The following is a 57,671-nucleotide window of genomic DNA, read 5'->3' on the forward strand; positions in this document are numbered from 1 at the left end:
GCACTTATACTTTCACAGGTCGTGCGTCAATTAAGGCAGAAGCTAAGGTTTCAAGTCCAGAGTTGGCCTACTATGACAAGGGTATGAGTGTAAACTACGATAAGGTTCTCACAGCCGATGGTCGTCAATGGCTTTCATACGTGACAGCAAGTGGTAACCGTCGTTATGTTGATATTGCAGTAGCTAAGACAGAAGTAAGTCAACCAGCCGCAAAACCAAGTCTCCCAGAATCAGGTCGTTATACCTTCACAGGTCGTGCGTCAATCAAGGCAGAAGCTAAGGTTTCAAGTCCAGAGTTAGCCTACTATGACAAGGGCATGAGTGTTAACTATGACAAAGTTTTGACAGCCGATGGGCACACATGGCTTTCATATGTGGCAGCGAGTGGCAACCGTCGTTATGTTGATATTGCTTAATGAAGTAATGAATCAGGTTGGACAATGTGTCCAGCCTTTTTTGATAGCCTTTCTTTATCATGAGATTGAATTTTTCAATTTTTGTGACGTCTTTTGGAGTGCTATAATGGTTAATATAGAATCGAGGTTACTATGAAAATTGCATTGGTACAGATGGATGTTGCTCACGGAAAGCCTGTGGAAAATAAAAAGCACGTGAAAGAGATGTTGGAGAGGGCACTTAGCGAAAAGCCTGACGTCATTGTGCTACCTGAAATGTGGAATACTGGCTATGCTTTAGATGAACTGGATGGGCTTGCAGACAAGGAAGGTTTGAATTCTCAAGAACTCTTGTCTCATTTTGCTAGGAAACATGCTGTGGCTATTATCGGAGGGTCCGTTGCTATTGAGAAGGACGGAAAATTCTACAACACGACCTACGTCTACAATAAGTCTGGGGACCTAATCAATACCTATAGCAGGGTCCATCTCTTTGGCCTAATGGCAGAGGACCAGTACATGTCTGCTGGGTCTTCGGAGTCTGTATTTGAGCTTGATGGTGTGATAGTTGCTAGTGTCATTTGTTATGATATACGTTTTCCTGAATGGGTGCGGACACAGATGGCACAAGGGGCCAAGGTGCTTTTTGTGGTAGCGCAGTGGCCAGAACCTCGTGTGCAACAATGGGAGATTTTGTTAAAGGCGCGTGCGGTTGAAAATCAAGCTTTTGTAGTTGCTGTTAATCGTGTCGGAACAGGACCAGACGATGTCTTTTCAGGGCATTCTATGGTTATCGATCCACTTGGAAATGTGGTCTTGCAATCCAAGGAGCATGAGGAGGGCATTTTTATGGCCGATATTAATCTTGAAGAGGTAGACAAGGTTCGAGGTCAGATTCCTGTTTTTGAGGATCGTCGCACGGACTTGTATCATTAAGGAGCGTTTATGTTATTTGAAGAATCGGACTTATTGAAGGCATTGCCAGAACAGTTTTTTGCAGGTTTGGTTGCTAAGGTTAATGCCAAGGTGGCGGAAGGAGCAGATGTGATCAATCTTGGTCAGGGCAATCCCGACCAACCGACCTATGACCATATTGTTGAGGCGCTGTGCCTTTCAGCGAAAAATCCTGCTAGCCATAAGTATTCACAGTTTCGAGGCAATCGTCCTTTTAAGGAAGCAGCTGCTAGTTTTTACGAAAAACATTATGGGGTTGATTTGGATGCAGAGCGTGAGATTTGTGTCATGGGTGGAGCTAAAATTGGACTAGTGGAATTGCCCCTAGCTTTGATGAATCCTGGCGACCTTCTGCTCTTGCCTGACCCAGGTTATCCAGATTACTTGTCAGGAGTGAGTCTAGGACGTGTAGCTTATGAGACCTTTCCTTTGACGGCTGAAAATGATTTTTTGCCAGATCTGGATGCCATTCCTGAGGAGACCGCTCGGCGTGCTAAGTTTATCTATATCAATTATCCGAATAATCCGACGGGGGCTGTGGCGACTAAGGCTTTTTATGAAAAGTTAGTTGCTTGGGCGAAGACCTACGAAGTAGGAGTGGTGAGTGATTTGGCTTACGGAGCTTTGGGTTATCAGGGCTATGAGAATCCTAGCTTTTTATCAACGCCTGGTGCTAAAGATGTGGGCATTGAGTTCTATACTTTCTCGAAAACCTTCAATATGGCTGGTTGGCGTTTGGCCTTTGCAGCTGGGAATGACCAGATGATTGAAGCCTTAAATCTGATTCAAGACCATCTTTTTGTGGGAATCTTTCCTGCCTTGCAGGAGGCTGGGATTGCAGCTCTCTTAGACCCTAAATCTGAGGAGGCTGTTGCTCAACTGAATGCGACTTATGATAGCCGTCGAGATGCTTTTGTCCAGGCAGCTGCTAAGATTGGCTGGCAGGCCTTTCCATCCAGAGGTTCTTTCTATGCTTGGATGCCTGTGCCAGAGGGGTACACCAGTGAGAGTTTTGCGGATCTTTTACTTGAGAAGGTCCATGTTGCTGTGGCACCAGGTAAAGGATTTGGTCCTGCGGGTGATGCTTATGTTCGTATTGGGCTTTTGGTAGAGCCAGAGCGTCTGGTCGAAGCGGTCGATCGTATTGCCAACTTGCATTTATTTAATAACTAGATAGCATTCGTGAAAACAAGTAGTTGAAAAAGACTGCTTGTTTTTTTCATATTAATTTCAGTTTTTCCTTGACAAATGAATAAAAATACAATAAGCTGGTTACATATTTATTCAAAAAGGAGTGCATAAATGAAAGTTTCAATCGTTGGTATCACTGGTTATAGTGGTTTAGAGTTAGTTAAAATTTTGAATAATCATAAAAAAGTGGAACTTGTTTCTATTCACGCAACCAAGGAAGTGGGCCGACGATTGTCTGATGTGTATCCCTATCTGACAGATGTTTGTGACTTAGATATTGAAGCTTATGATGCGGAAAAGATTATGAAAAAGGCGGATTTGGTTTTCTTTGCCACACCTTCAGGAGTTGCTAGTTCGCTTGCAGAGGAATTTGTTCAAGCTGATTTTCCTGTTATTGATTTATCTGGGGATCATCGCTTGCCGGCAGATGTTTATCAAGAATGGTATAAAAAATCACCTGCCAAGCAGAGTGTTTTGAATAAATTTACATACGCATTATCAGAATATACAGATGTGAAGGATAAGAAATTTATCGCCAATCCTGGATGCTATGCAACAGCGACGGAGCTGGCCCTGATTCCTTTGGTTGCTTCTGGTCTGATTGAGACGGATAGTGTCATTGTGGATGCCAAGTCTGGTTTAACTGGTGCGGGTAAGGCTTTGAGCGAGTCTAGTCATTTTGTCAATGTTCACGATAATTACGTGACTTATAAACTCAATCATCATCAGCATATTCCTGAAATTGTTCAAACCTTGCAGACCTTTAATCCGGAAATGCCTGAGATTCAGTTTTCAACGTCGCTTTTACCAGTTAATCGCGGAATCATGGCTACGGTTTATTGTAAGTTGAAGAAGGACGTGACTGTAGCTGATGTGGCTTCAGCATTCACAAAGGCTTATAGCGATAAACCCTTTGTACGTGTTCAAGACAGCTTGCCAGAACTACACAACGTTATCGGATCGAATTTTACAGATATTGGATTTGCCTATAATGAAAAAACCAATGTTCTGACAGTTATTTCAGTCATTGATAATCTGCTTAAAGGAGCAGCTGGACAGGCAGTGCAAAATCTCAACCTCATGCAGGGGTGGGATGAGACGGAAGGTTTGCTTATGACACCGTCATACTTGTAGATGTAAGCATAGAGTTAGGAGAAAAAAATATGAAAGTCATCGATGGAACAATTGCTAGTCCGCTGGGATTCTCAGCAGATGGGCTACATGCAGGATTTAAAAAGAGAAAAATGGATTTTGGTTGGATTGTCTCTGAAAAACCAGCCAGTGTGGCAGGAGTTTACACGACCAATAAGGTGATTGCAGCTCCTCTGATTGTGACCAAGACCTCAGTTAAAAAGGCTGGGAAAATGAAGGCTATCGTTGTTAACTCAGGTGTAGCCAATTCTTGTACAGGGACTCAAGGTTTGGAGGATGCTTACACCATGCAGGAGTGGACCGCTGAAAAGCTAGGTGTTGAACCAGACTTGGTTGGTGTAGCTTCTACGGGGATTATCGGTGAGTTGCTACCAATGGATACGCTGAAAAATGGTCTTTCCAAGATAGTAGTTAATGGGAATGCTGATGATTTTGCCAAGGCGATTTTGACGACTGATACAGCGACTAAGACCATTGCTGTGACGGAGACCTTTGGACGTGATGTGGTCACTATGGCTGGTGTCGCTAAGGGCTCAGGGATGATTCACCCTAATATGGCGACCATGCTTGGATTTGTTACTTGTGATGCTAATATTTCTAGTGACACCCTGCAATTGGCCTTGAGCCAAAATGTGGAAAAGACCTTTAATCAGATTACAGTTGACGGAGATACTTCAACCAATGATATGGTTCTTGTTATGTCAAATGGTTGCACGCTCAATGAAGAGATTCTGCCAGATACACCAGAATTCGATAAATTTTCGAAGATGCTGAATTTTGTGATGCAAGAGTTGGCTAAGAAAATTGCCAAGGACGGTGAAGGTGCTAATAAACTCATCCAAGTTGATGTGGTTAATGCCCCTAATGCCCTTGATGCACGTATGATGGCAAAATCAGTTGTCGGTTCAAGCCTAGTTAAAACGGCTATCTTTGGTGAAGATCCTAACTGGGGACGTATTTTAGCCGCTGTTGGCTACGCTGGTGTGGATGTTCCTGTGGATAATGTTGATATTATGCTTGGCGGTCTGCCAGTTATGTTGGCCTCTAGTCCTGTTTCCTTTGATGATGAAGAAATGAAAGACATCATGCATGATGATGAAGTTACTATAACGGTAGATCTTCATGCTGGTCATGAAAAAGGAACTGCATGGGGGTGTGATCTTTCCTACGATTACGTTAAGATTAATGCCCTCTACCATACTTAAGTTATCTATGATAAAGGAGTTAACTGATGACTACTGAATATATTGTAATCAAGATTGGTGGAGTAGCCAGTAAGCAGCTAACTCCTGAGATATTGACTAAACTGTCAGAATGGCAGCAGGCTGGTCAAAAAATTGTTATCGTTCATGGGGGCGGTTTTGCTATTAATCAGCTGATGGAGGAGAATCATATTCCAATTCACAAGGTCAATGGTCTTCGTGTGACGGGTCAGTCAGATATGGCTTTGATCAAAGAAGCTTTGGTTGACATGGTTGGGAAAAACTTAGCAGGTGAGTTGACTACTGCAGGTTTGCCAGCCTATCAGCTTGTAGATGAATTGTCAGACCTTGTTCATGCTGATTTCTTAGATCAAGAGACCTATGGTTTTGTGGGTGAGGTCAAAAACATCACTAATCAAACCCTAGTGAGCCTCCTATCTCAAGGCAAACTTCCCTTGATTCCGAGTCTAGGCTATAGTGAGCAGGGGGATTTGCTCAATATTAATGCCGATTACCTTGCCAGAGCAGTGGCGATTAGTCTAGGTGCTAAAAAACTTATCCTTCTGACAGATGTCAAGGGCGTTTTAGAAAATGGTCAGGTTTTGGAGCAGCTGAATTTTGTGGACGTTCAGAAAAAAATAGATTCAGGTGTGGTTACTGGAGGCATGATTCCTAAAATTCAAAGTGCTGTTCAGACAGTTCAGGCTGGTGTCGAGCAGGTCATTATTGGTGATAACCTGACAGACGGTACCATAATCAAGGAGTAAGAGATGACAAAATTATTTTCAAACTATAAGCGGGCAGCGATTGATTTTGCTTCGGCTCAGGGCAATTATTTGACGGATACAGATGGCAAGACCTACTTGGATTTTTCATCAGGTATTGGGGTAACCAATCTGGGTTACCATCCCCATGTCAATCAGGCTTTGACAGATCAGGTGGGCAAGATTTTGCACCAGCCTAATCTTTATCACAATCAGTTGCAAGAAGATGTTGCTAACCTTTTAATTGGTGACAAGGACTATCTGGCCTTTTTCTGTAACAGTGGTGCAGAGGCCAATGAGGCAGCCATCAAAATTGCCCGTAAGGCTTCGGGTAAACAAGAAATCATTACCTTCCAAAATTCCTTCCATGGTCGAACGTTTGGATCTATGTCTGCCACTGGTCAGGATAAAATCAAACAAGGTTTTGGTGAAGGTGTGCCCCACTTTAGCTATGCTATTTTCAATGACATAGACAGTGTCAAGTCCCTAGCCAATGAAGCAACTGCGGCTATTATGCTGGAGTTGGTTCAAGGGGAATCAGGTGTGCAACCTGCGGATCAGGACTTTGTTAAGGCTTTGTCTGATTATTGTAAGGAGACAGGTATTTACCTCATTGTAGATGAGGTTCAGACAGGAATTGGTCGTACTGGTAAGCTTTATGCTTATGAGCACTACGATATTGAACCAGATATCTTTACTCTGGCCAAAGGCTTGGCCAATGGGGTGCCAGTTGGAGCCATGCTTGCCAAGTCCTCCCTTGGGGTAGCTTTTTCTTACGGAAGTCATGGCTCTACCTTTGGAGGAAACAAACTGGCCATGGCGGCGACCAAGGCTACGCTTGAAGTTATGTTGGCTCCAGGATTTCTGGATACTGCTCTTGAAAATGGAAACAAGCTACAAGAACAATTGCAGGCAGCTTTATCTGATAAAGAGACAGTTACCACTGTACGTGGTTTGGGCTATATGATTGGGATTGAGACCACTGGCGATTTGGGAGAATTGGTTCAGGCAGCTAGAGATAAAGGGTTGATTGTCTTAACTGCAGGGACAAATGTGATTCGTCTTTTGCCACCAATCACCCTAAGTGATACTGAAATCGAAAAGGGTGTGGCTATCCTATCAGAAATATTTGACTAGAACATAAAAATCACTTGATTCAAGAATCAAGTGATTTCTTTTACTTATTGTCAGTAGCAATCTCGCTGAGAAGTCCTTTAGCTGTTGTTGTTGGCAGAATACGGACACGATTAAGTGAGAGGAGACCATCCTTGGCACTAGCGAGTCCTTCGTTGGTTGTTAGTCCTAACTTGTATGTTTTCTTAGCTAGGTCCAGTGTCGTTTGATTGTAGCGACCTGATGGGTAGGCAATGGTATTGACCTTGGTATTGAGTTTGTTTTCAAGGAAGTCAATAGAATCCGTTAATTCAACCTTTTGTGTTGCCTTGTCAGTGGCTGACAAATCAGGGTGGTTAACCGTATGAGACTGGAAGCTCATGCCGTGCGCCATCATTTCTTTCATCTGCTTGACGGTAAGATTTCCAGCATTTCCCTTCTTAACAAAGCCAGTGATTACATTGTTGGTCGCCTTAGCCTTGTATTTTTTGAGAATCGGATAGGCAATCGTATAGAAATCTTCGTTACCATCATCAAAGGTCAACCAGACAACCTTCTTAGCAGGCAAGGCATTTTCGGTGAAGGCCTTATAGGCTTCTTCAGGCGTTAGGAAATAGTAACCTGCATTAGCCAAGGCCTTGATTTGTGTCTCGAAGAGGTCTGGGTCAACGATAAGGTTGGCGTTGGAAGCTTCAGATGGATCCATGACGTGTACGGCATGATACATCAGGATAGGGATTTGGACAGGCTCGTCATAGGTTTTCCATTTTGCTGTACTCGTAGATTGGCTTGTCTGGGTTCCTTTTTGGCTATTTGCAGACTGCTTTGGTCGGTTTAACATAAAAACTGCCAGTAAGCCAAGGAGGACTAGATTTAGTAAAAGCAGAAGAAGGTTCAGTTTCTTTCTGTTAGCGTAAGTTGATTTTTTCTTTTGAGAAGTCATTGTATCCCCTTTCAAATAGGTCTAGCTATTATTCTAACAAAAATGGAGTGGAAATGCACAGAATTTTCAGTAAAAAAGAATACTTAGCTCCTTAAATGGCAACAATATTCTGTCAATTCCGATAGAAATATGTTACAATTAAAAAAATGTATGTTTTTAAGGAGAAATCGTAAATGTCTATTAAAATTGGATTGCTTGGCTTTGGTACAGTAGCTAGCGGTATTCCTTTCCTTTTGAAGGAAAATGGCGAAAAGGTTCTTGCAGCCTCACGTGACCAACTTGAAATTGCAAAAGTTTTGGTTAAAGATGACGAGGAAAAAAATCGTCTTATCGCTGCAGGCAATGACTACAATTTTGTCACAAATGTTGACGAAATCCTTAACGATGACGAGATTCAAATCGTTGTTGAATTGATGGGTCGTATCGAGCCAGCTCGTACTTTTATCACAAAAGCACTTGAAGCAGGTAAAAACGTTGTTTCTGCTAACAAAGACTTGATTGCTACTCACGGCAAAGAGTTGATTTCTCTTGCCCAAGATAAGGGTGTGGCTTTCTACTATGAAGCTGCTGTTGCTGGTGGTATTCCAATTTTGCGTACTTTGGCTAATTCTTTGACATCTGACAAGGTGACACGTATCCTTGGTGTGCTTAACGGAACATCTAACTTTATGATGACTAAGATGGTTGACGAAGGTTGGTCATATGAGGATGCTCTTAAGACTGCCCAAGAACTTGGTTATGCTGAAAGTGATCCAACCAACGACGTTGAAGGTATTGACGCTGCTTATAAAGCTGTTATCCTTAGCCAATTTGGTTTTGGTGCCACAATTGATTTCGACGATGTGACTCACAAGGGGATTACAAACATCTCTACTGATGATGTAGCTGTCGCTCAAGAATTGGGCTATGTCATCAAATTGGTTGGTGATGTGCGTGAAGTAGAATCAGGTATCTCAGCAGAAGTATCACCAACATTCTTGCCAAAAAATCACCCACTTGCTAGCGTTAACGATGTTATGAATGCGGTCTTTGTTGAATCTATCGGTATTGGCGAATCAATGTACTACGGACCAGGTGCTGGTCAAAAACCAACAGCAACATCTGTTTTGGCAGACATTATCCGTATTGCTCGTCGTCTTTCAGATGGTAATGTTGGTAAACCATTTAACGAGTTCCGTCGCGACTTGCCATTGGCTAATCCAGCAGACGTTAAGAGCAACTACTACTTTGCCCTTGATACGCCAGACGAAAAAGGTAAAATCCTTCACTTGTCTGAAATCTTCAACTCAGAAGATATTTCATTTGAACAAGTCTTGCAACAAAAAGCAAATGGCACAACAGCTCGTATCGTTGTGATTACACATGCTATGTCTAAGACACAACTTAAAGCTGTTACTGAAAAACTTGAAGCAGCAGAAGATTTCACAGTTGTCAACACATTGAAAGTTTTGTCTAACTAATTGATAAGCCCATACTGGTGCGTATAAGAAAGGTATTCAAGGAGAAAAGTCGCTGATGGCTTTCCTCCTTTTGGTGTATTATTATGAAAATTACTGTTCCAGCAACATCTGCCAATATTGGTCCAGGTTTTGACTCTGTAGGTGTTGCCGTTTCTAAATATTTGACAATCGAGGTGCTTGAACCAGCAGATGCATGGCATATTGAACATGATTTGGGAGATATTCCCTCAGATGAAAATAACCTCCTCATTTCAACAGCCTTGCAAGTGAAGTCTGATTTGCAGCCTCATAAATTGGTGATGACATCAGATATTCCCTTGGCGCGTGGGCTAGGTTCTTCAAGTTCTGTTATTGTCGCAGGAATCGAGTTGGCCAATCAATTGGCAGACTTGAAGCTCTCAGACGATGATAAACTTGATATTGCGACCAAGATTGAAGGTCACCCGGACAATGTTGCTCCAGCTATTTTTGGGAATCTTGTTGTGGCCTCTTATGTGGACGAGCATGTTAATAGCATCGTTACAGATTTTCCAGAGTGTGCCTTTGTAGCCTTCATTCCGAGCTATGAACTCAAGACGTCTGATTCACGTGGGGTGCTTCCAAGTGACTTGTCTTACAAAGAAGCTGTGGCTGCATCATCTATTGCCAACGTTGCCATTGCTGCCCTCTTTGCAGGTGATTTGGTTAAGGCGGGACGTGCTATCCAAGGAGACATGTTCCACGAACGCTACCGTCAAAAACTGGTTAAAGAATTTGCGACTATTAAAGAATTGTCAGGCCAATACAGTGCTTATGCGACCTATCTCTCAGGCGCTGGCCCAACAGTTATGACCTTGACGCCAAATGATCAGGCTGAGGCTCTTAAAACGGCAATAGATGGTCTTGGTTTAGATGGTGAAACCTTCATCCTATCTGTGGATAAAGCAGGTGTTGTCGTTGAGTAGAAAAAATCAAGGGCTACTCTTTGGTCTAGCGACTTATATTCAATGGGGATTTTTATCCCTTTTTTGGAAGCTCCTAGCAGGTGTTTCGGCTTATAACACCTTCTCATGGCGAATTGTTTTTACTGTAGTGACTATGTTGGTCTATGCCCTAGTTGCTAAGCAAAATGCACGTTTCAAAGGTGAGCTAGTCGAACTTTGGCAGGATAAGAAAGTCTTACTTCGCATGCTACTTGCCAGCTTTCTCATAGCAGCTAACTGGTTGATTTATATCTATGCTGTGGGTCATGGTCAAGCGACGCAGGCTAGCTTGGGCTATTACATTATGCCTATTGTTTCTATCCTATTTGCCCTCATTTTTCTTCGTGAATCATTGAGTAGGACCATGTTGGCAGCAGTGGTATTGGCCTTTATAGGAGTACTGGTTCTTGTTGTCAATACAGGAAAACTTCCCATGGTTTCTTTGGGATTGGCCCTGACCTTTGGTTTCTATGGTTTAATCAAAAAAGGGGTTAAGCTCTCCAGTGACGTAGCCATGCTAGTAGAAAGTGGCTTGCTACTACCTTTTGTAGCTATCTATCTCATATTCTTTTCTCCAGAATCATTTTCTTCCTATTCGAGCTTGGAGATGTTTCTTCTAGTCATCTCAGGTGTAGTGACGGCTGTTCCTTTGCTTTGCTTCTCAGAAGCAGTCAAAAGGGCACCGCTTAACCTTATCGGTTTCATCCAGTATCTTAATCCTACCATTCAACTTCTTGTAGCCATTCTCATTTTTGGTGAGACGGTCAGCTTTGGAGAATTGAAAGGCTTCCTCTTTATCTGGATGGCCATCTTAGTCTTTGTAACTGGCCAAATAGTAACATTTCATAGAAGTTCCTGATAGCTATCGGGAACTTTTTATAATGCCGTTCTAAAAATTAATCAAGCTTATCTGACAATTTTAGAATTTTAAGATATAATAGTGATATTAGATTAAAATAATGGAGTATTTTATGCGAAAAATGAAAAAGCTAGCGAGCTATCTGATTCTGCTTGCTATTCCAGTTGCTATTGCTGTAGCCCTGTTTGTTTTTAACGGTTCGGGTTATCGCTTGTCAGAACAAGATGCGGCAGACATCGCCTACAAAAATGCTGGTGTCCAAACTTCTGAGATTTCTCAATCAGCAATCTCAAAATTACGTATTGGATTACATGGAAGCTATAGTGTTAGTTTTACAACACCCGACAATCATTTTGAATACACTATTGATGGTCAGTCAGGATCTATTTTGAAACATAAGAGTGACCATCCAACATCTAAGGATGAGGATGATACTAAAAAAGGTGAAGAGACTAAAGATGAGAGTCAGTCTAGCGAAAGCAAGGATGAGCCACCAGTATCTAAAGAAGCTGCTCAAACAACAGCACTCAATCATGCGGGATTGGCTGAAGGTTCTGTAACGAACTTGACGGTAGATTTGAAGACTGAAGGAAGCGGGAAAGTCTACAATATTAGCTTTGATTATGCAGTGAGTCATTTGCGTTATAAATACGCAGTAAATGCTGATTCAGGAGCTATCGTTGCCTATACGACAGAGTACCTCGCAGGGGCTGCTACTCCTGCGAGGTAGGTTGCAGATAGAGTGAGAGTTCTCCTTATTATTAAGATTAAGGAAAAACCTTGCAATTTCTCTGAAATGGTGTAAACTTAAAGTGAAAACGGTAACAGTAGTTGTAAAAGTTGCCGTAGAATCAAGGAGGCTTTGGCCATGAAAGAATTCCAAGCATTTAAAGACACGCTTAGCAATAAGGCTCTCAAAGCCATTTACGAAGAAAGTAAATTGGAAGTTCAAGATGAAACAACTGAAGGTACAGAAGCCTTCTCACTAGCCTTGGCAACCCAAATGGCTATCAATCTACTCGAAAGCTATGAAAAATGGCTAAAAGAAGAAAGAGCTAAGGAAGAAAAATAAGATGGAATCCTTGTCGGAAGACGGGGATTTTTCTTATGCTTGAATGTACAATATAAGTGCACAATAAAAACTCATAAGATTTTCTAGTAAAATAGAATTGAACGAACTAGTTACGAAAGGAAATCTTATGAGCTACCATCATTTTACCATAGACGAGCGTGAAAGTATTCTCATTTACCGTACGCAAGGCCTAAATTTTTCTCAAATTGCTAAGTTACTTCATCGTCATCCATCTAGTATTAGTCGTGAGTGGAAGCGCCATACAAAATCAGGAGCTTATTCTCCAAATCATGCACAGGAATCGTACCATAATGCCAAATCACACTGTGGGCGGAAACGGATGCTTGAAATAGATCACAATTTAAGCAATACCATCAAACATCTATTTCTCGATTACCAATGGTCTCCTGAAGAAATAGAAGGTCGGTTGCGCTTAGAGTATGGGAAAACTGTTGTTAGTTATCAAACAATCTATAGAGCCATTTATCGAGGACATTTTGAGGATAACTCATTATCTCATGGTGCTCGTGGTGTCATTCGTAAACTTCGTCATCGTGGGAAAACACGTCATACTAAAGGTCATGTTGAAAATAGAGGGAAAATATCCATTTCTCATACAATTCACGAAAGACCAGAAGAGGCTAATAATCGAACTAGAATAGGAGATTGGGAAGCCGATACTGTTGCAGGTAAAACTGGAAAAGCTTGTTTAGTGACTCTAACAGACCGTTATTCTCGTTTTCTAAAAATCAAAAAGGTAGCTGTTAAGAAAAGCAAGTTGGTAATAGAAGCTATGGTAAAACTGTTAGAACCCTTGACGAAGTATACAGTAACTCCTGATAGAGGGAAAGAATTCACGTATCATCAGAAATTGAGTGATCAATTGAACATTGAAGTCTATTTTCCTGACCCTCATGCTCCATGGCAACGAGGAACCAATGAGAACACGAATGGATTACTTAGAGAATATTTTCCAAAGGGTAGTGATCTAACATTGGTTGATGATCAGACTATTCAGCTATGGGAGAACAAACTTAATAATAGGCCACGAAAATGTCTTAACTGGAAAACACCTTATGAAGTATTCTATGGGGAAAGTATGCACTTAATTTGACAATTCAAGTGAGAATAAGAAGTGATGCATTGTATCTATGTTTCAAAGTGGAATCTGTAGTCTGACTTATTGTGATAACATCTTCCCCATAATTTCGTTTGTCTTGAGATTAAAAATGTGATAGAATAAGACCAATCAGAGGTGCTTTGAAGCCCATTTGTCACAGGAAGCGGTGGTACTGAGAAATCCGCACAAATGCCAAAGCTGGTTGCTGATGGTCAAATTGAATCAAGAAAGCTGTGAGTGGTTGCCACTCAAAACTGGGTGGTACCGCGGATACACATTCGTCCCTGTCATATTATGGCAGGGATTTTCTATATCTTTTAAAGAACCAAGACCGAAGGTCGCAGGTGAATTTAGAGATATTGATGCAGACGGAGCGAAAGCGAGGTCTACGTTCCTACCAAAGGAGGGTGACATGAAGCAATCTTTTGAGACCAGTAAATTGTATTATGGTTTTCCCATTTTTATCTTGGGTTACCAGGACCAGACACATGGCTATAATGTGACGACTTGTAGTTCTTCCTATAGTCTAGGAGATTGGCTAGTCATCGGGGTTGGTAGCGAGGAAAATGCGGCAGACCAGATTAAACATTATCAGAAATTTACAGTGAATATTCCTGATGAAAACCTCATGCTAGAGATGGAACAGGCTGGTTTTATTAGTCATCGTGAAAAGATTGATAAACTTGGCTTGGATTTCCGACCTTCTGAACTGACACAAGCACCTATTTTGGATGCTTGTCCAGTCGTTTTGGATTGTAAGGTAGACAGAATTATTGAGGAAGATGGTATCTGTCATATCTTTGCTAAGATTCTAGACCGTCTGGCTGAATCTGATTTGTTGGATGATAGGGAACATTTTAAAAATGACCGTTTTGCACCGGCTTACTTTATGGGAGATGGACATAAGCGTGTCTATCGCTATCTAGATGACCGAATCGACCCCATGGGAAGCTTCATCAAGAAAGCGAGGAAGAAGAATGACAAGAGCTGAATTACCAGAACAAATCGAAACAGAACGTCTTCTTTTACGAGTCCGAACAGTGGCGGATGCCGAAGATATCTTTGATTTTGCCAGTCGTCCAGAAGTCTCTTACCCAGCAGGATTTCCACCCGTCAAGACCTTGGAAGATGAGATTTACTATCTAGAGCATATCCTCCCCGAGCGCAATCAAAAAGACAATCTCCCAGCTGGTTATGGCATTGTGGTCAAGGGGACTGATAAAGTGATCGGTTCTGTTGATTTCAACCATCGCCACGAAGATGATGTGCTGGAAATTGGCTATACCTTGCACCCAGATTATTGGGGCCGAAGCTATGTGCCAGAAGCGGCGCGTGCTTTGATTGACCTAGGATTTAAGGATTTGGGTCTTCACAAGATTGAGCTGACATGTTTTGGCTACAATGTCCAAAGTCAACGCGTCGCTGAGAAGCTTGGTTTTACCCTCGAAGCTTGTATAAGGGACCGCAAAGATGCCCAAGGAAATCGCTGTGACAGTTTGATGTATGGCTTGTTGAAGAGTGAGTGGGAAGTAATGATAGATGGCTAAAAAGAAAAATCGACAAAAAGAATTTAAGCGTAAGCAAAAATTGATGATAAAAGTTGTTTCTGAAGAAGAAATTGCATTGACAGAATCACTTGGGTATCAACCTGTCTTTGTAGAACGTCGGAAAATTCAAAATTTTGATGAACAAAACATAGCAATGATGCAATATTTTTATGAATATGGGGTTTATCCGGATGTTCAGGAAATCAATTCCAAATTGGGAACCGGGACTTTTGATTGGAATCAAGATCATGCTTTATTCAGAGAAGCTATGTATACTCCAAATAAACAAAAGAGAAATAAACTGTTAAAACAAGTTTTAAAGCTTAACCCAGATTATTTTGCTGCCGAGTATCATCTTTTTCTTTCGACTGTTCAAGACATTGACTTACCAACTTTTAAAAGAGTATTGGAATTTGAAACTCTGGTTTTAGAAAAATGGAAAATCAATGGGTATAACAATTGGAACTCCTTTGAAGCACGCCCGATCCTAACTGCTCTTATGTTTCTGATTGAATATTATATGGCGGAAAGATTTTATTATAAGGCTTTGGAAATGGTTAACTTATACTTAAGTAAACAACCAGAGCGATTCCCTCCTAACTTTGTTTTCTGTATGCTCTCTCTATATCATATCACTGGACAAGAATCTAAAGTTGAACGGTTCTATCAGGAAGAACTGAATCAAGGAATACGTAGTGATACTGTGTTGATACATGCTATTATTTCTGCTTTCTCTAGAGGAAAGGTTGAAGAGGCAAGTAAATTATTTGCAAAACTTGTGGAAATCAACGATGATGCTGTTGACTATTTTATAGATGAAGATTGGCCCTTTAAGATTCCTGAAATAGAAGAACTGGAATGTTATTACCCAAATTCAGTCGAATCACTACAAGCTAGCCTGTATCCTATGTCTGATTATTTACAGGAAAATATTATTTTGACAGACTTTTTGACAAATGAGGCAGAGAAATTTTGCTCTATATCAGGAATTACTAGCCCTCCTGATTTAGCGGAAAAGTTATATACGGTAACTAACTGGTTCTCGTTTATGCGAGAAGAGAAAATGAAGGGAATTCGGATGGATATTGTCCGCATTTTTGTTGAAAATGGAATTCAAACGTCTGCTGACTTTAAAAATTGGACAGAAAAAGAAATCCTCGCTTTGAAGGGAATTGGTCCTGTTACCGTTCAGAAGCTAAAGGGAAATGGGATAAGGTTTAAAAAAGATAATTAATTATTTATTAATAAAAATTTAAATAAACAATAGAAATAACTAGAAAGGACACACACATGTCTAAAGAACTTTCACCAAAATACAATCCAGCCGAGGTTGAGGCTGGTCGTTACCAAAAATGGCTTGACGAAGATGTTTTCAAGCCTTCTGGCGATAAAAAGGCTAAGCCTTATTCAATCGTTATTCCACCACCAAACGTAACTGGTAAACTTCACCTTGGTCACGCTTGGGATACAACCTTGCAAGATATCATTATCCGTCAAAAACGTATGCAAGGTTTCGATACGCTTTGGCTTCCAGGTATGGACCACGCAGGTATTGCTACTCAAGCCAAGGTTGAAGCCCGTTTGGCTGAAGATGGCATCTCTCGTTATGACCTTGGTCGTGAAAAATTCCTTGATAAAGTCTGGGAATGGAAAGACGAGTATGCGTCAACTATCAAGCAACAATGGGGTAAGATGGGACTCTCTGTAGACTACTCTCGTGAGCGTTTCACACTTGACGAAGGTCTTTCAAAAGCGGTTCGTAAGGTTTTTGTAGAGCTATACAAGAAAGGCTGGATCTACCGTGGCGAATTTATCATCAACTGGGATCCAAAAGCTCGTACAGCCCTTTCTGATATCGAGGTTATTCACAAGGATGTCGAAGGTGCCTTCTACCACATGAACTACATGTTGGAAGACGGTTCACGTGCCCTTGAAGTAGCAACAACACGTCCTGAGACTATGTTTGGGGATACTGCAGTAGCGGTTAACCCAAATGATGACCGTTATAAAGACTTGATTGGTAAAAATGTTATCTTGCCAATCTTGAACAAGCCAATCCCAATCGTTGGGGACGAACACGCAGACCCTGAGTTTGGTACTGGTGTGGTTAAAATCACTCCTGCCCACGACCCTAATGACTTCTTGGTTGGTCAACGTCATAACTTGCCACAAGTCAATGTTATGAACGATGATGGTACCATGAATGAATTGGCTGGTGAATTCAACGGTATGGACCGCTTTGAAGCACGTAAGGCTGTTGTTAAGAAATTGGAAGAAATCGGTGCCCTTGTCGAAATTGAAAAAATGACTCACTCAGTTGGTCACTCAGAGCGTACAGGTGTGCCCGTTGAGCCACGTTTGTCTACCCAATGGTTTGTTAAGATGGATCAATTGGCTAAGAATGCTATCGCAAACCAAGACACAGACGACAAGGTTGATTTCTACCCACCTCGTTTCAACGATACCTTCCTTCAATGGATGGAAAATGTCCATGACTGGGTAATCTCTCGTCAGCTCTGGTGGGGTCACCAAATCCCTGCTTGGTACAATGCTGAGGGTGAAATGTACGTTGGCGAAGAAGCACCAGAAGGTGACGGATGGAAACAAGACGAAGATGTCTTGGATACTTGGTTCAGTTCTGCCCTCTGGCCATTCTCAACTATGGGTTGGCCTGACGTGGAAGCAGAAGACTTCAAACGTTACTTCCCAACTTCAACCTTGGTAACAGGTTATGATATCATCTTCTTCTGGGTGTCTCGTATGATCTTCCAATCATTGGAATTCACAGGACGCCAACCATTTAAGAATGTCCTTATCCACGGCCTTATCCGTGACGAGCAAGGACGCAAGATGTCGAAATCTCTTGGTAACGGTATCGACCCAATGGATGTTATCGAGAAATATGGTGCCGATGCCCTCCGTTGGTTCCTTTCAAACGGTTCTGCACCAGGTCAAGACGTGCGCTTCTCTTACGAGAAAATGGATGCTTCATGGAACTTCATTAACAAGATTTGGAACATCTCGCGCTACATCCTCATGAACAATGAAGGGTTGACCTTGGATGCGGCACGTGAAAATGTAGCTAAAGTGGCTGCTGGTCAAGCAGGTAACGTTACAGACCGTTGGATTCTCCATAACCTCAACGAAACTATCGGTAAGGTCACTGAAAACTTTGATAAGTTCGAATTTGGTGTGGCTGGTCATATTCTCTACAACTTCATCTGGGATGAGTTTGCGGACTGGTATGTTGAGTTGACTAAGGAAGTGCTTTATAGCGATAACGAGGATGAAAAAGTCATCACACGTTCTGTTCTTCTTTACACCTTGGATCAAATCTTGCGTCTCCTTCACCCAATCATGCCATTCGTAACTGAAGAAATCTATGGCCAAATCTCTGAAGGAACGATTGTGACTGCGGAATACCCAGTGGTTCGTCCAGAGTTTGAAAACGAAGAAGCAGCAGCGGGCGTTGAAGCTCTTAAAGACGTGATTCGTTCAGTACGTAACTCTCGTTCAGAAGTGAACGTAGCTCCAAGCAAACCAATCACTATCTTGATTAAGACAAGCGACAGCAAGCTCGATGCCTTCTTCAATGACAATGTCAACTACATCAAACGCTTCACAAACCCAGAACACTTGGAAATTGCAGCAGATGTCGAAGTACCTGACTTGGTTATGTCAAGCATCATCACAGGTGCAGAAATCTACTTGCCACTCGCTGACCTTCTAAATGTCGAAGAAGAATTGGCTCGTCTTGAAAAAGAATTGGCCAAATGGCAAAAAGAACTCGACATGGTTGGTAAGAAACTTAGCAATGAACGCTTCGTAGCTAATGCCAAACCAGAAGTTGTCCAAAAAGAACGCGACAAACAAGAAGATTACAAAGCTAAATACGATGCGACAGTCGTACGTATTGAAGAAATGAAGAAATTGGTGAAACAACAATTGATTAAAGTTTTCTAAAAATATATTCTGATTGCTTTTAAATAAATTTGATAATGATATTAATTATTTCCTGATGCAATAGTTGAATATATGGAGCATAATAAAATGGGCCTAGAAGAAAAAATCCGTAAAGACATTGTGCTTATTAATAGCAAAATTTCTAGTTTTAAGAATAAAGATGAAATTATTCGACATCTTAAAAAGAAATTTGATGCTTTGACAAATTTTGAAAAAGAACAACTCTGGGAAGATTTTAAAAACGAGAATTTTATAAAAACTCGAATTTCCGAAATTGCAATAAACAAAGTGTTGTATAAGAAACATGTTGGAGATTATCTTGAATCTAAAATGTTGAATATAATTGAAGAGAAGTGTAAAGAAAGTTCTTATGACTTATTGTCCGAAATCATGTCAAAATCGCTATTAACTGAACTTGATTTTCCATTAGATGAAAAAGAAACAAAAATTTTGATAAAACGTCTCTCGAAATCAATTAGATCTCTATTCCCGTTAATACTATCTGATGGTTTTAGTACTAATCTTAGTTCTGTAGATACCGGTATAATGACATCCAATGCAGGAGATTCTGCTCAATTTTTGTTTATTGCTAGGGCTATATTAGCAGGTTTTGATAGTTCAAATGTTGATGTTAGAACTTCTAGATATGATGCAATTGTTGGATATAAGGGAAAAACATTTAGAGTCCAAGTAAAAGGGATTAGTGGTAATACAATTTATTTTAAAGATCGCGCAAGAGGTGGACAAGGAATTGATTATACTCATGAGAGAAACAAAGGTAGACGTATTACAAAAGAAGATTGTGATATCTATGTAGCAGTTAATAAGAAAAATGGCTTGGTATATCTAATTCCTATAGAAGTTGTAGAGCAAAGCAAGGAAAAAGTTTCAACAAATGAAATGAAAAAATATCTTGAATACTGGAGTATCTTTGATGAACTTTTAGATCAAAAAATAAAACAAAAATCAAGAGCGCGTAAGTGGAAAGCAAGAATTAGATAATTAGTAAAGGAGCAAACATGACAAATTCTGTAAGTTCGAACCGACCAGAGAAGTACAACATTGCAGCTTTCTTCTCTGGTGTTGGGGGAATTGAGTTGGGATTTGAACAGACCAACGAGTTCAGAGTGGTGTATGCCAATGAATTTGATAAGTATGCGCGTCAGACTTATCGTTTGAATTATCCGAACACGCATTTGGATAGTCGGGATATTCATGCGGTGCAACCGAAAGACATTCCGGCTGAACGTGTGGATGTGATTATGGGAGGCTTCCCTTGTCAAGCTTTTAGTATTGCGGGTTACCGCAAGGGTTTTGATGATGATCGTGGTGATCTTTTCTTCGAATTGCTTCGGATGATTGAGGGACGAAAACCTCGTGCTATTTTCATCGAAAATGTAAAGAACATGGTTGGTCATGACCATGGGAATACTTTTAAGGTCATTCGTGAAGCTTTGACTGAGAACAACTACTTCATCAAGTGGAAGGTTCTCAATGGGAAAGACTATGGGAATATCCCACAAAACCGTGAGCGTATCTATATTGTTGGTTTCGATACTAAAGAAGCCTACGATGTTTTTGAATTTCCTGAAGAAGTCAATTTGACAACTTCTTTGAGTGATGTGATTGATTTTGGTGCGACACCTGGCGAAGCATTCTATTACAGAGAAGGTAAGCAAAGATTTTATGATGAATTAAAAGAGTGTGTGACTAGTCAGGATACGGTATACCAATGGCGTCGCCAATACGTTCGTGAAAATAAGAATGGTGTAGTCCCTACTCTGACAGCAAATATGGGAACAGGCGGACATAACGTTCCATTGATCTTGACAGACAGTGGTGAGATTCGTAAGTTGACTCCGAAAGAAACCTTTAATGTTCAAGGGTATCCAAAATCCTTTAGACTCCCAGAGGGGGTTTCTAACGGTCAGCTGTATAAACAAGCAGGAAACAGTGTCGTTGTTCCTGTAATTAAACGCATTGCGGAGAATGTTGCTAAGGCTTTAAACAAGGGTATAGGTAAAACTCAACATGATCGCTCAGGAAATATCGCAATTATCTATATCAAGATGAATGGACAATTTGAAGGCGAGTCGTATGTTAAAGATTTTGTAAATAATGAAGCCGATGCATACAAAAAAATTTATGAAGAATATGATGGCAATCTTGAAGTTATTACTGATAAACAGTATGAATCGTTGATTCGTAATAAAAAAAGTAAAGAGTTCTATATGCTGTCCATAAATAGATAATGAATCTATACGTTTTGTTTTTTCCAGCTAAAATTATGTTAGGTTATCCGAAAATCGTAGCAATTTAGCGTTTTACAGCATTATTTAACGAATTATATAAGTAAGAGGACTAGTGAAAATCTAGTCTTCTTTTGATATACTTAAGCAAGAAGTGAGGATCAATTGATGTGGGAACACCTAAAACAAGAACAAAAAGAAAAATACAAGACTCTCATTACCAATTTTGCTAGTCTGAGTGAGGCCTTTTCACAAAAAGCAGAAGTAGATGAAAAGAATAGCGCAGAGGATATTGCAAATACCTCCTATGATGCTTCGGTTGTCGTTGATGAGAACCACAAATATCTTGTTGGTATCAAATCATTTGGTCTTAATTCAGGCGACCAAAAGATTGCTCAGTTTAAGAAAGACTCACAGTCTTGGAATGAATTACTAAGTGAAATTACTTTTTATGCTGAGATTTCTCCTGATAAAGAAAGTGCAGATAGGGAAAATTATGGGCGATATGAAAAATTAGCTCGAAAAATTGCAACTTTACGGAATCAACGAATTGAATCTTCCAAAGCATTGATTAAGGGTTTTAAGTCAGATTCAACCCATGTGGAGGCTGTGTATCATGTATTAATGCCGACACCAAAAGGTAGAGTCCCTCAAATTCATGTGGGCGAGACATCTTATTTACCAGTTGATTTGGACAATTTACAAATTAAAGGGTCGACCAATCTAAAAAATCCAACGAATTTTAGGTTTACCGATGGTCATCATGATTACAAATACACTGCTGCAGATAGTCAGCTACATATGACTTTTAATAATAAGGAGATTATTGTCGATACTTGGGATGTACAGTATGTCGAAGACCCCTTTTATCTTTTTGAGAATCTTCATTTATTGACAGCAGATAAGAAAGATTCTGATATTTTAGAAACTGTCTCTTGGGTAATCACAGATAAAAATGGTAATGTAGAAGAAAATTCTGGTTTTAATGGATTTAATGGCGGATCCAAGTTAGCTAAGAAAGACCGTTTACCACGTATTATAAAATTTCAGCATCGCTTTAAAAACGAGTTATCCTCAGAGGAGATGGCTTTTGCTATACATTCATTAGAGGAGATTCTATTAAAAAGTTGGAAGACTAAGGAAGAAAAAAATCAAATGAAGATTATTCGTGAGAAGTTAGTAGATTTTGCTCACTTAAAGAATAATCGAAATTTAAAAAAGAGTATTGAAAAGTTGGTTTACCGACCTGTGAGCGAGGTTTACATCCCAATTCCAGAATCAAATCATTTTTATACCGAGCGACCAGATTTTTTTGGAAAAAATATTGGTACGTTTAAACCTGGAACAAAGAAGCTCGCTCTTTCAAAAGAAAATCGAACGTTTAAGTTGAAATTTTTACCATCTGGAGATATTATTGATGCCTATATTAACCAAGAATCTGGGAAAGCAATCCAGTCTATAGATAAACAGGATATTCTTGGTAATTGGATTTTGAGAGGAGTTTTCCAACTTGCTGAGCGGGAAATCCTAACGGCACAACGTTTAGATGAATTGGAAATCAACGGTATTCGTCTCAGCAAATTCAAAAATGGTGAAATTGGTATAGAGTTTATCTGGATTGATATTGATAATCCCCCATCAGATGCTATTGGATGGGTGGCAAAGAACAAATAATTATTTTCAAATTCCTAAAATAATTTTCCCCCTTCAGCTTTCTTTTTATGATATGACGAAATCAGTAACGATAATTTTATATTCGTAAGATACCTATAAGAGATGAGTAGTAGAAAAGTCGGAATAAAACATAATACACAATGGTTAAACTAAGCTATAGTAAGTTTGATATTTTTATTTATAACTACTTAACTAGATTGAATACTTCGTAAAACTAGAGTACTCTAGAAGTGAAAAAATCATAGAAATTCTTAGATTAATTGCACCAAAAACTTTCATAGATATGGAAATATATTTGTTTCTTGCAGACTTTCGAATTATTAAAGAGGACTTGGACATGGTGGGGAAGAGACAAACAAAGAATACCTAAGCGGAGATTATTCAGAATAAGTGTGGCGAATAAGTTTGTTCTCAATACAATTACTATCTAAAATATTCTGTAAGTTCTAACCGACCTGAGAAGTACAACATTGTAGTTTCTTTCTCAGATGTTGAAAAATAGAGTTATAGTTTGAACAAACCAATGAATATGATAGGTATGGTTGTCAGTCTGATTGTTTAAATGATTCAAATTTATATTTTGATAATCGTGAAACCTTATCCGCCCCTATGTATGTGGTGACATAAGAATTTTTTATGACAACTTCTTTGAATAGTCTCTTATTTTGAAAAAATAGAATTTTTTTGGCTGTAAAATGAAATTGTGATTAAGATAAATATTTGACTATTTTTTACAAGCCCAACTTTCAGTGTTGAGCTTGTTTTTTCATATTCAAAAAGGTTAGTATAGGGCTCTTAATTTTTCAAAAGAATTTACTGAAAACTCTTGAAATTCAAGAAAAAAGGAGTAGACTAATAGGTGATTAAACCTAGGAGGCAAGTCGTGAAATACTACGTTCAATTCATGTTGATTTGTTTGTTTGCCGTTATTGGTGAAGCTATTTCAACATTCTTCAAATTACCTATTCCTGGAAGCATTATTGGCCTATTCTTGCTTCTTATTGCTCTTCAGCTTAAGTGGATTCGTCTACGTCATATTCATGCAGTAGCAGAGTTTTTAATTGCCAATATGACTATTCTATTTTTGCCAGCAGGTGTCGGTATTATGGAACGATGGAATGCTATTTCAGCGAATATTGTCCCTATTATTTTGATTATTATGGGAGCCTTGGTTCTTAATATTGTAGTGATTGCAGTAGTTGTCGGTTTCATCAAAAAACATTTTGAAGGTGATTACGAGGAGGTTAAACGTGGCTAATTTTTTTAATACACCCTTGTTTGGGCTAACACTTTCTGTACTAGCTTACACAATAGGGCTTTTGATTTATCGCCGTTTTCCTAATCCCTTGACAACGCCTCTCCTTGTATCGACTGCCTTGATTATCGTCATTTTGCATTATACAGGTATTTCCTACAAGGATTACTATGTAGGTGGCTCTTATCTTAATAGTTTGATTATTCCTTCAACGGTCGCTCTAGCAGTTCCTTTTTACAAGAATCTGCACCTCATGCGCCATCACTATAAGAGTATTTTAATTGGATCAACGGTTGCCTGTGTTTTAAATACGAGTTATACGGCCTTGATTGCTAAGCTTTTTGGGATGGATTATTTCTTAGCCATCTCTCTCTTTCCTAAGTCTGTAACAACTGCCATGGCTGTAGGGATTTCGGAAAAAATGCAGGGGATTACGACAGTAACCTTGGTCGTCGTTGTTATTACGGGAATTTTAACCTCAGTCTTGGGTCCAGTCTTTTTAAAAATGATTGGTATTAAAGACCCAGTTGCTATCGGACTTTCACTAGGAGGGACCGGACACGCTGTAGGTACAGGAACTGCCTTCAGATATGGTCAGGTTGCAGGTGCCATGGGTGGTCTTTCAATCGCTGTAACAGGTATTCTATATGTCTTTATTAGTCCTATTGTGGCAAGTTTGATTCTGAAATAAAAAATTAAGGTTTGGATAGGTTTTCCAAGCCTTTTTAGCTGTGAAAAACAAGCAAAATCTGACCTTTTATGTTATAATTAAGGTTATGAATTATGGAGATTATATCTGGGATTTGGGTGGTACCTTGTTGGATAATTACCAGGTATCAACCCAAGCCTTTCTAGCAACTTTAGAACAATTTGAGCGTACAGCAGAACCTCAAGCAGTCTATGATGCCCTTAAGGTATCAACGAGTACTGCCATTGCTATGTTTGCGCCTGATATAGCTGATTTTCGAACCCTATATAAGCAGGAGGAAGCCAAGCATTTACAGAAACCTGTTCTTTTTGAAGGTGCTAAGGCTGTCCTAGCTAAGATTGTGGCTGAGGGTGGGCGTAATTTTTTGGTTAGCCACCGTAATCACTTGGTGCTAGAAATCCTTGACAAAGCAGAAATTGCCTCTTATTTTACAGAGGTTGTAACTTCTGAAAATGGCTTTGCTAGAAAGCCGAGTCCAGATGGTTTCCTTTATTTAATTAAAAAATACGATATTAAACACGGCTTGGTCATTGGTGACCGCCAGATAGATATAGAGGCAGGAAAAGCAGCAGGTCTGGATACCTTGCTTGTTGATGGCCATAAATCATTATTGGAGATTGTGACATAAATGACTGATGAATTAAAAAATCTTGAAGAAAAAGCGCAAGAATATGATGCCAGCCAGATTCAGGTCTTAGAGGGGCTTGAAGCGGTACGTATGCGCCCAGGTATGTATATTGGATCAACCTCAAAAGAAGGGTTGCATCATTTGGTATGGGAGATTGTCGATAACTCAATCGATGAGGCCTTGGCTGGTTTCGCCACTCATATTCAGGTCTTTATTGAGCCGGACAATTCTATCACGGTTGTCGATGATGGTCGTGGTATTCCAGTCGATATCCAAGAAAAAACTGGCCGTCCTGCAGTTGAAACTGTCTTTACAGTACTTCACGCTGGTGGTAAATTTGGCGGAGGCGGTTATAAGGTCTCTGGTGGATTGCACGGGGTTGGTTCTTCGGTTGTTAATGCCCTCTCAACACAACTTGATGTTAAGGTTTATAAAAATGGCTATATCCACTTCCAAGAGTATAAGCGTGGGGTCGTGGTAGCAGATTTAGCAGTAATTGGTGAAACAGAGAAACATGGTACGACTGTTCACTTTACGCCAGACCCAGAGATTTTCCAAGAAACTACCGAGTTTGATTTTGGAAAATTGGCTAAACGTATCCAAGAGCTAGCCTTTTTGAACAAGGGGCTTCGTATCTCTATCACAGATAAGCGTGAAGGTCTCGAACAAGAGAAACATTATCACTACGAAGGTGGTATCACGTCTTATGTGAAATACATCAATGAAAACAAGGATGTTATCTTTGATGAACCTATCTACACTGATGGTGAGATGGATGGTATTTCGGTTGAAGTTGCTATGCAATACACGACTGGCTATCATGAAACGGTGATGAGTTTTGCCAACAACATTCATACCCATGAAGGTGGTACCCACGAACAAGGTTTCCGTACAGCCTTAACGCGTGTCATTAATGACTATGCGCGTCAGAATAAGATTCTCAAAGAAAAAGATGATAATTTGACAGGGGATGATGTTCGTGAAGGTTTGACTGCTATCATCTCTGTTAAACATCCAAACCCACAGTTTGAAGGTCAAACCAAGACCAAGCTTGGAAATTCTGAAGTAGTTAAGATTACCAATCGTCTCTTCAGTGAAGCTTTGAGTCGCTTCCTCTTGGAAAATCCTGCTATCGCTAAGAAGATTGTTGAAAAAGGGATTTTGGCTTCTAAGGCCCGTATCGCTGCTAAGCGTGCCCGTGAAGTGACACGTAAGAAGTCAGGTCTTGAAATTTCTAACCTTCCAGGGAAGTTGGCAGACTGTTCATCGAATAATGCTGAAATGAATGAACTTTTCATTGTCGAAGGGGACTCAGCCGGTGGTTCTGCTAAATCAGGTCGTAACCGTGAATTTCAAGCTATTCTGCCAATTCGAGGTAAGATTTTGAACGTCGAAAAGGCTAGCATGGATAAGATTCTAGCCAATGAAGAAATTCGTTCTCTCTTCACAGCTATGGGAACAGGTTTTGGAGCTGAATTTGATGTCAGCAAGGCACGTTATCACAAGTTGGTAATTATGACCGATGCCGATGTCGATGGGGCTCACATCCGTACCCTGCTTCTGACTTTGATTTACCGCTTTATGCGTCCAGTCTTGGAATCAGGTTATGTCTACATTGCACAACCACCAATTTATGGGGTTAAGGTTGGTTCTGAGATTAAAGAATATATCCAACCTGGTGCAGATCAAGAAGACAAATTGCGTGCTGCACTTGAAAAGTATAGTGTGGGACGTTCAAAACCTACGGTACAACGTTATAAAGGTTTGGGTGAAATGGATGACCACCAACTTTGGGAAACTACCATGGACCCTGAAAATCGTTTGATGGCACGTGTTTCTGTGGACGATGCTGCGGAGGCAGATAAGATTTTCGATATGCTGATGGGAGACAAGGTTGAACCTCGCCGCGAATTTATCGAAGAAAATGCCGTTTACAGTACTCTAGATATCTAATATTCTTTTAAAAAAGGATGCAATGCTAGGATAACTATGATATAATCGTAATGTTATTCTACATTTATGAACATAATAGACGATTAAGGAGAAACTATGTCTAGCGGAATTGTTTTACTGATTGTAGTGGTAGTTATACTCGTAATTATCGCTTACTTAATCGGTATTCTTATTAGAAAACGAAATGATTCGCGGATTGCAGAGCTTGAAGAGCGCAAGCAAAGCTTGTTTGACTTGCCAGTTAATGAAGAAATTGAAGAAGTCAAAAAGCTTCACTTGATTGGACAAAGTCAAACAACCTTCCGTGAATGGAATCAGAAATGGGTAGATATCTCAACAAACTCATTTACAGATATTGAGAATCATATTTTCGAAGCTGAAAATATGAATGATACTTTCCATTTCTTCAAGGCTAGTGGTGAAATCAATAACATTGAGAGTCAGTTGGATCTTGTGGAAGAAGACATCAAGTCTATTCGCGAAGCGCTCTCAACCTTGAAAGAACAAGAAGAAAAGAACAGTGCTCGCGTTAAGCATGCATTAGACTTGTACGAAGAGTTGCAAAACTCAATCGAGGAAAACTCTGATAATTTCGGTTCTACCATGACCGAAATCAATAAACAGCTTAAAAACATTGAAGCTGAGTTTGCAGAATTCGTGACGCTTAACTCATCAGGTGACCCTATTGAGGCATCAAGTATTTTGGATCGTGCAGAAGAACACACTATTGCATTGGGTCAAATTTCAGAGAAGATTCCTGCGATTGTAGCTAAGTTGGAGGATGATTTCCCAGATCAGTTAGATGATTTGGAATCTGGCTATCGCAAGTTGATTGAGCAAAATTATCACTTCCCTGAAAAAAATATCGAACGTCGCTTCCAAGAAATTCGTGAAGCTATCCGTTCTAACTCAAGTGAATTGGTTTCTCTTGATTTGGACCGTGCGGAAGAAGAAAACGTTGAGATTCAAGATAAAATCAACAACTTGTATAGTATTTTCGAACGTGAAATTGCCTCATACAAGGTTGTTATGCGTCATAAGAAAATCTTGCCAGACTATCTTAAACACGCTAAAGAAAACAACAAAAAACTTCAAGAAGAGCTTGAGCGTCTCATGTTGACTTATATCTTCGATGAAACTTATGCGGCAGATGTTCGTAGCTTTGCATCTGATATCTCAGGTGTGGAGACAGCTGTGCTTCCAACCCTTGAAAACTTTGAAGCTCAGGTGAAGCCTTTCTCAGAACTTGAAAAGATCTTTGAAAAGAGTCTCAATACCTTGTCTGCTGTTGAAAATGGTCAGGTTGAGGTCTTTGAAAATCTTCAGGCTATTGAGAAAAACGAAGCTAAGGCACGTGAAGAGCTTGATATTTATGTTAATAAATTGCATGTTATCAAGCGTTACATGGAAAAACGTAACCTGCCAGGTATTCCTCAATCCTTCTTGAGTGTCTTCTTCTCAACAAGTGCTCAAATTGAGGCCCTTATGGATGAACTCAGCCGTGGACGTATCAATATCGATGCGGTCATGCGTTTGACAGAAACATCTAAAAATGCCATTGATCATTTGGAAGAAACTGCCTACTTGGTGGTTCAAAATGCAACCTTGACTGAGCAACTCTTGCAATACTCAAATCGCTACCGTTCGTTCGAACCTGCTGTTCAAAGTAGCTTTGAGCATGCACTTAAATTGTTTGAAGTTGATCATGATTATGATGCATCTTTGGAAGAAATCTCTTATGCCTTGGAAACAGTTGAACCAGGTGTGACAGATCGTTTTGTATCATCTTACGAGAAGACACGCGAACAAATTCGTATGTAAGAGAAAGATTCTGGACTAGGGTCCAGAATTTTTTGTAAGGTCCGTTTTTCATTTCATATTAAAATTAAATCTAGTGAAGGCTTAGATAGGCATCAAAGAATCGAGGTAATTATGTCAGAAGTTAAAGGTTTATTAGTTATGGACGTAGATTCAACGCTAGTCCAAGAAGAAGTTATCGATTTATTGGGTGAAGAAGCAGGCGTTGGTCAAGAAGTTGCTGAAATCACAGAGCGTGCCATGCGTGGAGAATTGGATTTTAGACAGGCCTTAAATGAGCGTGTAGCGACCCTCAAGGGATTGCCAGAGAGTATATTTGATAAGGTCTATGCTCGTATTCATTTCAACAAAGGAGCCAAGAAACTTGTGGATAAACTTCACGCCCGTGGCTTTAAGGTAGGCTTGGTTTCTGGAGGCTTCCATGAGACTGTGGATAGACTAGCAGCTGAAGCAGGAATTGATTATGTCAAGGCTAATCACCTAGAGGTGGTTGATGGTGTCTTAACTGGTAAGGTTTATGGTGAGATTGTTACCAAAGATGTCAAGGTAGCCAAACTCAAAGATTGGGCAGCAGAAAATGGTCTCGAACTCTCGCAAACCATTGCAATGGGTGACGGTGCCAATGATTTACCTATGATTAAGACAGCTGGTATCGGCATCGCCTTTTGTGCCAAACCAATTGTTCGTGAACAAGCTCCCTACCAAATCACAGAACCAGACTTGTATAAGGTAATCGAGATTTTGGATGAGGTTAAGAAATAGTAGATATATAAATAGTCCTTTGGAATCATCCAAAGGACTATTTGTATACCCAAAAAGCACCGATTCGGTGCCACTTTCTCAAGTTGAATACGGACTCAGCCTTATTTTAACTTTGCTGCCTTGTTTCGAATGGTTTCACTCTCTCTTTGTAACGATTTTTGGTTGACTTATCCTTAAACTCATCCTATCATAGAGGGGTCTAGTATTGAAATGGGGGAAGAGACATGTTATACGAATATCCAGCGATTTTTCACACGATTGAGGAAGGTTATCAAATTAGTTTTCCTGACTTTGGTCGTAGCATTAGGGCAGATTCTTTGCCTCTTGCCATGACGAAAGCATCTGTGTTTTTATCACATATTATTAAAGGGTATGAAGATAAGCCTTTACCTGAGCCGACTGCGGTTAGCAGTATTCCTAATGAGGAAGAACTCGTCGTGTTGATTCAAACAGAGCTTGATTAAGACTAAAAAACTCTCGGAAGATTAATTCCCGAGAGTTTTAGGTTTTATTGGCTACATAGACGCCCAGGACGACTAAAATGCCTGCAAAAATTTGTAGCTGCGAGAAGGGTTCTCCTAAGACGACAACAGCAGCTAGAATTGAGATAATGGTCGAAATTCCAATAAAGGATGCTGTTCGGTTAACTCCGATCTTTGCGATGGCAAAATTTGAAAGCAGATAGCCCAGAACACTGCATCCCAAGCCTTGATAAAGGATAGTGATAGTGAATTTTGGATTGCTCACAGGGAGGAGCAAGAGCTCTTTCAAATCGCCTGCTAGAAAGCCTTGGCTGAGTGCAAAGAGTCCAAATGTCAGGCAACCACTGGCAAGCATAAAATAGGTAATCTCAAGGCTACTAAATTGACTGGCTCTTTCGACATCAACGCAATAGAGGGCGTAGGAGACGACTGCTAGACCTAGAATCAAATAGCCCACAAGGGAGAAGTGGGTAGAACCGCCAGCAGCAAAGACAGCTATGATAATACCGATTAGGGTTGTGATGACACCGACCACCTGCCAACGGCTAGGCCATTCTTTTAAAATAAGGCTAGACATGATAAGGGCAACGACTGGGATGCAGGCCAGAAAGGCTCCACTTTCAGAAGCCGTCGTCATTCGAATGCCAATGGTTTCACAGATAAAATAGATTATCGGATTGAGGATGGCAATACGTGTCAGGGGTTTAAGATTTCTACCGTTAATGTTTATCCGACGTCGACTGATGAGAAAATAGAGGTTGATGAAAAGGAAGGCTGTAACAAAGCGCCAAGAGATTAAAGCCAGGTCACTGACCTGTGCCGTGATAGATTTGGTAAAGATAAAACTGAGCCCAAAGAGAATCTCACAAGTCGCTGCAGCCAAACATCCCAAGATGATTTTATTTTTCATTGTCTCACCTCCTGAATTTGGATTTCCACGCCTATTATAGCACTTTCAGGAAGCGTTTACATCAATCTGAACCTAAAAAATAGACTAGCAGATTAGCTAGCCTATCTTATCTTATTAGTTACCAATTGAGACAGTTCCGTCTGAACCAACTTTGACATTGGTACCGTCTTGGCTGTTAACTTCGACTGAACCATCTTGGCCAACTGTTGCACTGTTACCTTCGCTATCGTTGGCTTCGACAGTATTATTGCCGTTTGTTTTTGCTGAGTTACCGTTTCCGTCGCTCACTTCAGTTGAACCGTCTTTGTTGACTTTTACTGAAGCGCTTGAATCCGTTGAAGAAGATTCTTTGGTTACCTTGCTTGATGATGGTGTTGAAGATGATGAGTCAGTTTTGTCTTTAGAGTTGCCACATGCTGCTAAGGTCAACAAGGCAAGAACTGAGACAGAGGCTAAAGTTAATTTAGAAAATGTTTCCATAATAGTCTCCCTTTTTTCTTAGTAAATTTATTTTAAATGAAAAAAGAAAGATTTAAAAGCGCTTCCAGTTGTTTTTACGCAACTGTAATCCCTTGGTAATATCAGTGTTGTACAAGGCTAATCTATTGGAAAATAAGAGGTAGATTCCTTTACGCTGTTAGGAGGTTTGATAGATATTTCAAATCGTTCAGTCAGGTTGTAAGGCCTCTCTTTGTTATAATAATAGAAAACAGAATGAGGTGACATCATGTATCAAACGACAGTTAAAGGTGATAAACGATTCCATTCGCTTTCAGAGGGCTATGGAGCACCGGTGGAACTTTTTGGCTATACGGAAGATGGGGAAACACCGATGAGCTTGGTCAATATTGCCTTGGCTTCCTGCGTGACCATGTGTCTACAGAGCTATTTTGCCAAGTATCAGGGGATTGAGGAGCTTGCCATTCAGGTTGATTCCAACTATGAAGAAGGACATTTCACACTTGAGATTCAGTTACCTGAGGAACTGATTTTGGAAAATGAGCAAGAACTCTTAACTTTTGTGGATAATTATTGTCGAGTGAAGAAGCTTTTTCGTGAAGATATTCAGGTTGACATCAGCTTAGCAAAATAAGCTTATTATCCTTTATGAACTTCGTGTTATACTAATAGATAAAGACGTGCCATTTCATTGGGAGTGGAATGAGCAGCAATAGGAGGGCTTGCTATGCAAGACAAACTACATGAAATCCGTGTGTTTGAAAATTTTCAAGAAGAAGTATTTGAAGCTGGGCATGTTGTCGTGACAACTAAGGTTGTTGAGAAGTCCCTAAATTACTTTGGTAATGCTCACGGGGGCTATTTGTTTACGCTTTGTGATCAGGTCGCAGGGCTCGTAGCCATTTCAACAGGTGACTATGCGGTGACGCTTCAGTCTAATATCAATTATCTCAAGGCAGGGCATTTGTCTGACCAACTCAAGATTGAAGGTCTGTGTGTTCATAATGGTAAGACGACTAAGGTGGTGGAAGTTGTCATTACTAATCAGGAAGAGAAAATCCTTACAAGGGCTACATTTACCATGTATGTGACAGGCTCGGTCGAGGAATAGAAAAGGAGCGTTTATGTCAGATTTTCAAACCATGGATGACTTTGCGGTCTTTGTTAATGACTACCTGACACCAGACCAATTGAAAGTTCAAGCCTATTCTTATGCGTCAGACCAACAGGAGCTCTCTCTTCTTGTGACCGTTGATGATTATGAGATGATGTGTCGTTGGCATGCTGTCTGGACTTTTTCAGGGTTACACCAGGCCTTCTTTCAGTCTGTAATGGACTTGGATAACAGCTTTTCTATTGATAGTGATAGCTTGGCTATGAAAGTGCGTTTAAGGGATCAAGAGCTCTTGTTTCAAGCAAAGGGGCTTGAAATGGTGGTTGTCGATTTGCCTGAGCCCCTTTTTCGTTTAGCTGATGTGTCTTTTAACGAAGGAGGAAAGCACTTTACCTACCTTTGTGAAGACCAAAGTGTTACAGCAGAAGATTGGGTTTTGGTTCCTATAGGTTCTGGCAATGCTGAAAAAGAAGCATTTGTGGAAAAAATTTCCTATGTCCTAGCGGACGAGGTTCCAGTTGAGCTGAAAAAACTGAAGAAGGTGATTCAAAAGCTGGATTTAGTAACTGTTCGTTATGATGTGAAGGTTGTTCGAAAGGGATTTTTGAGTTTTTCAGGGATGGCTTTTGAGGGCGAGGAACTAGGTAAGCCAACAGACTTTCTTTGGGTACCCTTTTTGGCAGAACAAGATGATTTGGCTGTTCCTACCTATGGTATTCGAATCAATGATGGCAGTCGCAAGACTTATGTAACGGCCTTGGCTGGTGAGGATGATAGTATGGAAATGATTGCTCTTGCACCAGCTACTTATGCGGTTTTTAAACTTAGAGGGCCTGCTACAGCAGCTGTTTGGGAGAGTTTTCATTATGCTAAGAAACACTTTGAAATGATTGATCAGCCAACTGTAGAGGTTTATCCACCAGGGAATCGTCAGGCTGAAGATTATGAAATGGAAGTTTGGATTCCAATAAAGGAGGAAGTATAGATGCGTCTGGATAAGTTTTTGGTTGATTGTGGTGTTGGTAGTCGCAGTCAAGTCAAGACCTTTCTCAAAAAGAAGCAAGTGACCGTAAATGGTCAGGTGGAGACATCACCTAAGACTCAGATTGATGAGAATCAAGACCAGATTGCTTTTCAAGGTCAAGCATTAACACACGAGACCTTTGTTTACTATCTGTTAAATAAGCCTCAGGGTGTTATTTCAGCGACGGAGGATGCCCGTCACAAGACAGTACTTGATTTACTGGATGATACAGCACGACATAAGCAGGTCTTTCCTGTTGGTCGTTTGGATATTGATACTCACGGTCTCCTGCTTTTGACTAACAATGGCGATTTAGCTCACGCCATGTTGTCGCCTAAGAAACACGTGGACAAGATTTATCAGGCTAAGGTGGATGGAATCATGGATCAGGAGGATATCCTGGCTTTTGAAAAAGGAATTGAACTCAAAGACCATACTTGCCAACCAGCTAAACTAGAGATTGTATCAGTAGATAGGGCTGTTGGGACTAGCCTAGTTCAGATTACCATTGCTGAAGGGAAATTTCATCAGGTTAAGCGTATGGTAGCTGCTTGTGGTAAGGAAGTGACAGAGTTACAACGCCTAAGTATGGGGCCTTTAAGCCTGCCCAATGATTTAGAAGTCGGTGCTTGGCGACGTTTGACCGAGGAGGAGTTGGAAGCTTTAACGGTTTTTGGAATTCCTTTGGCTTAAGCTAGTCTAAGAGTTGCGAAATAGGCAGATTTTTGTTACTATTATTGTGAAATAATAGAAGAAAAAACGAGGTAAATTCAAGTGGCATTTGGAGATAACGGACCACGTAAGAAATCATTTTTTGAACGTCTAACAGTATTGGTCGTTTTGATTATGCTATTAGTAACAGTTGGGGCATTGATTTTCCAAGCAGTCGCAGCTGTCCTTTAAGACGCTATCAAGCGTTTTTTTGTGTATGTCGGAAATTCTTTCGTTTGTGATTGAATTTGTACATGGCATACAAATCAGAAAGAGAGAAATATAGATGAGTATGTTTTTAGATACAGCCAAGATTAGTGTCAAAGCTGGTCGTGGTGGTGACGGGATGGTTGCCTTCCGTCGTGAGAAATATGTACCTAATGGCGGTCCTTGGGGCGGTGACGGTGGTAAGGGTGGCTCAGTCATTTTCAAGGTTGACGAAGGCTTACGTACCCTTATGGATTTCCGTTATAATCGTAAATTCAAGGCTAAGAATGGCGAAAAAGGGATGACCAAGGGAATGCACGGTCGAGGTGCTGAAGACCTCATCGTTAGCATCCCGCCTGGTACGACAGTTCGTGATGCTGAGACAGGCAAGGTTATTACTGATATGGTTGAGGATGGCCAAGAGTTTGTCATTGCTCACGGTGGACGTGGTGGACGTGGAAATATCCGTTTTGCGACACCTCGTAACCCTGCTCCTGAAATCGCTGAAAATGGTGAGCCAGGAGAAGAACGTGAACTTCAATTGGAATTGAAGATTTTGGCGGATGTTGGTTTGGTTGGTTTCCCATCTGTTGGTAAATCAACAATCCTCAGTGTGGTAACCGCAGCAAAACCAAAGATTGGTGCCTATCACTTTACGACAATTGTTCCTAACTTGGGGATGGTTCGTACGAAGTCAGGTGAGAGCTTTGCCATGGCTGACCTTCCAGGATTGATTGAGGGGGCTAGCCAGGGTGTTGGTTTGGGAACACAGTTCCTTCGCCATATTGAGCGTACACGTGTTATCCTTCATGTGATTGATATGTCAGCGAGTGAAGGGCGTGATCCTTACGAGGATTATCTTCAAATTAACAAAGAGTTGGAAACTTACAACCTTCGCTTGATGGAACGTCCACAAATTATTGTGGCTAATAAGATGGACATGCCTGGGGCTGAGGAAAACTTGAAAGAGTTTAAAGAAAAATTGGCTGCTAACTATGATGAATTTGATGAGTTGCCACAAATTTTCCCAATTTCAAGTTTGGCTCACCAAGGTTTGGAAAATCTCTTGGAAGCTACTGCAGAGTTACTTGATGAGACTGATGAATTCTTGCTTTATAGCGAAGACGATATGGAACAAGAAGAAGTGTACTACGGCTTTAACGAGGATGAACGTCCATTTGAAATTAGCCGTGATGACGATGCCTCATGGGTACTTTCTGGTGAGAAACTTGAAAAACTCTTTGTCATGACTAACATGGAACGTGACGAATCTATCATGAAATTTGCACGTCAATTGCGTGGTATGGGAGTTGATGAAGCGCTTCGTGAACGTGGTGCTAAGGATGGCGACATCGTTCGTATCGGTAACTTCGAGTTTGAGTTTGTTGATTGACGTTGAAAGACTCTCTAAGTGCTGAAGCACAAGATAGTCTACGGCAGCCGCTATGGCGGACTGCCTATCAACCTCACTAACTACGTAAAGTCGGTATACTCGACCGACTTGTGTGGCGTGGCTAAGTGTGATATAAATATCTGCTGAATACAATAAATTATTGAAATAAGAGGTTTACAATGGGAGATAAACCGATATCCTTCAGGGATAAAGATGGAAATTTTGTTTCTGCGGCCGATGTTTGGAATCCAAAGAAACTTGAAGAACTCTTTACGCGCTTAAATCCTAACCGAAAACTCCGTCTTGAGCGTGAGCGCTTGGCAAGGGAAGAAGCAGCAAAACACCCTGAACTAAATGAAGAAACAGAGCAAGTCTAGCACTTGCTCTGTTTTTCTTATCCAAAATGGTAATCAAAAACAGCTACTCTAGCAAGAGTAACTGTTTTGATAATTAGGCGTTTAGAACCTTGTCCAAGAATTCTTTCAAACGTGGGTGTTGTGGGTTATCGAAGATTTGATCTGGAGTACCATCTTCGAGGAACTCACCGTCCGCAGTAAAGATTACTCGGTTGGCAACTTGACGGGCAAATCCCATTTCGTGAGTAACGATAATCATGGTCATACCTTGTTCTGCCAATTCTTTCATAACGTTAAGAACGTCTCCGACCATCTCAGGGTCAAGGGCAGAAGTCGGTTCGTCAAAGAGCATGATATCAGGATTCATTGCCAAACCACGTGCAATTGCCACACGTTGTTTTTGTCCACCTGACAGGCTATCTGGCATTGCATCTGCCTTGTCAGCAAGTCCAACACGATCAAGAAGATCCATAGCTAATTTATCAGCTTCTTCCTTATTCATACGTCCGAGTTCAACAGGTGCAAATGTCACGTTTTCAAGGACTGTCATGTGTGGGAAGAGGTTGAAATGTTGGAAGACCATCCCAATATTTTCACGGGCTTTGTCAAGGTCTGTCTTAGGATCTGATAATTCATAGCCATCAACGACTACTTTACCAGATGTCACTGTCTCAAGTAGGTTAAGCGTACGAAGGAAGGTTGATTTACCTGAACCTGAAGGACCGATGATACATACAACGTCACCTTCGTAGAATTTGGCGTCAATGCCTTTAAGGACTTCATTGTCGCCGTATGATTTGTGCAAGTCCTGCACATCGATTTTCAATTCAGCCATTATTTAAGTCTCTTTTCTAGTCGTTTAGCCAATTTCGTCAAGCATGTGATGATGACCAAGTAAAGGATGGCCAAGATCGCATACATACGGAATGATTGGTAGTTACGAGCAATGATGATTTTACCAGTTTGGAAGAGTTCAACCAAACCGATAGCTGATACGATAGTCGTATCTTTCAATGAGATAACAAATTGGTTGATGAAGTTTGGCAACATCAAGCGAACTGCTTGTGGCAAGATAACCTTACGCATTGTTGTATTGTAAGGGACACCCAAGCTTCGGCTAGCTTCCATCTGACCAATAGGAACAGCTTCGATACCACCACGTACAATTTCGGCAATGTAAGCACCACCGTTAAGTGAGAGGGCAATTGTCGCTGCCACAAAGTCATTGATTGGTGATTGGTGACCAGTGATATTTTCAATCAAGTTAGGAATACCCCAGTAGATGAAGGCTGCAACAATCATCAATGGGATACCACGAACCACGTCAACAAAGACTTGCGAAATCACGCGGAGTGTCTTGTTTGGTGCAACTGCCATCATACCGAAGATAACACCGATAATCATGGCAATAGCAAATGAAAGAAGGGTCAATCCAAGGGTAATTCCAAGACCTTGGAGAAGTTGTTTGTAGTTGTTTTTAATCAATCCTACGATGGTTGTTTCATCGGTAGCTTTTTTTGAGCTTCCTTCTTTTGATTTGTTGCTATCGAGGTATTTATTGATAATCTTATCGTAAGTACCATCTTTAACGATAGCAGCCAAACCATTGTTGAACATCTCAATCAACTCAGGGTTAGTGCCTTTTTTAACAGCAAATCCGACTTCACCAGTGGCAATACCTTCAATTGGTGTTGTAAAGTTACGCCCTTGTTGGATAGCGTATAGAAGAACGGCTTCATCATCCATAAGAGCATCGATTGAACCAGAGTTCAAGCTGTCATACATAGTAGAAGCTTCATCGTAAGCACGAACAGTAAAGCCATACTCACCAGCATGGTCTTCCAACCATGAGTAAGATGACGTACCATTTTTAGCTCCTACAGTCTTACCTTTAAGATCCTTGTAAGATTTAACCTTACTTCCTTTAGCTACAGCCAAACGAATGTTTGATGTGTAGTAAGGATCAGAAAAGTCAAAGATTTGTTTACGAGCATCAGTGATGGTCATACCAGCCAATACGGCATCAGCTTGGCTAGATTGTACAGCATTAAGTGATGCATCGAAACCAGGGTTAGTCAATTTGACATTGAAGCCTTGGTTTTTAGCAATAGCATTGATGATATCAACATCAATACCTACATATTTACCTGAACCATTTTGGTATTCGAATGGAGCAAAAGATGAGTCCATTGAGATAGTGTAGGTTTCCTTAGCAGGAGTGGCTTTTGCGTTAGCATCACCAGTCAATTTAAGATCTGCTGAAGGTTTTGAGGAAGAAGATTTTTCTGAGTCACCCAACCATTTGTTCATGATTTTGTCGTAGGTGCCGTCTTTCTTCATTTCCTTAAGAGCTTCGTTGAAGTCTTTGATAAGATTTTCGTGTTTTCCGCCTTTTTTAACAGCGAAAGCGAAGCTACCGATAGATTCAGGCTTAATGTTGATAGCGTAGTCTTTTCCTTGACCAATAGCGTATTTAACAACTGGTGTGTCGTCCATAGCTGCGTCAACAGAACCAGAATCCAAGCTGTTGTTCATCAAGTCGCTAGTGTCAAAAGTTTTAACTGTGAAACCATATTTGCTAGCGTTTTTATCAAGCCAAGTTTGAGCAGCGGTACCGTTTTTAACACCGACTGTTTTACCCTTCAATTGTTTGTAGTCGCTGACTTTGTCGCTGCTACGTGTATAGATAACAATTGAAGTGTCGTAATAAGTGTCTGAGAAAGTGAAGACCTTCTTACGTGCGTCGGTAACAGTCGTACCGGCCATTAGGGCGTCTGCTTGGCCTGATTGAACAGCGTTAACGGCTGCATCGAAACCAGGGAAGGTTTGGTTAACATCCCAATTTTTACGTTTGGCAACTTCGTTGATGATATCAACGTCGATACCTTTGTAGGTCTGATCAGAATCTTTGAATTCAAATGGGGCATAGGCTGTGTCTGAAACGACTGAAATTGTTTCAGCAGATACCTTAGCTCCGAAAACAAAGAAAACTGACATGGCACTCAAGAAGAGTGTCAGAAGTTTTTTCTTCATTATAAAAAGTCTCCTTTATAAAATACCTTCCTATTCTATCAAAAAAAGGTCTTGTTATCAAACTTCTTGGAGTTTGATGTTAGGAAATGTAACAAGATTCGTTAGCTATGAGAGCTATCTGAGAAGAAGTTGACAAGCTTGTGTCAATTAGTTACACTGTAATCGAATACATGTAAGATTTGTTACAGGAGCTAAAAAATGAAGAAACGTATGCTTGAGAAATATACCAGCCTATATGATAAAGTCCCAAGTTGGCTGATGATTATGCTGTCCTGTTTTATTGCCTTGGGTTATTTCCTTATAAGTGGATTTCTATCAGGGATTGTTGTGGGAATTCCAATGGCTATTGTTCTTTCGTTCTTAGTATTAAATGGCAACATTCAGTTCCAGGATATACATTCGATTTACTATAAAATATTTTCAACTTTGTATTTTCAGTTGGGAGCCTTTGCCTTTACTGCCTTAGCTATCTTTTTCTGGGTTAAAGTTGTTGAAAAACGTCCCATTCGTACACTTGGATTTTTCAAGGGTCATATTTGGTTGAACTTGCTTAAGGGTTGGGGACTTGGAACTTTGCTCTTGTTAGTTAGTTTCCTTGGGACTTATTTACTAGGCGGTTTAGAATTTGTAAAAGTAGACTTTTCTCAGAGAACCCTCTTATACATACTATCCCTAATACCTTTCTGGTTTATCCAAGGTGGAACCGAGGAACTGGTGACACGTGGTTGGTTACTTCAGACGGTGACTAATAAATTGAACCTTTCCTGGGGAATTGCTATTTCAAGTTCTTTCTTTTCAATATTACACCTAGGAAATCAAGGTGTTACCGCCTTGTCTCTAATCAGTATTGTTCTAGTAGGAGTTCTTTTGGCTCTTTACATGCTCAAGACAGATAATATCTGGGGTGTCGCTGCCCTTCACGGTGCTTGGAACTTTGCGCAAGGGAATATAGTTGGCGTGGCAGTTAGTGGGCAGAATGCAGGCGGTAGCTTATTGCACTTTCAGGCCAGGTCAGGCTTGCCTGATTGGTTATCAGGTGGAGCCTTTGGTCTAGAAGGGAATATCGTTACCTGTCTCGTTCTCTTGGTAGGGATTATTATCCTTCGTCTACAATTGAAAAAAGAAAACTTTTAAGGCTGAGTTCAAAGACTCGGTCTTTTTACTTCTGTGTTAAAATAGAAGAAAGTTTGGAAAAGGGGAAGAGATGAGAGTTAGACTTGAGCGAGGTATGATTTGTGTCCAAATTGTCTATGGACTTATATTTCTTGTCGCTTCCACCGGTCTATTCTGCTGGTTTCTTTTAGATGATTATCGTTTTGGGAACTTTGTAGATAACTGTGTTGCCTTCTTCATTTTACTAATATTTCTTCATGCTCTGACTAATTTAGTTTACGGTATTGTGAGACTTAAAGGTCATAAAAAAATTTTGGAAATTAACAATGATACCTTTATTTATTATGGAAGGTTATGTGGACGAGTAACCTTTGAGATTCCGCTGTCTGAAATTGACTTGGTTATGAAGGATTGGTCAACGCCAATGGATGATGCCAAACACTCGTCGACTATATACTATATTCTAAAACGTATCGATGATTTCGGAAATATAAGGTCTTGGGAAAGAAAGAGATATAGAGTTTTATACATTTTTTTCAATGATAGTAAAACGGCCTTGAAATATGATAAAAAACTTGGTTTTCAGACACGAAAAAAGCGAAAATACGTTGCTGAGACAAAAATGATTCACATTCCTATCGCAGAAGGAGAATTTTTCTCCGACCAAGAGATGAATGATTACATAAATGAAAGGAAAAAGAATGATAGATAGAAAAGAAGACAACCAATTCCATTTGGTTTCTAAATATGAACCTTCTGGGGATCAACCTCAGGCCATCGAAGCCTTGGTGGATAATATTGAAGGTGGTGAGAAGGCTCAAATTCTAAAGGGGGCGACAGGGACAGGTAAGACCTATACCATGAGTCAGGTCATCCAGCGCGTCAATAAACCAACCTTGGTTATCGCCCACAATAAAACTTTGGCAGGTCAGCTTTATGGAGAGTTCAAGGAGTTCTTCCCAGACAATGCTGTAGAATACTTCGTTTCCTACTACGATTTCTATCAGCCAGAGGCCTATGTACCGTCATCGGATACCTATATCGAAAAAGATAGCTCTGTAAATGATGAAATTGATAAGCTCCGTCACTCAGCGACATCGGCCCTCCTTGAGCGTAATGATGTTATCGTTGTGGCTTCCGTTTCTTGTATTTACGGTTTGGGTTCGCCCAAAGAATATGCAGATTCAGCGGTCAGCCTTCGTCCAGGCCAAGAGATTTCTCGAGACAAGTTGCTCAATGACCTAGTTGATATCCAGTTTGAGCGAAATGACATTGATTTCCAACGTGGGAAATTCCGTGTGCGTGGCGATGTGGTCGAAATTTTTCCTGCCAGCCGCGATGAACACGCCTTTCGTGTGGAATTTTTCGGTGATGAGATTGACCGCATCTGTGAGATTGAAAGTTTGACAGGACGCAATCTCGGCGAGGTTGAGCACCTTGTTCTTTTCCCGGCGACTCACTTTATGACCAATGAAGAGCATATGGAAGAAGCCATCAAGAATATTATGGAAGAAATGGAAGCTCAGGTTAAGCAATTTGAAGCTGAGGGTAAGCTCATCGAGGCTCAACGTATCCGCCAAAGGACAGAATACGATATTGAAATGCTTCGAGAGATGGGCTACACCAATGGTGTTGAAAACTACTCACGCCACATGGATGGACGTAAAGAAGGTGAGCCACCCTTCACCTTGCTTGATTTCTTCCCAGAAGATTTCCTTATCATGATTGATGAAAGTCACATGACCATGGGTCAGATTAAGGGAATGTATAACGGGGACCAGGCCCGTAAGAAGATGTTGGTTGATTACGGTTTCCGTTTGCCATCAGCGCTTGATAACCGTCCACTTCGACGTGAAGAATTTGAGAGTCATGTTCATCAGATTGTCTATGTGTCTGCCACTCCAGGGGACTATGAGATGGAGCAAACTGAGACTGTCGTTGAGCAAATCATCCGTCCGACAGGGCTTCTTGATCCAGAAGTCGAAGTGCGTCCAACTATGGGACAAATGGATGACCTCCTTGGTGAAATCAATGCCCGAACTGAAAAAGGCGAGCGTGTCTTCGTAACCACTTTGACTAAGAAGATGGCTGAAGACTTGACTGACTATCTCAAGGAAATGGGGGTCAAGGTCAAATACATGCACTCTGACATTAAGACTTTGGAACGTACTGAGATTATCCGTGACCTACGTTTGGGTGTCTTTGATGTTCTTATCGGGATTAATCTTCTCCGTGAAGGGATTGACGTTCCTGAAGTTAGTCTGGTTGCTATTTTGGATGCTGATAAGGAAGGCTTCCTTCGTAATGAACGTGGACTTATCCAAACAATCGGACGTGCTGCCCGAAATAGTGAGGGGCACGTTATCATGTATGCGGATAAGATTACAGAGTCTATGCAGAAGGCCATGGATGAAACAGCTCGTCGTCGTGAAATCCAGATGGCCTATAATAAGGAGCACGGTATCACTCCACAAACGATTAAGAAAGAAATTCGGGACCTTATTTCGATTACCAAGGTCAATGAAGCAGAAGTGGCAGAGGATACGGTGGACTACAGTGCTATGAACAAGAAAGAACGCCAAGAAGCCATCAAGAAACTTCAAAAGCAAATGCACGAAGCGGCAGAACTGCTTGACTTCGAGTTGGCGGCTCAAATCCGTGATATGGTTCTTGAGCTGAAGAGTATGGATTAAGGCTAGTTACATCACTTAGGCAATATAAGTAAGAAAGGAAATATATGTCACGTTCACAAGCAACTATTTTAACTAATATGTGTCTCATCGAAGATGGCCGTGGAAATATTGTCATGCAAATCCGCGATCCAAAGCGTTATTACTGGTCGGGAGCAGCCCTACCCGGTGGCCATATCGAAGCACATGAAGGTCTGGTAGAATCAGTTATCCGTGAGGTTAAAGAAGAAACTGGCTTGACCATCAAAAACCCTAAATTAGTTGGTATGAAGCATTTTTACACGACAGATAACGAACGGTACTTGGTTTTCCTTTATAGGACCTCAGATTTTGAAGGAGAAATCCATTCAACAGAGGAGGGCGAAGTTCGCTGGGTTGCCAGGGAGGATGTGCCTAAGATGGACTTGGCTTATGACATGCTCAATCTGCTACGTGTCTTTGAAGAAGACAATCTCTCAGAACTTTTCTATCGGGAGCGCCTTGAAGATGACTTCGTCCGAGAATTTTGGTAATAAAATGAACTATTTATTCAAATGAATGAATAGTTTTTTTGTCTTAAAATCAGATAGAAGGCTTTAAAATAAACGAATTAAAAGATTTATAGCAATGCCAATATTAATAAAAATAAAAATTATAATCAATAAAAGTCCATTTTTTCGTTGACAAATGCATAATAATGCATTATTATACTTACATAGTTAATAAATATAGAAAAGAGATTGATTATGAAACCATGGAAAAAACTTTTATTGGGACTTGCAGGTGTCTTTGCTTTGACAGCTTTAGCGGCTTGTTCTTCATCGACTAACACTTTAGATAAAGTTAAAGATAAGGGGACTTTGACTGTCGCTCTTAATCCGCACTTTGCTCCTTTTGAGTTTAAAACAATCCAAGATGGTAAGGATACTATTGTTGGAGCAGACATCGAAATTGCCAAGGCTATTGCAGATGAGCTTGGTGTGAAAGTCAAATTCTCTGAAATGTCCTTTGATAATGTTCTAGCCAGCGTCCAATCTGGTAAGGCAGATATTGCCATTTCTGGTATCTCAGCCACTAAAGAACGTCAGAAAATTTTTGACTTCTCGGATACTTACTATGAGTCTGAAACGGTTCTTGTTGTCAAAAAAGATGCCACAGAAACTTACAAACAAACTAGCGACTTTGCTAAGAAATCTGTAGCTGTTCAAAAAGGATCAATTCAAGAAAATATCGCCAAAGCCAATTTGTCGGATGCTAATGTGGTTTCCTTGGCGCAACCTGGTGAAGCTATCAATGAGTTGAAATCAGGTCAAGTCGAAGGAGTGGTACTAGAAAAGGCTATCGCACAAGGTTATGTGGACCAAAACAGTGACTTGGCTATGTCAGATATTGCTCTAAAATCAGATTCAAACGATGCCTACGCTGTAGCTATGCCTAAGGGCAGTGATGAGCTTAAAGCCAAGGTTAATAAGGTTATCGCTAAACTCAAAAAAGAAGGTAAGATTGACAGCTATGTTCAAGATGCCTACACTCTTTCACTTAAGAGTTCTAGCAAATAAGGAGTTATTATATGAAGAAATTTTGGTTTATCCTTACAGCTTTAGTCGCTACTTGCTTTCTAGTTGCTTGTAGCGGAAGTCAGGGAGTAAGTCCTAAAACGATTAAGGAAAAGAAGAAAATTGTCGTGGCAACAGAATCTGAATTTGCACCATTTGAGTTCAAATCGTTGGTTAACGGCAAAGATACGCTAGTTGGAGCAGATATCGAGTTGGCCAAAGCTATCGGTGAAAAACTCGGTGTAAAGGTTGAATTTTCCGTGATGTCTTTTGATAATGTTCTTGCTAACGTGCAAAGTGGTAAAGCCGATATTGCCATTGCAGGGATTTCGGTGACAGACGAACGTAAGAAGGTTTATGATTTTTCAGACAGTTACTATACGTCAGAAAATGTAGTGATTGTCAAAAAAGATAAGGTGAATGACTATACAAGCACTGATAGTCTCGCAAAACAAACTGTCGGTACGCAAAAAGGGTCTGTTCAAGAAACCGTTGCTAAGAAACAAATCCCTAAGGCAAGTGTCGTATCACTGGCTTCAAATGGTGAAATGATTAACGAACTCAAATCAGGGCAGCTTCAAGCAGTTGTACTTGAGAAGGCCATTGTAGAAGGTTATATCGCTCAAAATGATGATTTAACCCTTGCCAACTTTAATCTCAAGTCAGATGGCACAGATGCTTATGCCGTCGCAACACGTAAAGGTTCGGATGACTTGCTTAAAGAAATCAATGCCGTCATCAAAGAGACTAAGGACTCTGGAAAATTTGACCAATGGTTGAAAGAAGCATCAACCTACAAACAAAGTAAGTAAATTTAAAACTCCCAAGCACCTGAAACGAGTCAATTTCAGGTGCTTTCATCAACAGTGAAAAGTCTTGTTTGGTGCTCGCTTTATTCACTTAAGGGGAGTCTCTAAAAATTCTTAAATCTAAAATGGGGGAATACCCCATTTTTTATTGAATTCTCTGCTAAAAACAGTTATTATCAAAGTAGGTAAGTCTGTTCAAATAGACAAATGACATCGTATAGAGTGCTTAAGAAAAGCAAGGAGAAACTATGGAGCTACCACGTTTTGGTGTTGAAGAATGGCTTAATGTCCATGAAAAATCTGCCATATATGATATCGCAGGAGTTTCAATTAAGGCCCTCACAATGGAAGAATTATTTGACTTATCAGGCCTTGATAAGGAAGCCTTTTTTGCTCAACTACTAAAGAAAAAGATGGATTACGGCTGGATTGAAGGGTCACCAGAGTTTAAAACTCAAGTGGCTAGCTTATACAAGGACATGCCGGTTGATAATATCCTCCAAACTAATGGGGCTACAGGAGCGACTATGCTAGCCCTTTATGCGCTTATTGAGCCTGAGGACCATGTCATCTCCATGTACCCGACCTATCAGCAGCTCTATGACATTCCTAAGTCACTAGGATCAGATGTGGACCTCTGGGAGATTGAGGAGGACAATAACTGGTTGCCTGATTTGGACCAACTTCGCCGTCTGATTCGCCCAAATACCAAGATGATCTGCATTAACAATGCCAACAATCCTACTGGTGCCCTTATGAATACTGCTTACCTTGAGGAGCTTGTGACTATCGCTAAAGAAGTAGACGCCTATATCTTCTCAGATGAGGTCTATCGCAGTTTTGACCAACCTGCACCTTCTATTGTGGATTTGTATGAAAAGGGCATTGCCGTCAACAGTCTTTCAAAGACCTATTCCATTCCCGGTATTCGTGTGGGTTGGGTAGCTTCTAACACTGAGGTGGCGGACATTCTACGTGACTACCGCGACTACACGATGATTTGTGCTGGAGTCTTTGATGATATGGTGGCTACCCTTGTCTTGGAAAATAAAGAGGCCATCTTGAAACGCAACCGTCAGATTGTAGAGGAAAATCTAGCCCTTATGGATGTCTGGATTGCTAAAGAACCTAAGGCGTCTTGGGTTAGGCCTGCTAGTGTTTCCACCTCTTTCGTCAAATTAGATGTGAATCGTCCTATCGAAGATTTTGCCTTGGAGCTTCTTCAGGACTATGGTGTTCTTGTGGTTCCGGGTAACCGTTTTGACAAGGATTCCCATGTCCGCATCGGTTATTGTTGTGATAAGGAAGTCCTTCAAAAGGGCTTAGAAAAACTGTCGCAATTTCTTAATAAATGTTGACAATACCACTAATTTTAAGTAAAATAAACGAGCAAAAATTATATTTATACAGGAGTTTCTTATGAAAAAACTATTCCTTGGAGCCATGGCTCTCCTTGCTGCTGTTACTTTGGTGGCATGTGGGTCAAAAAAAGACGCTTACGAATCTATTAAAGAAAATAAAAAACTTGTCGTAGCTGTTAGCCCTGACTATGCACCATTTGAGTTCAAAACATTGGTAGACGGTAAAGACCAAGTTGTCGGGTCAGACATCAAGTTGGCACAAGCTATTGCGGATGAACTTGGAGTTAAACTCGAAGTGACAACTATGAGCTTTGACAATGTCCTTTCTAGCCTTCAATCAGGTAAGGCTGATCTTGCTATCTCAGGTATCTCAGTAACAGCCGAACGTAAGAAAACCTTTGATTTCTCAGATCCTTACTACGAAACACAAAATGCTATCATCGTTCGTAAAGATCAAGAATCTACCTACTCAAGCCTTGATGCTTTTAAAGGTAAAAAAGTAGCTGTTCAAAAAGGTACTATCGAAGAAGGACTTACTAAGAAACAATTGAAGGATTCAACAGTCGTATCACTTACAGCAATGGGTGAAGCCATTAACGAGGTTAAATCTGGCCAAGTTGATGCTGTTGACCTTGAAAAACCAGTAGCAGAAGGTTACGTGGCACAAAATCCAGATTTGGCTTTGGCAAGTGTTGCCCTCAAAGTTGACGATGGTGATGCTAAAGCAGTTGCAATGGCTAAAGGCAATGACAAATTGAAAGAAGCAGTAAACAAGGTTATCAAGAAAATGAAAGCCAACGGTACTTACGACGAGTACATCAAGGATGCTTCTAAATACACAGCAGTTGAGTAAAAGATAAGCTAGAGGATGATTCCTCTAGTTTTTTTGTATGGCAAAGCCTCAGATAGTCTCCAATAAGATTTAGAAAATAGCCTTGATATCAAAAATACTCAAACTTAAAATATATTTCTTGACAGAAAAAGATGAGTCTTGTATACTTGAATAGAACGTGTAAAATGTTACATTATCTTGAGGAGGTGAATTCAATGTCAAAAACAGTAGTACGTAAAAACGAATCACTTGACGACGCTCTTCGTCGTTTCAAACGTTCTGTGACTAAAGCTGGTACTCTTCAAGAGGCTCGTAAACGTGAACATTACGAAAAACCTTCTGTAAAACGTAAACGTAAATCAGAGGCAGCTCGCAAACGTAAAAAATTCTAATTAAGAATGAAATTAACAGAAAAAAGCTTGAGTCTTCTCAAGTTTTTTTCTTTTCATCGAATAAACAAGTCAGTTAGTAGTCCTAAGAAACAAAAAAATAAGACGACTGAGATTTCAGACGTCTTGAGTTTCATATGTCTTTAGTTGAACAAATAAAAATTATTTGTTTGCAAGAAGATCGCGGATTTCAGCAAGCAATTCTTCTTGTGATGGACCTGCTGCTTCAGCAGCATCCTCAGCTTCTTTTTTGCTAAGAGCTGTTGCTTTGCTAGCAGCTTTAACAACGAAGAAGAGAGTAGTACCAACGATGATGAAGTTGATAACTGCGCTCAAGAAGCTACCGTATGCGATACCGTTCCATGACAATTTAGAAAGGTTCTCAACGTTAGCGGCCTTAACAACTGGGTTAAGGATAAGTGGTGTGATGATATCACCAACAAGTGAAGTGATAATAGCGTTGAAAGCAGCCCCCATAACAACGGCTACAGCGAGGTCAAGGACGTTACCCTTGAACAAAAAGTCTTTAAGTTCTTTAATCATTTTGACAATGAATCCTTTCTTTTATTTACTTTTAATATTTTATCTGATTTTGTAAATCTTGACAAGAGATTTACTCATGAAAAATCAATTTTATTTTACTTTCATTTTTCATCATGTTATAATTAGGGGTAATGCAATTATGGTAAGATAGGGGGCGATTAGATGGTAATTGATAAAGCTTTAATAGAAGATATTAAGAGTAGTACCAATATCGTCGACGTGATTGGTGAAGTTGTCAGTCTTAATCGCGCAGGTCGTAATTACCTTGGCTTATGCCCCTTCCATAAGGAAAAAACTCCCTCATTCAACGTTATTGAGGATAGGCAGTTTTACCATTGCTTTGGTTGTGGCAAGTCTGGCGATGTCTTCAAATTTTTAGAAGAATATCGTCAGATTTCTTTCCAAGAAAGTGTCAAGGTTCTGGCAGACCGCTTAGGTATTGCAGTTACGATAGATGCACCAAGACAGGCTCAGCAGCAGAATTCTCCTAATCAAGCTTTCTATGATCTTCATGAGGATGCGCTGAAGTTTTATCACGCAGTCTTGATGACGACTAAGATAGGAGAAGCAGCGCGTGCCTACCTCTATGAACGTGGCATGACTGACGATTTACTTAAGACCTTCCAGATTGGTCTAGCCCCTGACGAACCAGATTACCTCTATCAGTCTGTATCAAAAAAATATGACGAAGAGGTACTGACAGAATCAGGTCTTTTTAATCTTTCTGAAAGTAATCGTCTTTTCGATACCTTTAAAAATCGAATCATGTTCCCGCTTAAAAATGAGTTTGGGAAGACCATCGGTTTTTCAGGGCGTGTTTGGACTAAGGAAGATATTGAAAAAGGACAAGCCAAGTACAAAAATACAAGGGCTACTCGTATTTTCAATAAGTCCTATGAACTCTACCACCTCGATCAGGCTAAGCCAGTGATTCAGAAAACTCATGAGGTCTATCTGATGGAGGGGTTCATGGATGTCATTGCGGCCTATAGGGCTGGGCATGTTAATGCTGTGGCTTCTATGGGGACGGCTTTGACCCCTGAGCATGTCAATCGCCTTCGTAAGTTAACCAAGAAAATTGTTCTTACCTATGATGGTGATAAGGCTGGGCAAAATGCGATTGCCAAGTCTCTTGAGCTTTTATCGGATTTTCAAGTCGATATTGTTAAAATTCCAGATAATATGGACCCTGATGAATATCTAAAGAAAACATCTGAAGAGGCTTTGGGTAAACTCTTGGTCGAATCCCGCATTTCAGATGTGGAATTTTGGATAGGACAGCTCAAGCCTGCCAATGTAGACAATCTTCAAGCAGAGATTGCCTATGTCGAGCAGATTGCTAAGCTTATTGCCAAGTCCCCTTCTGTAACGGCACAAAATTCCTACATTTCTAAGGTGGCTGACCTTTTGCCAGATTTTGATTTTTTCCAAGTCGAGCAAGCGGTCAATAACGAACGATTGACTATGAGGAATCAGCAGACGGCTCAATTATCGGCTGCTAGTAATAGTGCTTATGAGTCTTCATCGTCAGGATTCAGAAGGACGGTCAAACTACCTTCTACACCTAAGATTACAGGCCTTCGTCGAGCGGAAAACCAACTCTTCCATCGCATGTTAAATCATCCGATGATTTTGAATGACTATCGCATGAGAGAGGAGTTTTTCTTCCAAACACCTGAGTTAGAGGAGCTCTATCATATTCTGAAGCAAGATGGTCAAATCGATACGGTGGCCTTGTCTGTACTTTCTCAAGAGGTGCAAACAGCCTATTATCAGGTTTTAGAGGAGATTTTGCCACCTGAAACCAGTTTAGAGGAGGTCCAGGATATTGAAGAGCGTAGAAATCATTTTCTGAGGGAACAGGACTTCCGTAAGCAAAGTAAACAAATAAGAGAATCAAGTAACCACGGTGATGTGGATGCAGCGGTAGAAGCGCTGCAAATGCTCATCGACCAAAAACGAGATATGGAGTAACACATGGCAAAGAAAAAACAAAATACAGCATTTAACGTTCAAGTCGCTGATTTCATCCGTAACCACAAAAAGGCTGGTACAGCAATTGATGATGAAGTCACAGAGAAACTAGTTATCCCATTTGTTCTTGATGCTGATGGGATTGATGACCTTTTGGAACGTTTGACAGACGGTGGTATCTCTATCACAGATAAGGACGGAAATCCTTCATCTAAATATGTTGTTGAAGCCCCAAAACCAGAAGAATTGACAGACGAGGAGCTACTTGGTTCAAACTCAGCTAAGGTCAATGACCCTGTTCGTATGTACCTCAAAGAGATTGGGGTAGTGCCTCTCTTGAGTAACGAAGAGGAAAAAGAATTGGCTATCGCTGTTGAAAATGGTGACTTGGAAGCTAAACAACGTTTGGCAGAAGCTAACCTTCGTTTGGTCGTCTCAATCGCTAAACGTTATGTGGGACGTGGCATGCAGTTCTTGGACTTGATTCAAGAGGGGAACATGGGGCTTATGAAAGCCGTTGATAAATTTGACTACTCTAAAGGTTTCAAATTCTCAACTTATGCGACATGGTGGATTCGTCAAGCAATCACACGTGCCATCGCAGACCAAGCACGTACCATCCGTATCCCAGTTCACATGGTTGAAACTATTAATAAATTGGTGCGTGAGCAACGTAACCTCTTGCAAGAGTTGGGACAAGACCCAACACCTGAGCAAATCGCTGAACGTATGGAGATGACTCCAGATAAGGTTCGTGAAATCCTTAAGATTGCTCAAGAGCCAGTTTCTCTTGAAACACCTATCGGTGAAGAAGATGATAGCCATTTGGGTGACTTTATCGAGGATGAAGTTATTGAAAATCCAGTAGATTACACAACTCGTGTGGTTCTTCGTGAACAATTGGATGAAGTGCTTGATACCCTTACAGACCGTGAAGAGAATGTTCTTCGTCTCCGTTTCGGTCTTGACGATGGGAAGATGCGTACTTTGGAAGATGTTGGTAAAGTCTTCAACGTCACTCGCGAACGTATTCGTCAGATTGAAGCTAAAGCCCTTCGTAAATTGCGCCACCCAAGCCGTAGTAAACAACTTAAAGACTTTATTGAAGACTAAGATAGTAAATGGAAGGGGCCTGATTATTAGGCCCTGATTTTGGAGGGAAAGCTATGTCTGAAGTAAAATACACTGAAGCAGAAATTGAAAAAATCAAGGATCGTATCTTGGAAGCTTTAGAAATGGTTATTGACCCTGAGTTGGGGATTGATATTGTCAACCTTGGCCTTATTTACGATATCCGTTTCCAGCAAGATGGCTATACTGAAATCGATATGACCTTGACGACTATGGGATGCCCCTTGGCAGACCTTTTGACAGACCAAATTTATGATGCTATGAAAGAAGTGCCAGAAGTCACTAAGACTGAGGTTAAGTTGGTCTGGACACCAGCTTGGACTGTTGAAAAGATGAGTCGTTATGCCCGTATCGCCCTAGGTATTCGTTAGGAGAAATCTTATGAAAACACTGGCTATCGTTGTTCCTTGTTATAACGAGGAGGAGACTATTCATCCTTTTTTAGAGGCTTGTCAGGCAGTTGAGCGACAAATGGCCAATCAGTTGGCTTTCAACTATTACTTTGTCAATGACGGTTCAAAAGATCGCACCTTAGAAGTTCTGAGACAGGTTTCAAAACAATTTGAGAATGTTCATTATCTCTCTTTCTCGCGTAATTTTGGGAAGGAAGCAGGCTTACTGGCAGGACTTGAAGCAACCCAAGGTGACTACGTCACAGTTATGGATGCCGATCTTCAAGATCCACCTGAACTGCTCATCGAGATGTATGCCAAAATCCAAGAAGGTTACGACGTTGTGGGGACACGACGTGCAGACCGCAAGGGTGAGCCACCTATTCGTTCGCTTTTTGCAAAGGCATTCTATTGGCTGATTAATAAAGTTTCTGATACTGAAATGGTGGATGGGGCACGTGATTTCCGCTTGATGACTCGTCAAGTCGTTGATGCCATACTTGAGCTCAAGGAAGTCAATCGCTTTTCAAAAGGTCTCTTTTCTTGGGTCGGCTTTGACGTGGCCTATGTCTCTTATGAAAATCGTGAACGTGTGGCAGGAGAGACTTCATGGTCTTTCTGGAGCCTATTGAGTTACTCACTTGATGGCTTTATCAACTTCTCAGAAGTACCCTTGAAGCTTGCCACATGGGCGGGGACCTTCTCATTCTTGATTTCTTTGGTTGGGATTATTTTCGTCATCATCAGAAAGTTGACCATTGGTGGAAGCGTAGCTGGTTGGGCGAGCCTTGTCTCTATTATCCTCTTTATAGGGGGAATTCAGCTCTTAGCGCTTGGAATCATCGGTCACTACATTTCCAAGATTTTTTTAGAAACCAAGAAACGACCAGTGTATGTTATTAAAGAAAAGGGGTGAAATTTCACCCTTTTTTTGTTAAAATTAAAGTGCTATTAATGAAAATTACAAGGAGAAAAATATGATTCTAGTAACAGGTGCAAATGGCCAACTCGGAACTGAACTTCGTCACCTTCTTGATGAACGTAACGAAGAATATGTAGCAGTAGATGTGGCAGAAATGGACATCACAGATGCTGCCAAAGTAGATGAAGTTTTTGCGGAAGTAAAACCAACCTTGGTTTATCACTGTGCTGCTTACACAGCTGTTGATGCTGCTGAAGATGAAGGTAAAGAGCTTGACTATGCTATCAACGTGACAGGTACTAAAAATGTCGCTAAGGCTGCTGAAAAACATGGTGCAACGCTGGTTTATATTTCAACTGACTACGTTTTTGATGGTGAAAAACCAGTCGGTCAAGAGTGGGAAGTTGATGATAAACCAGATCCACAGACAGAGTATGGTCGTACAAAACGCATGGGTGAAGAGTTAGTCGAAAAACATGTGACTAACTACTACATTATCCGTACTGCTTGGGTATTCGGTAACTATGGTAAGAACTTTGTCTTCACTATGCAAAACCTTGCTAAGACTCACAAGACACTTACAGTTGTTAATGACCAACATGGTCGTCCAACCTGGACACGTACTTTGGCAGAATTTATGACTTATTTGGCTGAAAACCGTAAGGAATATGGTTACTATCACTTGTCAAATGATGCAGCAGAAGATACAACTTGGTATGACTTTGCGGTTGAAATCCTCAAAGATACTGATGTTGAAGTGAAACCTGTTGATTCAAGCCAATTTCCAGCTAAAGCTAAACGCCCACTTAACTCAACAATGAGTTTGGTTAAGGCTAAGGCTACAGGATTTGTCATCCCAACATGGCAAGATGCTTTGAAAGAGTTTTACAAACAAGAAGTGAAATAAGAACTAAAATATAGAAGATGGTTTCGTACCATCTCAGAATGAAGACAAACATCGTTTTTGATGTTTGTCTTCATTCTGAAGGGACCTCTAGAGGTCCCTTTTTCTGTTTGCATTAGGCAAAAGCCTTGTAAAATGGTATAATTGACTAGATTATAGACTTGTTAGAAAGGGGATTTATGCAACACGTATTCATTATCGGAAGTCGTGGACTTCCAGCAAAATACGGTGGTTTTGAGACATTTGTAGATCAATTAGTCTCCAACCAAGTTTCATCCCAAATTAAATACCATGTTGCCTGCCTTTCTGATAAAAAGGCATATAAGCATTTCGAATATAAAGGTGTAGATTGTTTCACGATTAAGGCGCCTAAATTAGGACCGGCTCGCGTTATTGCCTATGATATGATGGCTATTAATTACGCTTTGAAGATAATACATGAGGAAAATATAGAAGAACCGATTTTCTATGTTCTAGGAAATACTATAGGTGCTTTTGTGGCTCCCTTTGCTACTAAGATTCATAAAATTGGTGGTAAATTCTACATTAATCCAGATGGCTTGGAGTGGAAACGAGCTAAGTGGCCCAAGCCAGTACAAGCTTATCTAAAGTACTCTGAGAAAGTAATGACAAGACATGCTGACTTAGTTATCTCGGATAATCCAGGAATTGAAACCTATATTCAAGGAGCCTATCCGTGGTCTAAGACAACTTACATTGCTTATGGAACTGATTTATCTCTGACAACACTGACTCATCAGGATGCCAAAGTTAGAGATATTTACAAGATGTGGAATACTTACGAGAAAAACTATTATTTGATTCTTGGTCGTTTTGTTCCAGAAAATAACTATGAAACGGCTATTCGTGAGTTTATGAGTTCCTCAACAAAACGTGATTTAATTATTATTTGTAATCATGAGGGCAATGCTTATTTTGAGGAATTGCGTTCTAAAACACAGTTTGATACGGATCCACGTGTGAAGTTTGTTGGAACAGTTTATGATCAAGACCTATTAAAATATATTCGCAAAGAAGCCTTTGCTTATATTCATGGTCATGAAGTTGGAGGAACCAACCCTGGCTTACTGGAAGCTATGGCACAAACTGATTTGAATTTAGTATTAGGCGTCTCATTTAACCGGTCAGTAGCTCAAGATACAGCTTGTTATTGGAAAAAAGATGAGGGCAATCTGTCCTATTTGATTGATCAAGTAGATGGTGTTTTAGATTACTCTGAACTAGGTAAGTTAGCTAAGGAGAACATGGAACAGAACTTTACTTGGAAAAAAATTGTAGGTGAGTACGAGGAGTTATTTTTATCATGAAAGTAAATATCTTACTGTCAACCTACAATGGTGAGCAGTATTTAGCAGAACAAGTGAAGAGTATCCAAGAGCAAACCTATCAAGAGTGGAAACTTCTCATACGTGACGATGGTTCATCTGATGGGACAGTTGAAATTATTAAACAACTGGCTGCACGAGATTCACGTATTCACTTTATCAATGAGAATCATGTTGAAAACGTTGGTGTAATCAAAAGTTTCCATGCCCTACTTAAGCATGGGGAGGCAGACCTATACTGTTTCAGTGATCAGGATGATTTTTGGCTTCCTGAAAAAATCTCACTTCAAGTGGCAGAAGCCAAAAAGTATTCTCAGGATAAACCTTTACTCATTTACACAGATTTAAAGGTAGTGGATGAAAATTTATCTGTCCTGCATGAGAGTATGATTCGTACTCAGTCTGACCATGCGAATACTGAGCTGATTCAAGAGTTGACTGAAAATACAGTTACTGGTGGCGTTGCTATGATAAACCATGCTTTAGCAGAACTATGGACTGGTGAGGAAAAGCATGATTTACTGATGCATGACTGGTATCTGGGTTTGCTAGCTTCTGCCTTTGGTAACTTAGTCTATATTGATGAGCCAACCGAGCTTTATCGTCAGCATAGCAGTAATGTCCTTGGTGCCCGAACTTTGCGAAAGCGGATGAAAAATTGGGTTAGACCCCATATCCTTTTTGCCAAATATTGGAGTCTTATCAAAGCTAGTCAAGATCAGGCTAGAAATTTGTTAGAACTCCCGTTAAGTTCACAGAATAAGGAAATCATTGAAAACTTTGTGACAATTATGGATGCTCCATTTAGAGAACGTTTAGCACGTATCCGAAAATACGGTTATCGAAAAAATAGAGCTTTTCACACAACTGTGTTTACGACATTGATTCTTACAAAGTTTGCATATAGAGGAGAGAAAGATGTTAGACTTTTTTAGTCAGAAAAATCGTATTTTGTTACGAGAAATGGTTAAAACCGATTTCAAATTGCGCTATCAAGGTAGTTTAATCGGTCATTTGTGGTCTATTTTGAAACCACTTATGCTCTTTACAATTATGTACCTGGTATTTGTTCGCTTCTTACGTTTTGATGATGGAACACCACACTATGCCATTGGCCTCTTAATCGGTATGGTTACATGGAGTTTCTTTTCGGAAGCGACGAGTATGGGGATGATGTCAATTGTATCAAGGGGTGACTTGTTACGAAAACTAAATTTTTCAAAAGAAATTATTGTTATTTCGTCAGTTGTTGGAGCTTCAATTAACTATGTGATTAACCTCCTTGTTGTCTTTGTTTTTGCCTTGGTAAATGGTGTTAATTTTTCATTAGGCTGGTTGACAGTTATTCCATTGTTTGCTGAACTCTTTCTTTTCTCAGCTGGTATTGCCTTTGTCTTAGCAACGCTCTTTGTTAAGTACCGTGACATTGGTCCGATTTGGGAAGTAGTTATGCAAGCTGGTATGTATGCGACACCCATTATCTATTCATTGACATTTATTTTGCAACGTGGACAAGTTAAGATTGCAAAACTGATGATGTTGAATCCTTTAGCACAAATTATTCAGGACTTGCGACATTTTATTGTCTTCTCAGGTAGCTTACGTGGTTGGGATTTAATTGGACATAAGGCTATTGCTATCATTCCGTATTTCCTACCACTTGTTATCTTTGCTATTGGTTACTACATTTTCCATCATCAAGCTAAAAAATTCGCGGAGATTCTCTAATGACAGAAAAGAAAATTGCAGTTAAAGTGGACCATGTAAGTAAGTTTTTCAAATTACCGGTTGAGTCTACTCAAAGTCTTAGAACTGCCCTAGTAAATAGGTTTAAAGGAATCAAAGGCTATAAAGAACAACATGTCTTGAAAGACATTGACTTCGAAGTTGAGGAAGGTGATTTCTTCGGAATCGTGGGACGAAATGGTTCAGGGAAATCAACATTATTGAAGATTATTTCTCAAATTTATGTTCCTGAACAAGGGACGGTTACCGTAAATGGCAAAATGGTTTCATTTATTGAACTTGGTGTCGGTTTCAACCCTGAATTAACTGGACGTGAGAATGTTTATATGAACGGAGCCATGCTTGGCTTTACGACGGCAGAAGTTGATGCCATGTATGATGAGATTGTTGAGTTCGCAGAGCTTGAAGATTTCATGAACCAAAAACTCAAGAACTACTCGTCTGGTATGCAGGTCCGTTTGGCTTTCTCTGTGGCTATCAAGGCACAGGGTGATGTTCTTATCCTTGACGAGGTTCTTGCAGTAGGTGATGAAGCCTTCCAACGTAAGTG

58 protein-coding genes (2 of these 58 cut by a window edge) are annotated in these 57,671 nt (G+C 40.4%); 52 read left to right on the plus strand and 6 right to left on the minus strand.

Annotated features, from left to right (window positions below; all coding sequences use genetic code 11):
• From ldcB to NST80_RS02480, 7 genes are all read left to right on the plus strand, one after another.
• Positions 1-416, plus strand: partial view of an LD-carboxypeptidase LdcB/DacB gene (ldcB, locus tag NST80_RS02450; RefSeq protein WP_149561462.1) — the final stretch only. Its footprint begins 3,151 nt before the window's first position; the window shows 416 of its 3,567 coding nt (coding positions 3,152-3,567); the start codon falls outside the window, past its left edge; the stop codon is at positions 414-416.
• Positions 417-548: 132 nt separating this feature from the next.
• On the plus strand, positions 549-1,331 hold the full coding sequence (locus NST80_RS02455; RefSeq protein ID WP_183138115.1) for a carbon-nitrogen family hydrolase: 783 nt from the start codon (positions 549-551) through the stop codon (positions 1,329-1,331).
• A gap of 9 nt (positions 1,332-1,340) precedes the next feature.
• Entirely contained in the window at positions 1,341-2,522 is a 1,182-nt protein-coding gene (locus NST80_RS02460; RefSeq protein WP_013990171.1) for a pyridoxal phosphate-dependent aminotransferase, read from the plus strand.
• Between the two features lie 129 nt (positions 2,523-2,651).
• Complete coding sequence (gene argC / locus NST80_RS02465) at positions 2,652-3,674, plus strand: N-acetyl-gamma-glutamyl-phosphate reductase (RefSeq protein ID WP_183138116.1); 1,023 nt, start codon at positions 2,652-2,654, stop codon at positions 3,672-3,674.
• Positions 3,675-3,703: 29 nt separating this feature from the next.
• A complete protein-coding gene (argJ, locus tag NST80_RS02470; RefSeq protein WP_183138117.1) occupies positions 3,704-4,897 on the plus strand; it encodes a bifunctional ornithine acetyltransferase/N-acetylglutamate synthase in 1,194 nt (397 codons plus the stop codon).
• A gap of 26 nt (positions 4,898-4,923) precedes the next feature.
• Positions 4,924-5,661: an acetylglutamate kinase gene (gene argB / locus NST80_RS02475; RefSeq protein ID WP_002886771.1), complete on the plus strand. Its 738-nt coding sequence runs from the start codon at positions 4,924-4,926 to the stop codon at positions 5,659-5,661.
• A 3-nt stretch (positions 5,662-5,664) separates the two neighbouring features.
• On the plus strand, positions 5,665-6,795 hold the full coding sequence (locus NST80_RS02480) for an acetylornithine transaminase (RefSeq protein WP_183138118.1): 1,131 nt from the start codon (positions 5,665-5,667) through the stop codon (positions 6,793-6,795).
• Between the two features lie 40 nt (positions 6,796-6,835).
• Here the strand turns inward: NST80_RS02480 and NST80_RS02485 are convergent, their stop codons facing one another.
• Positions 6,836-7,714 (minus strand): polysaccharide deacetylase family protein, encoded by an 879-nt coding sequence (locus tag NST80_RS02485; RefSeq protein WP_049528295.1) that lies wholly within the window; start codon positions 7,712-7,714, stop codon positions 6,836-6,838.
• Between the two features lie 173 nt (positions 7,715-7,887).
• On the opposite strand from NST80_RS02485, the gene NST80_RS02490 reads away from it, so the two are divergent.
• From NST80_RS02490 to NST80_RS02585, 20 genes are all read left to right on the plus strand, one after another.
• The gene (locus NST80_RS02490; protein ID WP_002885943.1) at positions 7,888-9,174 is read left to right on the plus strand and encodes a homoserine dehydrogenase; all 1,287 of its coding nucleotides are present in this window, start codon (positions 7,888-7,890) and stop codon (positions 9,172-9,174) included.
• An 83-nt stretch (positions 9,175-9,257) separates the two neighbouring features.
• Positions 9,258-10,118 (plus strand): homoserine kinase, encoded by an 861-nt coding sequence (gene thrB / locus NST80_RS02495; RefSeq protein ID WP_049528291.1) that lies wholly within the window; start codon positions 9,258-9,260, stop codon positions 10,116-10,118.
• Positions 10,111-10,995 carry an EamA family transporter RarD gene (rarD, locus tag NST80_RS02500; protein ID WP_183138119.1) on the plus strand — a complete coding sequence of 295 codons (885 nt, stop codon included), beginning with the start codon at positions 10,111-10,113 and terminating at the stop codon, positions 10,993-10,995. Before thrB ends, rarD begins: the two co-directional genes overlap by 8 nt.
• A gap of 112 nt (positions 10,996-11,107) precedes the next feature.
• Positions 11,108-11,725, plus strand: coding sequence for a PepSY domain-containing protein (locus NST80_RS02505; protein ID WP_045001541.1), 618 nt, complete (start codon positions 11,108-11,110; stop codon positions 11,723-11,725).
• 138 nt (positions 11,726-11,863) lie between these two features.
• Positions 11,864-12,067, plus strand: a complete 204-nt coding sequence (locus NST80_RS02510; protein ID WP_002886082.1) for a hypothetical protein — start codon at positions 11,864-11,866, stop codon at positions 12,065-12,067.
• Positions 12,068-12,194: 127 nt separating this feature from the next.
• Complete coding sequence (locus tag NST80_RS02515) at positions 12,195-13,181, plus strand: IS30 family transposase (RefSeq protein WP_013990693.1); 987 nt, start codon at positions 12,195-12,197, stop codon at positions 13,179-13,181.
• A gap of 418 nt (positions 13,182-13,599) precedes the next feature.
• Positions 13,600-14,178, plus strand: coding sequence for a flavin reductase family protein (locus NST80_RS02520; RefSeq protein WP_014632771.1), 579 nt, complete (start codon positions 13,600-13,602; stop codon positions 14,176-14,178).
• A complete protein-coding gene (locus tag NST80_RS02525; protein ID WP_014632772.1) occupies positions 14,165-14,734 on the plus strand; it encodes a GNAT family protein in 570 nt (189 codons plus the stop codon). Before NST80_RS02520 ends, NST80_RS02525 begins: the two co-directional genes overlap by 14 nt.
• A complete protein-coding gene (locus NST80_RS02530; RefSeq protein ID WP_013990181.1) occupies positions 14,727-15,968 on the plus strand; it encodes a hypothetical protein in 1,242 nt (413 codons plus the stop codon). Before NST80_RS02525 ends, NST80_RS02530 begins: the two co-directional genes overlap by 8 nt.
• Positions 15,969-16,024: 56 nt before the next feature.
• Positions 16,025-18,697, plus strand: a complete 2,673-nt coding sequence (locus NST80_RS02535) for a valine--tRNA ligase (RefSeq protein ID WP_014632773.1) — start codon at positions 16,025-16,027, stop codon at positions 18,695-18,697.
• Between the two features lie 72 nt (positions 18,698-18,769).
• Entirely contained in the window at positions 18,770-19,699 is a 930-nt protein-coding gene (locus tag NST80_RS02540) for a group I intron-associated PD-(D/E)XK endonuclease (protein ID WP_014632774.1), read from the plus strand.
• A gap of 17 nt (positions 19,700-19,716) precedes the next feature.
• Complete coding sequence (locus NST80_RS02545) at positions 19,717-20,949, plus strand: DNA cytosine methyltransferase (RefSeq protein WP_045001549.1); 1,233 nt, start codon at positions 19,717-19,719, stop codon at positions 20,947-20,949.
• Between the two features lie 165 nt (positions 20,950-21,114).
• Complete coding sequence (locus tag NST80_RS02550; RefSeq protein ID WP_183138301.1) at positions 21,115-22,620, plus strand: hypothetical protein; 1,506 nt, start codon at positions 21,115-21,117, stop codon at positions 22,618-22,620.
• Positions 22,621-23,503: 883 nt separating this feature from the next.
• Positions 23,504-23,878: a CidA/LrgA family protein gene (locus NST80_RS02555; protein WP_002884266.1), complete on the plus strand. Its 375-nt coding sequence runs from the start codon at positions 23,504-23,506 to the stop codon at positions 23,876-23,878.
• Positions 23,871-24,566 (plus strand): LrgB family protein, encoded by a 696-nt coding sequence (locus tag NST80_RS02560; protein ID WP_002884772.1) that lies wholly within the window; start codon positions 23,871-23,873, stop codon positions 24,564-24,566. The genes NST80_RS02555 and NST80_RS02560 overlap by 8 nt, the downstream gene beginning before the upstream one ends.
• Before the next feature lie 85 nt (positions 24,567-24,651).
• On the plus strand, positions 24,652-25,212 hold the full coding sequence (locus NST80_RS02565) for an HAD-IA family hydrolase (protein WP_045001551.1): 561 nt from the start codon (positions 24,652-24,654) through the stop codon (positions 25,210-25,212).
• Positions 25,213-27,165, plus strand: coding sequence for a DNA topoisomerase (ATP-hydrolyzing) subunit B (gene gyrB, locus NST80_RS02570; RefSeq protein ID WP_014632780.1), 1,953 nt, complete (start codon positions 25,213-25,215; stop codon positions 27,163-27,165).
• Between the two features lie 96 nt (positions 27,166-27,261).
• Complete coding sequence (gene ezrA / locus NST80_RS02575) at positions 27,262-28,986, plus strand: septation ring formation regulator EzrA (protein ID WP_002886788.1); 1,725 nt, start codon at positions 27,262-27,264, stop codon at positions 28,984-28,986.
• A gap of 111 nt (positions 28,987-29,097) precedes the next feature.
• Complete coding sequence (gene serB, locus NST80_RS02580) at positions 29,098-29,745, plus strand: phosphoserine phosphatase SerB (RefSeq protein ID WP_049528266.1); 648 nt, start codon at positions 29,098-29,100, stop codon at positions 29,743-29,745.
• 224 nt (positions 29,746-29,969) lie between these two features.
• Positions 29,970-30,209, plus strand: coding sequence for a hypothetical protein (locus tag NST80_RS02585; protein ID WP_013990186.1), 240 nt, complete (start codon positions 29,970-29,972; stop codon positions 30,207-30,209).
• A gap of 37 nt (positions 30,210-30,246) precedes the next feature.
• Here NST80_RS02585 and NST80_RS02590 read toward each other — a convergent pair whose 3' ends face one another.
• Both NST80_RS02590 and NST80_RS02595 read right to left on the minus strand, forming a co-directional pair.
• Positions 30,247-31,137, minus strand: coding sequence for a DMT family transporter (locus tag NST80_RS02590; RefSeq protein WP_183138120.1), 891 nt, complete (start codon positions 31,135-31,137; stop codon positions 30,247-30,249).
• Positions 31,138-31,251: 114 nt separating this feature from the next.
• On the minus strand, positions 31,252-31,617 hold the full coding sequence (locus tag NST80_RS02595) for a histidine kinase (RefSeq protein ID WP_073686925.1): 366 nt from the start codon (positions 31,615-31,617) through the stop codon (positions 31,252-31,254).
• Positions 31,618-31,864: 247 nt separating this feature from the next.
• On the opposite strand from NST80_RS02595, the gene NST80_RS02600 reads away from it, so the two are divergent.
• The 7 genes from NST80_RS02600 to NST80_RS02630 all read left to right on the plus strand — a co-directional run bounded on the left by NST80_RS02600 (position 31,865) and on the right by NST80_RS02630 (position 36,422).
• The gene (locus NST80_RS02600; protein ID WP_045768493.1) at positions 31,865-32,230 is read left to right on the plus strand and encodes an OsmC family protein; all 366 of its coding nucleotides are present in this window, start codon (positions 31,865-31,867) and stop codon (positions 32,228-32,230) included.
• Between the two features lie 93 nt (positions 32,231-32,323).
• Positions 32,324-32,707, plus strand: coding sequence for a PaaI family thioesterase (locus NST80_RS02605; RefSeq protein ID WP_045768494.1), 384 nt, complete (start codon positions 32,324-32,326; stop codon positions 32,705-32,707).
• A 13-nt stretch (positions 32,708-32,720) separates the two neighbouring features.
• Positions 32,721-33,695 (plus strand): effector binding domain-containing protein, encoded by a 975-nt coding sequence (locus NST80_RS02610; protein WP_045768495.1) that lies wholly within the window; start codon positions 32,721-32,723, stop codon positions 33,693-33,695.
• A complete protein-coding gene (locus tag NST80_RS02615) occupies positions 33,696-34,427 on the plus strand; it encodes a pseudouridine synthase (protein WP_045768496.1) in 732 nt (243 codons plus the stop codon).
• Between the two features lie 81 nt (positions 34,428-34,508).
• Entirely contained in the window at positions 34,509-34,637 is a 129-nt protein-coding gene (locus NST80_RS02620; protein WP_002884629.1) for a DUF4044 domain-containing protein, read from the plus strand.
• A 94-nt stretch (positions 34,638-34,731) separates the two neighbouring features.
• Complete coding sequence (obgE, locus tag NST80_RS02625) at positions 34,732-36,045, plus strand: GTPase ObgE (RefSeq protein WP_002884694.1); 1,314 nt, start codon at positions 34,732-34,734, stop codon at positions 36,043-36,045.
• Positions 36,046-36,224: 179 nt separating this feature from the next.
• Positions 36,225-36,422 (plus strand): hypothetical protein, encoded by a 198-nt coding sequence (locus tag NST80_RS02630; protein WP_002884415.1) that lies wholly within the window; start codon positions 36,225-36,227, stop codon positions 36,420-36,422.
• Between the two features lie 73 nt (positions 36,423-36,495).
• Here NST80_RS02630 and NST80_RS02635 read toward each other — a convergent pair whose 3' ends face one another.
• A complete protein-coding gene (locus NST80_RS02635; protein ID WP_002884797.1) occupies positions 36,496-37,236 on the minus strand; it encodes an amino acid ABC transporter ATP-binding protein in 741 nt (246 codons plus the stop codon).
• Positions 37,236-39,434, minus strand: coding sequence for an ABC transporter substrate-binding protein/permease (locus NST80_RS02640; protein WP_045768497.1), 2,199 nt, complete (start codon positions 39,432-39,434; stop codon positions 37,236-37,238). Before NST80_RS02640 ends, NST80_RS02635 begins: the two co-directional genes overlap by 1 nt.
• Positions 39,435-39,632: 198 nt before the next feature.
• Between NST80_RS02640 and NST80_RS02645 the strand changes: the two genes are divergently transcribed.
• The 9 genes from NST80_RS02645 to rpsU all read left to right on the plus strand — a co-directional run bounded on the left by NST80_RS02645 (position 39,633) and on the right by rpsU (position 48,166).
• Positions 39,633-40,568 carry a type II CAAX endopeptidase family protein gene (locus NST80_RS02645; protein WP_045768498.1) on the plus strand — a complete coding sequence of 312 codons (936 nt, stop codon included), beginning with the start codon at positions 39,633-39,635 and terminating at the stop codon, positions 40,566-40,568.
• A gap of 70 nt (positions 40,569-40,638) precedes the next feature.
• On the plus strand, positions 40,639-41,259 hold the full coding sequence (locus NST80_RS02650; RefSeq protein ID WP_045768499.1) for a hypothetical protein: 621 nt from the start codon (positions 40,639-40,641) through the stop codon (positions 41,257-41,259).
• A complete protein-coding gene (gene uvrB, locus NST80_RS02655) occupies positions 41,249-43,240 on the plus strand; it encodes an excinuclease ABC subunit UvrB (RefSeq protein ID WP_201552488.1) in 1,992 nt (663 codons plus the stop codon). Before NST80_RS02650 ends, uvrB begins: the two co-directional genes overlap by 11 nt.
• Before the next feature lie 44 nt (positions 43,241-43,284).
• Positions 43,285-43,749, plus strand: a complete 465-nt coding sequence (locus NST80_RS02660) for an 8-oxo-dGTP diphosphatase (RefSeq protein ID WP_002891484.1) — start codon at positions 43,285-43,287, stop codon at positions 43,747-43,749.
• Positions 43,750-43,962: 213 nt separating this feature from the next.
• Positions 43,963-44,775 carry a transporter substrate-binding domain-containing protein gene (locus tag NST80_RS02665; protein WP_342504626.1) on the plus strand — a complete coding sequence of 271 codons (813 nt, stop codon included), beginning with the start codon at positions 43,963-43,965 and terminating at the stop codon, positions 44,773-44,775.
• A gap of 11 nt (positions 44,776-44,786) precedes the next feature.
• On the plus strand, positions 44,787-45,584 hold the full coding sequence (locus tag NST80_RS02670; protein WP_342504627.1) for a transporter substrate-binding domain-containing protein: 798 nt from the start codon (positions 44,787-44,789) through the stop codon (positions 45,582-45,584).
• 245 nt (positions 45,585-45,829) lie between these two features.
• Positions 45,830-46,939, plus strand: a complete 1,110-nt coding sequence (locus tag NST80_RS02675; protein WP_342504628.1) for an aminotransferase — start codon at positions 45,830-45,832, stop codon at positions 46,937-46,939.
• A 61-nt stretch (positions 46,940-47,000) separates the two neighbouring features.
• Positions 47,001-47,795 carry a transporter substrate-binding domain-containing protein gene (locus tag NST80_RS02680; protein ID WP_293936555.1) on the plus strand — a complete coding sequence of 265 codons (795 nt, stop codon included), beginning with the start codon at positions 47,001-47,003 and terminating at the stop codon, positions 47,793-47,795.
• Positions 47,796-47,989: 194 nt separating this feature from the next.
• The gene (rpsU, locus tag NST80_RS02685; RefSeq protein WP_002884573.1) at positions 47,990-48,166 is read left to right on the plus strand and encodes a 30S ribosomal protein S21; all 177 of its coding nucleotides are present in this window, start codon (positions 47,990-47,992) and stop codon (positions 48,164-48,166) included.
• A 159-nt stretch (positions 48,167-48,325) separates the two neighbouring features.
• On the opposite strand, the gene mscL is transcribed toward rpsU, so the two are convergent.
• The gene (gene mscL, locus NST80_RS02690; RefSeq protein ID WP_002884705.1) at positions 48,326-48,706 is read right to left on the minus strand and encodes a large conductance mechanosensitive channel protein MscL; all 381 of its coding nucleotides are present in this window, start codon (positions 48,704-48,706) and stop codon (positions 48,326-48,328) included.
• Between the two features lie 162 nt (positions 48,707-48,868).
• On the opposite strand from mscL, the gene dnaG reads away from it, so the two are divergent.
• The 9 genes from dnaG to NST80_RS02735 form a co-directional block, all read left to right on the plus strand.
• A complete protein-coding gene (gene dnaG / locus NST80_RS02695; protein ID WP_342504629.1) occupies positions 48,869-50,680 on the plus strand; it encodes a DNA primase in 1,812 nt (603 codons plus the stop codon).
• Between the two features lie 3 nt (positions 50,681-50,683).
• On the plus strand, positions 50,684-51,793 hold the full coding sequence (rpoD, locus tag NST80_RS02700) for an RNA polymerase sigma factor RpoD (protein WP_014632795.1): 1,110 nt from the start codon (positions 50,684-50,686) through the stop codon (positions 51,791-51,793).
• Positions 51,794-51,846: 53 nt separating this feature from the next.
• A complete protein-coding gene (locus tag NST80_RS02705) occupies positions 51,847-52,182 on the plus strand; it encodes a metal-sulfur cluster assembly factor (protein WP_002886809.1) in 336 nt (111 codons plus the stop codon).
• Between the two features lie 10 nt (positions 52,183-52,192).
• Complete coding sequence (locus NST80_RS02710) at positions 52,193-53,119, plus strand: glycosyltransferase family 2 protein (RefSeq protein WP_045768501.1); 927 nt, start codon at positions 52,193-52,195, stop codon at positions 53,117-53,119.
• A 61-nt stretch (positions 53,120-53,180) separates the two neighbouring features.
• Positions 53,181-54,032 carry a dTDP-4-dehydrorhamnose reductase gene (rfbD, locus tag NST80_RS02715; RefSeq protein ID WP_183138121.1) on the plus strand — a complete coding sequence of 284 codons (852 nt, stop codon included), beginning with the start codon at positions 53,181-53,183 and terminating at the stop codon, positions 54,030-54,032.
• Between the two features lie 176 nt (positions 54,033-54,208).
• Entirely contained in the window at positions 54,209-55,357 is a 1,149-nt protein-coding gene (locus NST80_RS02720; RefSeq protein WP_045768503.1) for a glycosyltransferase family 1 protein, read from the plus strand.
• On the plus strand, positions 55,354-56,310 hold the full coding sequence (locus NST80_RS02725; protein WP_038676534.1) for a glycosyltransferase family 2 protein: 957 nt from the start codon (positions 55,354-55,356) through the stop codon (positions 56,308-56,310). Before NST80_RS02720 ends, NST80_RS02725 begins: the two co-directional genes overlap by 4 nt.
• A complete protein-coding gene (locus NST80_RS02730) occupies positions 56,294-57,103 on the plus strand; it encodes an ABC transporter permease (RefSeq protein WP_014634840.1) in 810 nt (269 codons plus the stop codon). The genes NST80_RS02725 and NST80_RS02730 overlap by 17 nt, the downstream gene beginning before the upstream one ends.
• Positions 57,103-57,671, plus strand: the start of a protein-coding gene (locus NST80_RS02735) for an ABC transporter ATP-binding protein (protein ID WP_061652275.1). The gene runs 637 nt beyond the window's last position; 569 of the gene's 1,206 nt are visible here — the first part of the coding sequence; it begins with the start codon at positions 57,103-57,105; the stop codon falls past the right edge of the window. Before NST80_RS02730 ends, NST80_RS02735 begins: the two co-directional genes overlap by 1 nt.

Source organism: Streptococcus sp. FSL K6-1323, from assembly GCF_038630745.1.
Lineage (GTDB): Bacteria > Bacillota > Bacilli > Lactobacillales > Streptococcaceae > Streptococcus > Streptococcus salivarius_D.

Excerpts from the sequence above, each read along its gene's own strand:
- NST80_RS02455 (WP_183138115.1), top strand. The coding sequence starts at position 549 with ATGAAAATTGCATTGGTACAGATGGATGTTGCTCACGGAAAGCCTGTG.
- NST80_RS02460 (WP_013990171.1), top strand. The coding sequence starts at position 1,341 with ATGTTATTTGAAGAATCGGACTTATTGAAGGCATTGCCAGAACAGTTT.
- argC (WP_183138116.1), top strand. The coding sequence starts at position 2,652 with ATGAAAGTTTCAATCGTTGGTATCACTGGTTATAGTGGTTTAGAGTTA.
- argJ (WP_183138117.1), top strand. The coding sequence starts at position 3,704 with ATGAAAGTCATCGATGGAACAATTGCTAGTCCGCTGGGATTCTCAGCA.
- argB (WP_002886771.1), top strand. The coding sequence starts at position 4,924 with ATGACTACTGAATATATTGTAATCAAGATTGGTGGAGTAGCCAGTAAG.
- NST80_RS02480 (WP_183138118.1), top strand. The coding sequence starts at position 5,665 with ATGACAAAATTATTTTCAAACTATAAGCGGGCAGCGATTGATTTTGCT.
- NST80_RS02485 (WP_049528295.1), bottom strand. The coding sequence starts at position 7,714 with ATGACTTCTCAAAAGAAAAAATCAACTTACGCTAACAGAAAGAAACTG.
- NST80_RS02490 (WP_002885943.1), top strand. The coding sequence starts at position 7,888 with ATGTCTATTAAAATTGGATTGCTTGGCTTTGGTACAGTAGCTAGCGGT.
- thrB (WP_049528291.1), top strand. The coding sequence starts at position 9,258 with ATGAAAATTACTGTTCCAGCAACATCTGCCAATATTGGTCCAGGTTTT.
- NST80_RS02505 (WP_045001541.1), top strand. The coding sequence starts at position 11,108 with ATGCGAAAAATGAAAAAGCTAGCGAGCTATCTGATTCTGCTTGCTATT.
- NST80_RS02510 (WP_002886082.1), top strand. The coding sequence starts at position 11,864 with ATGAAAGAATTCCAAGCATTTAAAGACACGCTTAGCAATAAGGCTCTC.
- NST80_RS02515 (WP_013990693.1), top strand. The coding sequence starts at position 12,195 with ATGAGCTACCATCATTTTACCATAGACGAGCGTGAAAGTATTCTCATT.
- NST80_RS02520 (WP_014632771.1), top strand. The coding sequence starts at position 13,600 with ATGAAGCAATCTTTTGAGACCAGTAAATTGTATTATGGTTTTCCCATT.
- NST80_RS02525 (WP_014632772.1), top strand. The coding sequence starts at position 14,165 with ATGACAAGAGCTGAATTACCAGAACAAATCGAAACAGAACGTCTTCTT.
- NST80_RS02530 (WP_013990181.1), top strand. The coding sequence starts at position 14,727 with ATGGCTAAAAAGAAAAATCGACAAAAAGAATTTAAGCGTAAGCAAAAA.
- NST80_RS02535 (WP_014632773.1), top strand. The coding sequence starts at position 16,025 with ATGTCTAAAGAACTTTCACCAAAATACAATCCAGCCGAGGTTGAGGCT.
- NST80_RS02540 (WP_014632774.1), top strand. The coding sequence starts at position 18,770 with ATGGAGCATAATAAAATGGGCCTAGAAGAAAAAATCCGTAAAGACATT.
- NST80_RS02545 (WP_045001549.1), top strand. The coding sequence starts at position 19,717 with ATGACAAATTCTGTAAGTTCGAACCGACCAGAGAAGTACAACATTGCA.
- NST80_RS02550 (WP_183138301.1), top strand. The coding sequence starts at position 21,115 with ATGTGGGAACACCTAAAACAAGAACAAAAAGAAAAATACAAGACTCTC.
- NST80_RS02565 (WP_045001551.1), top strand. The coding sequence starts at position 24,652 with ATGAATTATGGAGATTATATCTGGGATTTGGGTGGTACCTTGTTGGAT.
- gyrB (WP_014632780.1), top strand. The coding sequence starts at position 25,213 with ATGACTGATGAATTAAAAAATCTTGAAGAAAAAGCGCAAGAATATGAT.
- ezrA (WP_002886788.1), top strand. The coding sequence starts at position 27,262 with ATGTCTAGCGGAATTGTTTTACTGATTGTAGTGGTAGTTATACTCGTA.
- serB (WP_049528266.1), top strand. The coding sequence starts at position 29,098 with ATGTCAGAAGTTAAAGGTTTATTAGTTATGGACGTAGATTCAACGCTA.
- NST80_RS02585 (WP_013990186.1), top strand. The coding sequence starts at position 29,970 with ATGTTATACGAATATCCAGCGATTTTTCACACGATTGAGGAAGGTTAT.
- NST80_RS02590 (WP_183138120.1), bottom strand. The coding sequence starts at position 31,137 with ATGAAAAATAAAATCATCTTGGGATGTTTGGCTGCAGCGACTTGTGAG.
- NST80_RS02595 (WP_073686925.1), bottom strand. The coding sequence starts at position 31,617 with ATGGAAACATTTTCTAAATTAACTTTAGCCTCTGTCTCAGTTCTTGCC.
- NST80_RS02600 (WP_045768493.1), top strand. The coding sequence starts at position 31,865 with ATGTATCAAACGACAGTTAAAGGTGATAAACGATTCCATTCGCTTTCA.
- NST80_RS02605 (WP_045768494.1), top strand. The coding sequence starts at position 32,324 with ATGCAAGACAAACTACATGAAATCCGTGTGTTTGAAAATTTTCAAGAA.
- NST80_RS02610 (WP_045768495.1), top strand. The coding sequence starts at position 32,721 with ATGTCAGATTTTCAAACCATGGATGACTTTGCGGTCTTTGTTAATGAC.
- NST80_RS02615 (WP_045768496.1), top strand. The coding sequence starts at position 33,696 with ATGCGTCTGGATAAGTTTTTGGTTGATTGTGGTGTTGGTAGTCGCAGT.
- obgE (WP_002884694.1), top strand. The coding sequence starts at position 34,732 with ATGAGTATGTTTTTAGATACAGCCAAGATTAGTGTCAAAGCTGGTCGT.
- NST80_RS02630 (WP_002884415.1), top strand. The coding sequence starts at position 36,225 with ATGGGAGATAAACCGATATCCTTCAGGGATAAAGATGGAAATTTTGTT.
- NST80_RS02635 (WP_002884797.1), bottom strand. The coding sequence starts at position 37,236 with ATGGCTGAATTGAAAATCGATGTGCAGGACTTGCACAAATCATACGGC.
- NST80_RS02640 (WP_045768497.1), bottom strand. The coding sequence starts at position 39,434 with ATGAAGAAAAAACTTCTGACACTCTTCTTGAGTGCCATGTCAGTTTTC.
- NST80_RS02645 (WP_045768498.1), top strand. The coding sequence starts at position 39,633 with ATGAAGAAACGTATGCTTGAGAAATATACCAGCCTATATGATAAAGTC.
- NST80_RS02650 (WP_045768499.1), top strand. The coding sequence starts at position 40,639 with ATGAGAGTTAGACTTGAGCGAGGTATGATTTGTGTCCAAATTGTCTAT.
- uvrB (WP_201552488.1), top strand. The coding sequence starts at position 41,249 with ATGATAGATAGAAAAGAAGACAACCAATTCCATTTGGTTTCTAAATAT.
- NST80_RS02660 (WP_002891484.1), top strand. The coding sequence starts at position 43,285 with ATGTCACGTTCACAAGCAACTATTTTAACTAATATGTGTCTCATCGAA.
- NST80_RS02665 (WP_342504626.1), top strand. The coding sequence starts at position 43,963 with ATGAAACCATGGAAAAAACTTTTATTGGGACTTGCAGGTGTCTTTGCT.
- NST80_RS02670 (WP_342504627.1), top strand. The coding sequence starts at position 44,787 with ATGAAGAAATTTTGGTTTATCCTTACAGCTTTAGTCGCTACTTGCTTT.
- NST80_RS02675 (WP_342504628.1), top strand. The coding sequence starts at position 45,830 with ATGGAGCTACCACGTTTTGGTGTTGAAGAATGGCTTAATGTCCATGAA.
- NST80_RS02680 (WP_293936555.1), top strand. The coding sequence starts at position 47,001 with ATGAAAAAACTATTCCTTGGAGCCATGGCTCTCCTTGCTGCTGTTACT.
- rpsU (WP_002884573.1), top strand. The coding sequence starts at position 47,990 with ATGTCAAAAACAGTAGTACGTAAAAACGAATCACTTGACGACGCTCTT.
- mscL (WP_002884705.1), bottom strand. The coding sequence starts at position 48,706 with ATGATTAAAGAACTTAAAGACTTTTTGTTCAAGGGTAACGTCCTTGAC.
- dnaG (WP_342504629.1), top strand. The coding sequence starts at position 48,869 with ATGGTAATTGATAAAGCTTTAATAGAAGATATTAAGAGTAGTACCAAT.
- rpoD (WP_014632795.1), top strand. The coding sequence starts at position 50,684 with ATGGCAAAGAAAAAACAAAATACAGCATTTAACGTTCAAGTCGCTGAT.
- NST80_RS02705 (WP_002886809.1), top strand. The coding sequence starts at position 51,847 with ATGTCTGAAGTAAAATACACTGAAGCAGAAATTGAAAAAATCAAGGAT.
- NST80_RS02710 (WP_045768501.1), top strand. The coding sequence starts at position 52,193 with ATGAAAACACTGGCTATCGTTGTTCCTTGTTATAACGAGGAGGAGACT.
- rfbD (WP_183138121.1), top strand. The coding sequence starts at position 53,181 with ATGATTCTAGTAACAGGTGCAAATGGCCAACTCGGAACTGAACTTCGT.
- NST80_RS02720 (WP_045768503.1), top strand. The coding sequence starts at position 54,209 with ATGCAACACGTATTCATTATCGGAAGTCGTGGACTTCCAGCAAAATAC.
- NST80_RS02725 (WP_038676534.1), top strand. The coding sequence starts at position 55,354 with ATGAAAGTAAATATCTTACTGTCAACCTACAATGGTGAGCAGTATTTA.
- NST80_RS02730 (WP_014634840.1), top strand. The coding sequence starts at position 56,294 with ATGTTAGACTTTTTTAGTCAGAAAAATCGTATTTTGTTACGAGAAATG.